Genomic DNA, 55,110 nt, shown 5'->3' on the forward strand with positions numbered 1-55,110 from the left:
GATGCTCGACCGCTATTTCGGCCTCACCTCGCAGCCGGGGTTGTCGGAGCTGCTGAGCGACCAGTCCTCGCTCGAGGACGCGATCCGCGAGACGCCGGTGCAGGGCCTGTCGTTCATCGCGGCCGGCACGCGCCCGCCGAACCCGTCGGAGCTGCTGATGTCGACGCGCCTGCCGCAATACCTCGAAGGCCTCGGCAAGCGCTACGACGTCGTGCTGATCGATTCGCCGCCGGTACTCGCGGTGACCGACGCGACCATCATCGGCCGCATGGCCGGCGCCACCTTCCTGGTGCTGCGCTCGGGCATGCATACGGAAGGCGAGATCGCCGACGCGATCAAGCGCTTGCGTACCGCGGGCGTCGATCTGGAAGGCGGGATCTTCAATGGCGTGCCGCCGAAGGCACGCGGCTACGGCCGCGGCTATGCGGCCGTGCACGAATACCTGAGCGCTTGATCGCATTGCACGACACCGGGCCGGCGCGCGCCGCAACGGCCTGGCCGAATGGAGAACCCTCGATGAAAATTTCCGTGCTCGTTCCGACCTACCGGCGTCCCGCCGACCTCGCGCGCTGCCTGCTGGCGCTGCAGCGGCAGCAGCGGCTGCCCGACGAGGTGATCGTCGTCGCGCGCCCGGAGGACGACGCCACGCACGAACGGCTCGCCGATCCGGCGGTCGGCGGCGCGCTGCCGCTGCGCATCGTGCCGGTCGACGTGGCGGGGCAGGTGGCCGCGCTGAACAAGGGGCTCGACGCGTCGACCGGCGACATCGTCGCGATCACCGACGACGATGCGGCGCCGCACCCCGACTGGCTCGCGCGCATCGAAGCCGCGTTCCTGTCCGACCCGCGCGTGGGCGCGGTCGGCGGCCGCGACTGGGTGCACGAGAAGGGCCGCCTGCTCGACGAATCGCGAGAGCAGGTCGGCCGGCTCACGCTGTCGGGCAAGATCATCGGCAATCATCACCTCGGCGTCGGCGGCGCGCGCACGGTCGACATGCTGAAAGGCGCGAACATGAGCTACCGCCGCGCGGCGATCGAACGGCTGCGCTTCGACACGCGGCTGCGCGGCGCCGGCGCGCAGGTGCACAACGACATGGCGTTCAGCATGGAAGTGCAGCGCGCGGGCTGGACGCTGCTGTACGACCCGGCGATCGCCGTCGATCATTTTCCGGCCGAGCGCTTCGACGACGACCGTCGCGATGCGGCCTCGCTGAACGCGATCAGCAACGGCGCGTACAACCTGCAGCTGACGCTGCGCGAGCATCTGCCGCCGGTACGGCGGGAGATCGCGTGGTGGTGGTGGACGCTGATCGGCACGCGCGTCTATCCGGGCTTCGCGCACGTGCTGTTGTCGCTGCCCACCGCGCGGCGTGCTCGCGTGCTCGCGCACTGGCGCGCGGTGCGCCGCGGCGCACGCGATGCGCGCCGCACGAATCTCGCCCCCCATCGTGCGGCGATGCCGCCGGTGACGTCTTGAACGGCCTGCGCACAATGCGCGCGGCCACGCCCGGAGGGCTCGCATGACCACGAAGGATGCAACGAAAGTTCACGTCCATTTGTTCTATGGCGCCGATCCGCGTACCTACCGGAAAGGCGACAACATCGGCTGCCTGTACGGCTATCACCACGCCGAATCCGACGAATTCCGGCTGACCTATTCGCAGGACGGCGGCGAGAACCGCGTCGTGAGCGTCGCGCGCCGTGCGCTGAAGGCGGCGCTCGGCTTCGACGTCGTGCATGCGTGGCGCAACCGCGCGGCGCTGCTCGATACCGACGTGATCTGGACCCACACCGAGCAGGAGCATCTGGCCGCCGCGCTGATCCTGAAGCTCGCCGGCGCGCAGGGCAAGCGCCCGCTGCTGCTCGCGCAGAGCGTGTGGCTGTTCGACAAATGGAACAGCTTCGGCGGCCCGCGCCGCTGGCTCTACCGCAAGCTGCTCGCGCGCGCCGACGTGCTGACCACGCTGGCTCGCGACAACGCCGACCTGTGCCGACGCTATCTCGGGCGCGAAGCCGAGTTCGTCTATTACGGGCTGAACACGCAGGATTTCCCGCCGGTCGAGCCGCAGCAATGGAAGCCGAACCGGCCGCTGCGGATCGCGGCGATCGGCAATGACCGCGACCGCGACTGGCGCACGTTCCTCGCCGCGTTCGGCGGCGACGAACGCTACGACGTGCGGCTCGCGACGCGCCGTCGCGTGCCGCGCGAGTGGCACGCGCCGAACGTGAAGATCGGCCCGGCGGCGGGGCTCGCGAAGCAGCACGAACTGTACGCGTGGGCCGACGTGATCGTCGTGCCGCTGCGGCCGAATTTCCACGCGTCGGGCATCACGGTGATGCTCGAGGCGGCGGCCGTCGGCAAGCCGATGATCGTGTCCGACGTGGGCGGCCTGAGCGACTACTTTCCGCACGATACGGCCGCCTATGTGCCGGCGTTCGACGCGCAGGCGATGCGCCAGGCCGCCGATCGCTTCGTCGCCGATCCGGTGGCGGCGCTCGACTGCGCGCGTGCGGCCGCCGCGTGCCTGCGCGAACGCGACCTGACCACGCAGGCGTTCGCCGAGCAGCACGTGCGGATCACGCGCGACATGCTGCGCCGGCGCCGCACACCCGCGGCGGCTGGCGTGGCGATGCCGCTCGCCGATTCGCGTCCTTCGTCGCAGTGAGCGCGCATCGATGAGTACGATTGCCGCCGAACGCGCGCCGTCGCGCACCCGCAGCCGGTTCGCCGAGCCGAAGCACTGGGCCGGGCAGGCCGGGCTGTGGACGTTCACCGCCGCGCTGATCGCCGTCCACCAGGGCAAGGTGCTGACGCTCGCGTTCCCGGTGCTGGCCATCGGAGTGGGCGTCTGGCTGTATTTCAAGAGCCCGGCGCGCTATGTCGGCTTCATGTGGTGGGTGTGGTTCCTGAGCCCCGAAGTGCGGCGCCTGGCCGACTGGTCGAAGGGCGCGTTCACGCCGACGAGCCTGATCCAGGTCGCGCCGCTCGCGGTGACGATGATCGCCGGCTTCGGGCTGCTCAGGCATTACCGCGTGCTCGCGCAGCGACGCGGGATTCCGGTGCTGCTGATCCTGTTCGGGCTCGTGTATGCGTATCTCGTCGGGATCGTGTCGAGCGGCGTGATGGCCGCGACCTACGACCTCGCGAACTGGCTGTACCCGATCCTGATCGGCTTTCACATCATGGTGAACGCGCGCAACTATCCGGAGTACCGCGACGTGCTGCTCTCCACCTTCATGTGGGGCATGCTCGTGATGGGCGTGTACGGCGTCGTGCAGTATTTCGTGATGCCGCAGTGGGACGTGCTGTGGATGGTCGGCTCGCAGATGGGTTCGCAGGGCGAGCCGGTGCCGTACGGCGTGCGCGTGTTCAGCACGATGAATTCGTCCGGGCCGTTCGCGTTCGCGATGATGGGCGCGCTGGTGTTCGTGCTGGTCGCGCCGCAGAAGATCCGCTGGTTCGCGGGCGCGGCGGGCTTCGTGTCGTTCGCGCTGTGTCTCGTGCGCTCGACCTGGGGCGGCTGGGTGATCGCCCTCGCGATCCAGCTCGTGCAATCGAGCAACCGCGTGCGGATGCGGATCCTGATCAGCGGCGTCGTGCTGGTCGGGCTGTGCGTGCCGCTCCTGACCGTCGGGCCGGTGGCCGACCGGCTCGGCCAGCGCCTGCAGTCGATCGCGAACCTGAAGGACGACCGCAGCTACGACGACCGCAACAAGTTCTACGCGACCTTCGCGCAGACGGCATTCACCGACGTCGCCGGCGAAGGGATGGGCGCGACCGGTGCGTCCACGAAGCTGTCGAGCGACAGCGGCGAGCTCGGCAAGTACGGCAGCTTCGACAGCGGCGTGATGAACGTGCCGTTCGTGCTCGGCTGGCCCGGCACGCTGCTGTATCTCGCGGGCGTCGTGATGCTGTTCGGCCGCACGCTGCGCGCGGCGTTCAAGCTGCGCAAGGACAAGTTCGTCGGCGCGTGCCTGAGCCTGTGCCTGTCGACCTTCGCGATGCTCGTGTTCACGAACTCGCTGATCGGCACCGGCGGCCTGCTGATGTTCACGGCCATTTTTTCGATACTTGCCGCGGCGCACTGGCAGAAGGCGCAACGCCTGCTGGCCGCCGCGCGTTCACGGGGAGGCGACCATTGAGAATCGCGATCGTCACGCACGTCGTGCGACATAACGACGGGCAGGGCCGCGTCAATTACGAAATCGCGCGCGCGGCGCTGGCCGAAAACTACGAGGTCACGCTGGTCGCGTCGCATGTCGCGCCCGAGCTGCTGGCCGACCCGCGCGTGCGCTGGGTGCCGGTGAAGGTCGGCGGCTTCTGGCCGTCGAATCTCGTCAAGCAGCAGGTGTTCGCGCTGAAAAGCGCGGCATGGCTGCGCGCGCACCGCGGCGAATACGACGTGCTGCACGTGAACGGCTTCATTTCATGGATCAAGGCCGACGTGAATACCGCGCACTTCGTGCACGGCGGCTGGTTCAAGAGTCCGTACTATCCGTTCGGGCTGACGAAGGGGATGTGGTCGGCCTACCAGTACGTCTATACGCGCGTGAACACCGCGCTCGAGCGCTGGGCCTACCGGCGCTCGAGCGCGATCACGGCCGTGTCGCAGAAGGTGGCCGACGAAATCGCCGGGCTCGGCATCGACAGCCGCAAGATCAGCGTGATCTACAACGGCGTCGACGGCAGCGCGTTCGCCGGCGCGCAGGCCGACCGTGCGTCGTTCAAGCTGCCGGACGACGCGTTCCTGCTGCTGTTCGTCGGCGACCTGCGCACGCCGCGCAAGAACCTCGGCACGGTGCTGAAGGCGCTGACGAAGCTGCCGCCCAACGTTCATCTCGCGGTGGCCGGCTACTTGCCCGGCAGCCCGTATCCCGACGAAGCGCGCGCGCTCGGCATCGATTCGCGCGTGCATTTCCTCGGTCTCGTGAAGAACATGCCGACGCTGATGCGCTCGGTCGACGCATATGTCTTTCCGTCGCGCTACGAAGCGATGAGCCTGTCGCTGCTGGAGGCGATGGCGGCCGGGCTGCCGGTCGTCACCGCGCGCACGGCGGGCGGCGCGGAAATCATCACGCGCGAATGCGGAATCGTGCTGGAGGATCCGGACGATCCGGCCGCGCTCGCGCAGGCGATCGGCTCGCTCGCGGCGTCGCGCGACACCTGTCGCGCGATGGGCGATGCGGCCCGCGAACTGATGACCCGTTTCGGCTGGGCGCACATGGGCGCCCAGTACGTCGCGCTTTACCGGCGCATCGGCCAACCCACGCAGCCGTCCGCCTTCGAGCGGGCCGAGCATGCGATCACGCAGGAGCAACCGTGATGTCCCAATCTTCCCGGCCGATCAAATCGTTGCAGATCGGCATGCACTGGTTCCCCGAACGCGCGGGCGGCCTCGACCGGATGTACTACTCGCTCGTCGGCGCGCTGCCCGGCGCGGGCGTCGAGGTGCGCGGGCTCGTCGCCGGCTCGCCGAAGGTCGCCGACGACACGGGCGGGGCGATCCAGGGCTTCGGGCCTGCGTCGCAGCCGCTCGCGCGCCGGATGCTCGCCGCGCGGCGCGCGCTGCGCGACGAGATCCGCAGCGAGCGGCCGGACGTGATTTCGTCGCACTTCGCGCTGTACACGTTTCCGGGCCTCGACGTGACGCGCGGGATTCCGCAGGTCTCGCACTTCCAGGGGCCGTGGGCCGACGAAAGCCAGGTCGAGGGCGCCGCGTCGCTCGGACAGCGTGCGAAGCGCTATCTCGAACAGGCCGTCTATACGCGCTCGTCGCGGCTGATCGTGCTGTCGCAGGCGTTCGGCCAGATCCTGACGAACCGCTACGGGATCGATCCGTCGCGCGTGCGCGTGATTCCCGGCTGCGTCGATACCGCGCAGTTCGACACGCCGCTCACGCCCGCCGAGGCGCGGCACAAGCTGCAACTGCCGCAGGACCGGCCGATCGTGCTGGCCGTGCGCCGGCTCGTGCGGCGCATGGGACTGGAGGACCTGATCGACGCGATCGGCCTCGTCAAGCGCCGTCACCCGGACATCCTGCTGCTGATCGCCGGCAAGGGCAAGATCGGCGAGGAACTGCAGCAGCGCATCGACGCAGCCGGGTTGCAGGACAACGTGAAGCTGCTCGGCTTCGTGCCCGACCACCATCTCGCGGCGCTGTACCGCGCGGCGACGGTCAGCGTCGTGCCGACGGTCGCGCTGGAGGGCTTCGGCTTGATCACCGTCGAATCGCTGGCATCCGGCACGCCGGTGCTGGTTACGCCGGTCGGCGGGCTGCCGGAGGCGGTCGCCGGGCTGTCGAACGATCTCGTGCTGCCGTCGACGGGCGCGGATGCGATCGCCGAAGGGCTCGGCGGTGCACTGTCGGGTGCGATCGCGCTGCCCGACGAGGCCGCGTGCAAGCGCTATGCGCGCGATCATTTCGACAACGCGGTGATCGCGCGGCGCGTGGCCGGCGTCTACGAAGAGGCGATCCGGGCGGCGGGCTGAACGTCTGCGGCGCGCCCCGCACGCGCCGAACCGCAAGCCCGACGGGCGTGCGTGCGCGGCCGGTTCGCGTGCCGGACGCCCGCCGAGGGCGCGCCGGCTTTTTCCGTTCGATCCGCATGACCCGCGCGCATCATGCGCGCCGCAGCGTCGCGGCCCATACGCCGAGCGCGGCCATGCTCACCGCCGCGCCGAGCCCGCAGACGCCCGTCCATCCGGCGCGCGCATACATCATCGTCGCCGCAATCGCACCGAGCCCGCTGCCGGCCGAATAGAACAGCATGTAGCAGCCGACGAGCCGCGCATGCGCGTCGGGCCGCGCACCGAGAATCATGCTCTGATTGACGACGTGCACGGCCTGTCCGCCGACGTCGAGCAGCACGATGCCGACGATCAGCAGCGCAATCGACGTATTGCCGAACGCGAGCGGCAGCCATGAGCAGGCGAGCAGCGCGAGTGCGGCGCCGGTCGTCGCTTCGCCGCGCCCGCGATCCGCGAGCCGGCCCGCGCGGGCGGCGGCCGCCGCACCCAGTGCGCCGACGAGGCCGAATGCGCCGATCTGCGTGTGCGACATCGCGTGCGGTGGCGCGCTCAGCGGCAGCACGAGCGCGCTCCAGAAGATGCTGAACGCGGCGAACATCAGCAGCGCGATCGCGCCGCGCACGCGCAGCACGCGTTCGTCGCGCAGCAGCGACACCATCGAGCGCAGCAGCGCCGCATAACCGATGCGTTCGCGCGGTTCGTGCCGGTCCGGCAGCAGCCGCGACAGCACGACCAGCATCGCGATCGCGAGCCCGCCCGACACGAGATAGACCGCCCGCCATCCCGCGATGTCGGTGACGACACCCGCCAGCGAGCGCGCGGCCAGCAGCCCGACCACGACGCCGCCCTGCGCGGCGCCCACCACGCGCCCGCGTTCGCCTGCGCCGGCGAGGGTGGCCGAGCAGGCGATCAGCCCTTGCGTCATCGCGGTGCCGAGCAACCCGACCGCGACCATCCCGGCCAGCAGCGCGACGCGTGTCGACGCCACGGCCACGCCGATGCAGGCGGCGCTCAGCAGCACAAGCTGCATGGCGATCAGACGCTTGCGGTTCAGCAGGTCGCCGAGCGGCACGACGAACAGCAGCGCGAGCGCGCAGCCGAGCTGCGTCGCGGTGATGACGCCGCCGACCGCGGCTTGCGACACGCCGAAATCCCACGCGATCGAATCGAGCAGCGGCTGCGCGTAGTAGACGTTCGCGACGCTCGCCGCGCAGCAGACGGCCAGGAGCGCGACGCGCGCCGACGACAGGCGGCCGCTCGCGGCCGGAGGGATCGCGCCGGTTGGCGCGTTCGATGCAACGGTGCCGGAATGGCAGGACGATTCCATGGGTTTCCTCATGCAATGTAGTTGCAATTTGAAACTGGTTTGGAGTGTAGGGAAAGTAGTTTTAAAATGCAACCTGTTTGACGGCGGGCGTGGGGCCCGTGCACGGATGGTCCGCCGGCCCGCGAAGGCGGCCCGGCGCGATTGCGGAGAGGAACATGGCCAGGCAGAAAAGTCTTGCGGATTCGCCGTGCCCGGTGGCGCGCGCGACCGATATCGTCGGCGATCGCTGGGCGTTGCTGATCGTGCGCGACGCGTTCGACGGCGTGCGCCGCTTCGGCGATTTCCGCGCGAGCCTCGGCGTCGCGAGCAACATCCTGTCCGACCGGCTGAAGATGCTGGTGGACGCGGGCGTATTCGACGTCGTGCCGGCCTCCGACGGCACCGCGTATCAGGAGTACGTGCTGACCAGGAAAGGCGAAGGGCTGTTTCCGGTCATCGTGATGCTGCGACAGTGGGGCGAGGCCAACCTGTTCGCGCGCGGCGAGCCGCATTCGATGCTGATCGACCGCGGCACCGGGCGCGCGATTCGCAAGCTCGCGCTGCGGCACGACGACGGCCGGCCTTTGAAGGCGGCCGAGACCGTCGTGAAGAAGATCGGTGACGAAGCGGGCACGGCGCGTCGGTGAGCGTCATGCGCGCCGGTTGCGCCGTCGGATGGCATTCGGCGTGGAAGCACGAGCGCGGTCCGGCCGGCTACGCGAGTCGATTCACGAAGATCTTCTTTCGTTGGCGTTACCCGATCCGACCTCGCCCCGGCGACGCATGACCGCACGCGCGCGATCGGCCGGCGGCGTCGCACGAGTTGCCGGGGACGCGCCGCGACGCGCAGCGGCCCGCACACGGGTCGCGAGCAGCGCGGCCGCGAGCAGCAGCATGACCGACTCGGCGGTTTCGATCCGCAACGATGTTGACGGCGGCGACGACGCGCGCCAGCGCGGGCGGGAAAGCGGGGGATGGTGCGGTCGTATCCATGCGCCCATCGTAGGCGGCGACGGACAGGCGATGTTTCAGCGGGACGCGAAGCGTCGATACGGATGCCGATCCGCGTGCCGCCGGCTACGTGCGTCGATGCGTATTCAGCGCGCGACTGCGCTCAATGCCGTTCGCCGCGCCAGCGTCCGGGCGCCACGCCGAAGCGCTTCGTGAACGCATGCGTGAACGTGCTTTGATCCGCGAAGCCCACGCTGCCCGCGATGTCGACGAGCGAATGCCGGCCGTCGGCGAGCAGCACGACCGCGGCGTCGAGCCGCAGCCGCTGCAGGTAGCGATGCGGCGTTTCGCCGAACGCGTCGACGAACAGTTGATGAAACCGGCGCATCCCGTAGCCGCAGTGCGCGGCGAGATCGGCGATGCGCAGCGGTTCGGCGAGCCGCGCGCGCAGCCAGCGGTCGATGCGCGCGAAATCGAGGCCCGACGCCGGCGCGGCGATGCCCGCATCGTCGAGCAGCGCGTCGCACAGGCGCGCGGCGGCCTGCCATTGAAAGCGGTGCGCGGCGGCCTGCCGTGCGTCGCCGGCCGGCGTATCGTGTTGTGCGGCGGCCGCCGCGATCTGCGCGACGAGCGACGTGAGCGCGGGGTCGATCGACACGGCGCGCGCATGGTCGAACAGCCGCTGCGGTACCGCGAGCGACGCGGCGGGCAGGTCGATCACGAGCTGGCGATTCTCGCCGAGGCCCGCGTAGTCGTGGCGCGCGCCGGCCGGAATCAGCCAGGCCGCGTGCCGGTCGATGCGCCGGCCGATGCCGTCCACCGCCATCACCATCGCGCCATCGACGCCGAGCACGACCTGGTGGAAGTCGTGCACGTCCGACGCTTCGCACGTGGCGTAGCGGCGCAGCGCGATGGCAGGCGAGGCGATGTGTTCCATCGGGAGGGAAACGGCCGGAGGCGGGGTCAGACGTCGAGCAGTTCGACTTCGAACACGAGCGTCGCATTCGGCGGAATCACGCCGCCTGCGCCGCGCGGGCCGTAGCCGAGTTGCGGCGGGATCGTCAGGCGACGCACGCCGCCGACCTTCATGCCCTGCACGCCTTCGTCCCAGCCCTTGATGACCATGCCGCCGCCGAGCACGAACGCGAACGGGTCGTTGCGATCCTTGCTCGAATCGAATTTCTGACCGTCGGTCAGCCAGCCGGTGTAATGGACGCTGACGGTCTTGCCGGCTTGCGCTTGCGCGCCGGTGCCTTCGGTCAGGTCTTCGTACTTGAGGCCCGATTCGGTCGTGATGACGGACATGATTTCTCCTGAAAGAGCGTTGCGTGAAACCGCTATTGTAGGCGAGCGCGCAGCGGCCCGGCGCGCGTGGATTTCGTGCCGTCGTACGCGTGTCGGCGAGCGCGGCGGGCGCCGCGCGCGCGATCAACCGATCCGCAATTGGAACGCGCGTTTGAATTTTCCGCGAGCCGCGGGGCCGAGGTTGCACCACGGCAGTGCGCCACGCGTATGAATCGACGCTCCCGGCATGTGTTGCCGCATGCCGGGCGACCGTTGCCGGACGCGGCGAGATGCCCGGCGCACGGGGCTGGCGGGCCGATGGTGGGGCGCTGCGCCGCACGCGCCACCTCGCCCGTTCGCGCGCCGGCGCGTTCGAATCGCCAGCCGGCCGAGCGTCGTTCGAGCGCCGTTTTTTCCGCCTTTCCGACCGTGCCCTGTTTGGAAGCGCGCATCTACCGCGCGGCTTGCGTGCACCGGCGCGCGCGGCCTATCGTTACATTTGTCGATGTCAGGATTTTGGCGGCGCGCGACGCGTCGCCCGGGCTTGCGCCGGCCGCGTCCGACGATGCGCCGGGCCGCTCGGCAACAGGAGAACGATACACATGAAGTCAGCCGCTTCCGTCACCGCAGCCGGGATCATGCCGGTGCGCCGCGACCTGCGCTTCGACCTGCCGGTCGAACGCGCGAAGGACTGGCATGGCCTGGGGGCGCACGTGACCCATTTCTTCAACGCGCTGTCGCTGCTGTTTCCGGCCGGCGAGCGCTTCTTCATGGATTCGGTGCGCAACTACCGCGACCGGATCGACGATCCCGTGCTGAAGCAGCAGGTGCTGGGCTTCATCGGCCAGGAGGCGATGCACACGCGCGAGCACGTCGAATACAACGAGCTGATGCAGGCGAACCGGCTGCCCGCGCGCAAGCTCGACCGACGCGTGTGGGCTGTGCTCGGCTACATGAAGCGCACGCTGCCGCATTCGGTGCAGCTCGCGCACACGGTGGCGGCCGAGCACTACACGGCGATGCTCGCCGACTGGCTGCTGCGCGACCCGACGCGCCTCGACGGCTCGGTCGAAGGCTACCGGCAGATGTGGATCTGGCACGCGCTGGAGGAAACCGAGCACAAGGCCGTGTCGTTCGACGTGTGGAACGCCGCGATGAAGCCGGGGCTGCGCCGCTACCTGATCCGCATCGGCGTGTATCTGCTGACGACGCTGACGTTCTGGCCGACCGTGTTCCTGATGCATGCGACGCTGCTGTGGCGCGATCGCGGCGCCGGCCATCACGTGCGCGGCCTGCTGCGGACGATCGCGTTCCTGTATGGGCCGCGCCGAGGGCTGTTCCCGCGCATCGCCGGCGAATGGCTGAGTTTTTTCCGGCCGGGCTTCCACCCGTGGGATCACGACAATCGCCACCATCTCGCGCGGGTCGACGCACTGGCCGCCACCTACGGCGAACACGGCGGCACGCCGGCCGGCCGCGGCCGTGCGAACGCGCCGGCGCCGCTCGTGTCGGGTCGCTGATCCGGGCCGTCCGTCGCCCGCCGGCCGCCCGCGCTCGTCGCTCGTCGCGCGGCGGGGCGCCGCGCATGTTGCGTTCGTGCATCGGCCGGCTTGTTCCGACGATTGACGAAAATCAACCGGAACCGGTTGCTTCGCGTTCGCATGCCCGGCACACCGGTTGCACGCGCATGCGCCAGTGCGCCGATCGGGCGTGCGCCCGTCCCACACCCATGCCTCGCGCCAGCACCGGCGCGGCTTTGCGCGCGCGGCGCCGGTCCTTTCCGGCCGCGTGCGGCGCCCGCCACAGGGATAACACCCATCTAGCCGGAGGCCGGCCGCATCGATATACCGTTCATGACGACGTCGACGCCGGCGCGATTCATGCGCAGGGGGATTTTATTCGGACGGAAATACGCCCAATATGTCGATTCGATCGTGTCCGTCGTACGCGGCCGTGAGCCGGCGCGCGATACCAACGCCAAGCGGGGAACAACGATGGTTGCAAGGTCACCCGACGCAAACGGGCACGCGGCGCCCGAGATGACGGACGTGTCCGTCACCGCTCCCGAGGCCGGCCGCAAGCTGTTCGTGATCATGCGCACGCCCGACGAGCCGTTGCTGGCGCAACTGCGCGGGCTCGGCTGGGAGATCGCGGTCGCGAAGACGGCTGGCGCCGCGCAGAACATGACCTCCGGCGTGAGCGTGGCCGCCGGGCTGGTCGATTTCACCGGATTCACGTCGCGCGACTATCCCGCGCTGAAGATGTGTCTGAGCCAGCCGGCGATCGGCTGGATTTCCATCGCGCAGGCCGGCATCATGATCGGCCCCGCCGTGCGCGAACTGATCCGCAGCTATTGTTTCGATTACGTGACGCTGCCGCTGCCGTCCGAATGGATTTCGCACGTATTGGGCCATGCGCGCGGGATGGCCGCGCTCGATCGCGTCGACGGCGCCGCCTATGCGGCGTCGATCGGCGAACACGGGATGATCGGCAACTGCGAGGCGATGCAGCAACTGTTCAGCACGATCCGCAAGGTCGCGAAGACCGACGCGAGCGTGTTCATCTCGGGCGAGTCGGGCACCGGCAAGGAGCTGACCGCGCTCGCGATTCACGAGCGCTCCAGCCGCGGCAAGGGGCCGTTCGTCGCGATCAATTGCGGAGCGATCCCGCATCACCTGCTGCAGTCCGAGCTGTTCGGCTATGAACGCGGCGCGTTCACCGGCGCGAACCAGCGGCGCGCGGGCCGGATCGAATCGGCGAACGGCGGCACGCTGTTTCTCGACGAGATCGGCGACATGCCGGTCGAAAGCCAGGCAAGCCTGCTGCGCTTCCTGCAGGAAGGCAAGATCGAGCGGCTCGGCGGGCACGAATCGATCGCGGTCGACGTGCGGATCATCTCGGCCACGCACGTCGATCTCGACGGCGCGGTCGAGGCCGGGCGCTTCCGCGCGGATCTCTATCACCGGCTGTGCGTGCTGCGCATCCACGAGCCGCCGCTGCGCGCACGCGGCAAGGACATCGAGATCCTCGCGCACTACGTGCTGCAGAAATTCAAGGCCGACAGCGGCCGCAAGATCAGCGGCTTCACGTCGGCCGCGCTCGACGCGATGCGGCGCTACGAGTGGCCCGGCAACGTGCGGGAGCTGATCAACCGCGTGCGGCGCGCGATCGTGATGGCCGAGAGCCGGTTGCTGACGCCGCACGATCTCGGGCTCGACACGCCCGGCGAAACCGAACCGGTGACGCTCGAACAGGCGCGGGCGCTGGCCGAGCGCACCGCAATCGAGAACGCGCTGCTGCGCAACGACCACCGGATCAACAAGGCAGCCGCCGAACTCGGCATTTCACGCGTGACGCTCTATCGGATGATGATCGAGCACGGGCTGAACGATCGCGACCACAACGGCGACAACGGCGGCAGCGACGGCGCGCCGTCGGACGACGCCGGGCATCAGCGGGTCGGCTGAGCGGCGTGCGAATCGGCTCGGCGAGCGGTTCACAGACGGTGCGGCCCGAACGTGACGGGCGGCACGCCCGGCACGACCGCGACGACGCTCCACGCGCTGGCGAGCCCTGGGCCGGCACGCCGAAGCGGATCGGCCCGGCGCGCTGGGCCGATCGTCGTGGGCGGGTCGCGCGGGCAGCGTGAGGGCGCGTGAAGCGGTGCCGCAGTATGGCCATGCGATCGGCCGCCGCGTCCGGCGTCCAGCCGCGACGTGCGGTGCGCCTCGCCGCCGGCGGCATGTAAAGCGCATGAAACGTTTCGCGTCGGCCGCCAGGCGGATTTCTGCGGCGAATCGGGCCGACCGGCCGGTCCGTCGCCGGTAAAAATTCCGTGCTCCATTGTTCAGCCTTATTCCGCAAGGCCCTGCCGTGACACGGCCGACGCGTGCCGCGACCCCGATGTTTCAGTTTCGTAACTTCCGGTACGTCACGCCCGCTGCGGCCGCGAGCCGACCTGGTCGCCCCCTTGTCCGGCCGGGCTCGCGCAGCGCTGGCCCGGTCCTTGCGAAGAAGGGCGTGCGAGAGTCGACGACGCGAGGTCCGTCCGGTCAGGCAACCAAAGCTTCCAGTACCGGCCAGGACGCAGTCCGCGGGGATGCGGCGGCCGCGCGCGGTGCAGCGGCCGCGTCGCGGCGAGCACGGCGCGTCGTCGTCTGATCGCCGGGGCATCGGCATCGTCCGGTTGCCGGAACAAACATCAGACAGCAAACGGGGTAGAAAAATGATCGATCGTCACACGCCGCGGCCCGCAGGCCGCGATCGCCGTGATTCGGGACATCGCCGCTCGAACGTCGCGCTTGCGGCCGACAGGCATGCCTCGACAGGCCATCTCTCCGCGCCCGGCGCGAGGCGGATCCGGCTGGTTGCCGGTCATCCGCGCCGGGTCGGTACTTTCCTGCACGCGAACCCGATCCGCATGGGCATGTGTACACGCGCGCCGGTACCGCGACGTCCGGTCTTCGCCTATTGATTCGAACGGTACGGCGTCCGCTCGCGTTGCCCGTTGTTGCCTCACGCGATTGTTCGGGAATTCGAACGATCGACGAAGCGTCGTGCCGCGGGCCGCGTAAGACGAACACGACAAACGACGCAACATGACGCGCATTCGATGCAACGGCGCACCGCTCGACGCCGTTGCCATCCGGTTGAAGGGGAGGGGCGGTCGGACGCGCGCGACGGAAGCGGTCATCCGTACGCGCGCGACGCCGTTTTTCAGCCGCCGTAGATGTCGAAGTCGAAGTACTTCGATGCGAGCCGTTTGTAGGTGCCGTCCTTGACCATGTCGACGATCGCGCGGTCGATCTTCGCCTTCAGGTCGGTGTCCTCCTGGCGCAAGCCGATGCCGGCGCCGATGCCGAGCACCTTTTCGTCGACGAGTTCGGGCCCGACGAACGTATAGTTCGCGCCGCGCGGCGATTTCAGGAATCCGATCGCGGCCTGCACTTCATCCTGGAGCGCCGCGTCGAGGCGACCGGCGATCAGGTCGGCGTACACGCCGTCCTGGTTCTGGTACGACACGACGTTCGCGCCTTGCTTGCCCCAGTAGGCCTTCGCATACGTCTCCTGCGTCGTGCCCTGTTCGACGCCGATCGATTTGCCCTTCAGCGATTCGGCGGTCGGCAGCAGCGACGAGCCTTTCTTCACGACGAGCCGCGTCGGCTGGTTGTAGATCTTCGTCGTGAAGCCGATCTGCTGCGCGCGCTGCGGGGTGATCGACATCGACGACAGCACCGCGTCGAACTTCTTCGCCTTCAGCGCCGGAATCATCCCGTCGAAGTCGTTCTCGAGCCACACGCATTTCGCCTTCAGGCGCGCGCAGATCTCGTTGCCGAGGTCGATGTCGAAGCCGACGAGCTTGCCGTCGGGCGCCTTCGACTCGAACGGCGCATAGCTGGCGTCGGTGCCGAAGCGGATCGTGGTCCAGTCCTTCGCGACGGCGGGGCCTGCGGATACCGCGAGCAGGGCGATCGAAACGGCGGCAATCAGTCTCTTCATGGTGCGTTCCTTGGCGTGGTGCATCCGGTTTCTGTGCGGCACGGTCTCCACGGACACGATCCGCGCCGTGACGCGGTGTCCGCACGGCCATTAACGCAGAAAATAAAATACGAGTCCAGAATGGACAAAAAATATCGATTTGCCGGATGCATGCACGCGATCGATGGGTGCGACCCTTGCAAAAATACGAGAATGGACTAATCTTGTTAGTGAATTCGTTTCGAGACTAACGATCATGTCACAGCCCGCGTACCATTCGCATTCCGCCGTGCCGCACGCTTCGGTCGCGCAGATGTCGGCGGCCGGCCTGCGCGCGTTTTTCAACATCGCGCGCGATTGGGAACTGACGATCGACGAGCAGATCGTGCTGCTCGGGTCGCCGGGCCGCTCGACGTTCTTCAAGTGGAAGGCCGCGCCCGAATCGGCGCGCCTGCCGCGCGATACGCTCGAGCGGCTGTCGCTGCTACTCGGCATCTACAAGGGGTTGCAGATCCTGCTGCCCCAACCCGCCGCGGCCGATGCGTGGGTCAAGCGGCCGAACGATGCGGCGCCGTTCGGCGGCAAGCGCGCACTCGACCGGATGCTGGCCGGCAACGTCGGCGATCTGGTGGCCGTCCGGCAATATCTCGACGCGATGCGGGGTGGCTGGGCGTGACGACACCGATCGAAGTCGGCCGGTGGCCCACGACCACCGTCGATTGGGCGCCCGCCTATCGCGTGATTCCCACCCGTTTTCCGGCCATCAACCTGTTCGACCGCGTCGCGTCGGCGGACGACTTCGACGCGCTCTACGCGCTCGAATCGCTGACCAACGACCGCATTCGCAACGAAGTCGGCACCCTCGATCTCGTGCCGCCCGCCGAGCGCCGCTACGGGCAGGGCTGGGGGCCGATCATGGCGGCGTTCACGCATCTGAATCCGCTGGGCAGCCGCTTTTCGGACGGCAGCTACGGCGTGTTCTACTGCACGCGCGCGCGCGACACGGCGATCGCCGAAACGCGCTATCACAGCGGGCTATTCCTCGCCGCGACGAAGGAGCCGCCGATGCGTCAGCAGATGCGGCTCTATACCGTGTTCGCGCACGGCGACGTCGCCGACGTGCGTACGTGGCCGCAGCGCGATCCCGCGTTGCTGGACCCGGTCGACTACAGCGCGGGACAGGCATTCGGCCGCGCGGTGCGCCGTGCAGGTGGCGCGGGGATCGTCTATCCGTCGGTGCGCGACCCGCGCGGCGAGTGTCTCGCTGCGTTCCGAACGACGCTGCTGCGCGACTGCCAGCATGCGGCCTATCTCGAGTACAACTGGAACGGTTCGGCCGTCGATGCGGTGTTCGAACTGAACCAGGTCGGCTAGCGTTCGCCTGGCCGGCGCGGCGGGCGGTTGCGTCGCGCGATGCGGCGCTGGCGGCCGGCGCGTCAGGGCAGCGGCCAGTCGCCCGCGTGGCGTTCGCGCGCTTCGGCCTGCGTCATCGACCACGTGCGGCCGGTGCGCGGCTCGGCGAGCGTGAGCCGGCCGGCGGGCGCGAACGCACCCGTATCGATGAACCATTGCGCGCCGATCCGTTGCGGCGCACGCACCGGCGTGTGTCCGGTACAGGTCAGCGACAATCCGGCCTGCCGCGCCGGATCCGCGAGCCCCTGGACGAGGTCGCGGCCCCACATCAGCCGCTCGCGTACGTCGTGCGAATAACTGCCCGTATCGAGATCCGCGTCCGAGCCGAAGAATTCCGCATGCAGCACGTTGAAGCGCGCCGCGCCGTCGCCGATCACGCGCACGAGCGGCAGTGCGTCGACGCGCGCCGCATACGCGCGCAGTCGTTCCGGCGGCAGGTCGGCGCCCCAGTCGCCGCCGATGCCGCGCCACGCGTCGGGCGGCAGCTTGCCGCGCGCGACGAGGCTCAGCACTTCCTCGTGATTGCCGCGCACGACGTGGCACCACGGCCGGTCGAGCAGGTCGAGCGCGGTGTCGGAGGCCGGGCCGCGATCGACGAGATCGCCGACCGAGAACAGCCGGTCGCGGGCCGGATCGAAGCGGACGTCGTGCAGCAGCGCGCGCAGGACGTCGACGCAGCCGTGCAGGTCGCCGACGACGAAGTCGCGGCCGGTCGTATTCGCGGGATGGCGGCAGAGCAGGGCGGTGGCGGTCATCCCCTTATCTTAGGCGCTCCCGCCCATCGCCACGCCGCGACGGAATGGCGATAATCGGGGCGCGTTGCCCGCCGATGCGGTGCACCGGCCGAACCCTTTCCATCTGCTTTCGGAATCACACGATGACGTTTTATCCGCAGGTATTACGCAACCGGCCGCGCATGGTCGCGGCGTTCGTCGCCGGCGTGCTGTGCGCGGTGCTGCTGCCGTTTCCGCTGCGCCCGACCGCGCGGGCGCTGATCGGCTGGGATTGCGCGGTCTGGCTGTATCTGGTGCTGATGTGGGTGCGCATGGTCACCGCGCATCATCACAAGGTGCGCGAAGTCGCGATCCGCGAGGATGAAAACGCGACGACCGTGCTGACCGTCGTGTGCCTCGCGACCGTCGCGAGCGTGGCCGCGATCGCGATCGAACTCGCGACCGCGAAGAGCGTCGGCTTCAGCGCGGGACTCAGCCACTACGCGATCACGGGCGCGACGCTGTTCGGCGCGTGGTTCCTGATTCCGACGATCTTCACGCTGCACTATGCGCGGCTCTACTACGGCTCGCCGAGCAGCGATCGCGCGCTCCGTTTCCCGGACCGGAACCCGGAGCCCGATTACTGGGATTTCCTGTATTTCGCGTTCACGCTCGCGGTCGCGTCGCAGACGGCCGACGTGTCGCTCGCAAACCGCTCCGCGCGGCGCTCGGTGCTCGCGCAGTCGGTCCTGTCGTTCTACTTCAACATGGCCGTGCTCGGCTTGTCGATCAACGTCGCGGCGGGGTTGCTGAACTGACGCCGGTTACTTGAGCAGGTCGTACCGGCCGCCGCGTTCCAGCGCCCGCCGGTAGGCCGGCCGGGCATGGATCGTGTCGAGAAAGCGCGCGATCGCGGGATACCGGCTGCCGCCGCCGCGCGCGGTCGCGGCTTCGAGCGGAAAGCTCATCTGGATGTCGGCTGCGCTGAAGCCGTCGCCGACGAACCAGCCGGTGCGTGCCAGCGCGCGGTCGACATGGCCGAGATGCAGCGCGATCTGCGGATCGACGAAGCCCGACTGCAGCGTCGCGGCGATCTTGCGTGCGATCGGCCGCGCGAAGAACGGCATCGGCGCTTGCGCGATCCGCTGCGCGACGAGCTTGAGCAGCAGCGGCGGCATCGCGGACCCTTCCGCATAGTGAAGCCAGTACGTGTAGTCGTGCCGCTCGGGCGAGCCGGGCGGCGGCGCGAGGCGCCCGTCGGCGTAGCGTTCGACCAGGTATTCGACGATCGCGCCCGATTCGGCGAACGTGCGGCCGTCGTCGGTCACGACGGGCGACTTGCCGAGCGGATGGATCGCGCGCAATTCGGCCGGCGCGAGCATCGTCTTCGGATCGCGTTCGTAGCGCACGATCTCGTACGGCACATCCAGTTCTTCGAGCAGCCAGAGCACGCGCTGCGAACGCGAGTTGTTCAGATGATGGACGGTGAGCATGTCGAGGCCGAGAAGGGAGCGGGAACGACATCATACCGAGCGCATGCGGCGCGTTCGCGAATCGCACGGCGCGTGCCGTTGCGCGCCGCATCGAACCGTCATGCGCGCCGCACCGCGATCCACGCCCCCCAGAACAGGCTCGCGAAAAAACGCAGCGGCGCATCGAAGCCCGCTTCGCGCAGCAGCGCGAACACGGCGTCCTCGGACGCGGGCGGATCGGCGCCCTGCAGGATCTTCGCGAGCTGCGCGCGCACGGCGTCGGGCGTGGCGCCTTTCATGCGCCAGCGCTGCTGCCAGGCGTCGAGCAGGCGCGGGTGGTCCGCGTAGCGTCGATGGTTGCCGGCGAGCACGAGCGGCGCGCCGGGCTTCAGGCGTCGTGCGATCGCGTGCAGCAGCGCGGCTTTCGCGTCGTCGCCCGGCACGTGATGCAGCACGCCGATCAGCGTCGCGCCGTCGAACGCGGGCGCGTCGGGCAACGCGTCGACGCCGGCCTCGACGAACGTCGTACGCGCGCCGAAACCCGCGGCTTCGACGTTAGAGCGCGCGAGCGCGAGCATCGGTGCGGACGGGTCGACGGCCGTGAACTGCCAGCCCGGTTCGAGCGCGGCCGCGACGCAGATTTCCTGTCCCGTGCCGCCCGCGCCTGCGACGAGCATCCGTGCATCGGGCACGCCGATCGCCGACGCGAGCATGCATGCGGCGAGTTCGTGGCAGGCATCGTAGCCGGCGAGCGCGATGCGCGATTGCTCGGCGTATTCGTGCGCGCGCGACGGATCGAATTTCGCGGCGCTGGCGGGAAGCGACATGGCGGAGTTCCTCGGTTCGGAAGCGGACGACGTGTCCGCGGGCATGACGCAGAGCGTAGGGGCGCGCGGCCGGCGCAACAAGGCGAGCGATCATTCCGGTATGCCGACTACCCGACTCGTCTGCCCGCGCCGGCCGGTTTCCCGGGGTCGATTCGCATTTAAAAATGTCTGATCACGATGCATCGCGATGGCGAATCCGGCGCATACTCGTTTCTCTCTCCCGCCTGGCCGTCGCATGCCGGGCCCGATGCGCTGCGCCATCGGCGCGGCCATGCCGCTCGGTACGCACGAGGAGCGCATGATGTCCGATTGTCCGCACGATCCGTACGCGCAGCACTACATCCATTGTTTGCCGTTTGGCGCGCAGCCTTGCGGCGCGCTCAGCACGACGCCGCGCACGCATTTCCGCGTATGGGCGCCCGGCAGCACCCACGTCCAGCTCGAACTCGATACCGGCTACGGCCCGACGCTCGTCCCGATGACGAGCGCCGGCCCGAACTGGTTCGAAGTCTTCGTCGACTGCGGCGCGGGTGCACGTTACCGCTATCGTCTCGACGATACGGTGTCGATTCCCGATCCCGCGTCACGCTCGCAACCCGAGGGGCTCAACGGCCCGAGCGAGGTTGTCGATCCGCGTGCGTTCAAATGGCGCAATACGTTCTGGCACGGGCGCGCGTGGGAAGACATCGCGTTGTATGCGATCCGCCCGCACGCGGTGGGCGGCTTCGACGGCGTGCGCCGCCGCCTGCCGCAGCTCGCGCGCCTCGGCGTGACCGCGCTGGAGTTGCTCGCGTCGCCGCACGACAGCCTGCCGTTCGCGCCGCTCGCGGCCGAAGGCGGCCCCGACGCGCTGAAGGCGCTGATCGACGACGCGCACGGCCACGGTCTCGCGGTGCTGCTGGAGCTCGACTACGCGCGCTTCGGCAGCGGCACCGATGCGCTGCGCCACTACGCGGGGCCGTTCTTCCACACGCGCGACGATCCGTTGCAGGCCGCGCCGCTCGCGCTCGACCATCCGGAAGTCTGCGATTTCTTCTGCGACAACGCGCTGTACTGGATCGACGAATACCGCTGCGACGGGCTGCGCCTGCGCGAAGCCGACCGGATCGGCGTGTCGTGGCTGCGCGAGATCGCGGATCGCGTGCGCGCCGCCGTGCCGGCCGACCGGCTGATCCACCTCGTGCTCGGCAGCGAGCGGCATCCGGCCCATCTCGCCGATACCCATTTCGACGCACAGTGGAACGGCTGCGGCGAACGCGCGCTGCACCGGCTCACGGGGCGCGACACGTTGGCGCATGAAGGCATTTCCATGCACCAGTCGATTCACACGCTCGCCCGCGCGCTGACCGCGGCCGGCGCGGCGTACCGGCCGGCCGCGCCGGCTGACGGGATGGCCGCCGACGGCGGCCTGTCGCTGACGTCGCTCGTCCTGTCCGATGGCGCATGGCGCGACGGCGCCCCGGGCGATCGCGGGCAGGCGGCCGGTCTGGCCGGGCTGGCGCTGTCGCTGCTCACGCCGCAGATCCCGCTGATCTTCGACGAAACCGCGCGCGACATCGACCGCGCGCATTTCGTGCAGTCGGCGCTCGCGGTGCGCGCGAAGCTGATCGCGCCAAGGCTGTCCGATTGCCGGCCGCAGGACGCACGTGCGCTGAAAGCGGACGGCGACGGCGATGCCGACGCGCTGTGCGCATCGTGGCGGCTTGCCGACGACGAAACGTTGACGATCGCGTTGAACCTGTCGCCCGAGGCGGTACCGTTCGACGCACCGCGAGGGCGGGTGGTGTTCGAGACGCCGGCGCGTGCACGCGACCGGGTCGATGAAGGGGAGTTGCCGCCGTATTCGCTCGTCGCGTGGCTGACGGGCGACGTCAATCGCTACGCGCTGACGCACGATGTGCGTCGCATCGACGACGGTTCGTGGCGCGGGATGCGTCCGAACCTGAACGCATGACGCGATGAACGCGTGACGCGCCGGAGCCGGGCGCGGTCCGGCCCGGCAGCGCTGCCGAAGGCGCAGAATTACCAGAACCCGCGGATGCCCGCGATGCCGTATGCGCCGTGACGGCGCGCCTCGTCGAGATGCGCGCGCGTCATGCCGCCGAGCGCGAACACGGGCATCGTGGCCTCGGCGGCCAGCGTGTCGAATTGCGCCCAGCCGAGCGTCGGCGCGCCGGGGTGGCTGAGCGTCGGCAGCACCGGCGACAGCGTGACGAAATCCGCGCCCGCGCGCGCGGCCAGCAGCAGATCGTCGCGCGAGTGGCACGCGGCGGACACGCGGCGGCCGGCCGGCAGCGGCCGTTGCGCGACGGCGCGCAAGGCGGCGCCGTCGAGATGCCAGCCGGCGCCGTCGAGCCGCATTACGCCGGCTGCATCGATCGGGCCGTTCAGCATCAGGGATGCGCCGGCTGCGTCGCAGCGCGCGAGCGCTGCGGCTGCCAATGAGGCGAACGCGGCCGCGTCGAGCGATTTCACGCGCAGTTGCACGAGCGTTTCGCCGCGCGCGAGCACGGCCGACAGCCGGTCGAGAAACGCGGCCCGATCGGCCGCCGACGCGGACGCCGGTTCCGGCGTGATCACGCAGCAGCGCGGCAGCGGCGCGTTCATCGCGCGACGACGCGACGCGCGGCCGTCATTCGTCGGCCTCTTTCGCGATCTTCGGATAGACGCGCACGAGCACGATGCGCGGCCCGTTCATCTTCTTCACGACGACGTCGAAGCGGTCGAACGACACGCGCTGCCCTTCGGTCGGCAGGTCGCTGAGCGCCTGGATCACGAGGCCGCCGACCGATTCCGCGCGGCCTTCGTCGATGTCGATGCCGAGTGCCTGTTCGAGCGACACGACGGGCAGGCTGCCCTTGCCCATCAACGTGCCGTCGTCGAGGCGGCTCCAGTCGGCATCGCCCTGGCGGAACTCGTCGTGGATCTGGCCGACCAGCGCGCCGAGCAGGTTGTCGAGCGTCAGGAAGCCGATCGGCTTCTCGCCCTTGTTGCCCACCAGCGCGAAGTGCGGGGCGCCCTTGCGGAAGCGGCGGAACAGCTCGAGCGCCGGCGTGTCGGGCTTCACGTACTGGACCGGGCGCACGTAATCGGACAGGTCCTCGAGCGCGGCGCCCGCGTGACGTGCGAGCAACAGGTCCTTCAGGTGGATCAGCCCGCTCACCTGTTCGCGCGACGCATCCTCGAATAGCGGATAGCGGCTGAAGCGGTGCCGCGCGACGATCTCCATGTTGTCGGGCAGCGGCAGGTCGCGCCGCAGGCCGATCATTTCATGGGCCGGCCGCATCAGGTCCGACACCGTCATCGACGAAAAATCGAGCGAGTGCGCGAGCGTGTTCCACTCGTCGTTGCTGTACGTGCCGCGCGCCGGCTGGGCCGCATTGCCGGCCGCGCTGCGGCGGCTGCGCAGGATCAGCTTCAGCTCGTCGGTCGAATAGTGCGCATCGCCGCCGTGGTCGGCCGACAGCCCCGCAAGCCGCAGTACCGCGTTGGCGCTGGTATTGAGCACCCAGATCGCCGGGTACATCGCCCAGTAGAACGCGTAGAGCGGCAGCGCGACCCACAGGCCGACCTTCTCCGACTGGCGGATCGCCATCGATTTCGGCGCCAGTTCGCCGACGACGATGTGCAGGAACGAGATCAGCGAGAACGCGAACACGAGCGAGATCAGGTGCACGACGCGTTCCGAGTGGACGCCGATCAGGTCGAGCAGCGGGCCGATCAGTTGCGCGAACGCCGGTTCGCCGACCCAGCCGAGGCCGAGCGACGCGAGCGTGATGCCGAGCTGGCACGCGGAAAGATACGCATCGAGCCGGCCATGCACGATGCCGAGGATGCGCCCGCGCAGGCCGCGCTTGCGGGCGAGGGTCTTGACGCGCGTCGCGCGGAGTTTGACGAGGCCGAATTCGGCCGCAACGAAGAACCCGTTCAGGGCCACCAGGAACAACGCGCCGATGAGCGCGAAGATCTGTAACAAAGAATCGCTCCGGTTATGACAGGCCCATCAGTATAGAGCCGGAAAGGAATTTGTAATGTGTCGGCTGGCCGCTGGCTTACACCGGCGCCTCGCAGGGAATCGAGAACGTGAGGGTGGCGGCGGCGCCATCGGCGAACACGTCGTGAGCGAACGTGCCGCCATGCGCGAGTGCGACGCGCTGGCACAGCGCGAGCGTCCACGCGCTGCGTTTTGTATCGCGCTCGCGCAGCATCTCGCGCCGGGCGAACGATTCGAACGCGTGCGGCTGCGCGGGATCGACGAGCACGCCGGCGTCCACGGTGCAGGTGGCGCGCGCGGTGAATTGCGCGCCGTCGCGCGTGCAGGCGAACGCGACGCGGCTGCCCGCGGCACTGGCCTCGACGGCCGTCGTCAGCATGGTCCAGAGCGCCTGCGCGACGCGTTCGCGATCAACGGCGAGCGACGGTTCGCCGTCCGGCAGCGTCGTGTCGAGCGCGACCTGCCGTGCGTCGGCGAGCGCGAACCGCACGAGCGCGATCGTCTCGTCGAGCAGCGCGCGCAGCGCGAACGGCCGCGGCGCGAGCGTGAGCATGCGCGTTTCCGCGCGCGGCGCGTCGAGCACGCCGTCGATCAGCGCGACCTGCTGGTCGATGCCCGTGCGGATGCCCGCGAGCGCGCGCTGCAGGTTCGGATCGGCATTGGCGAGCTGGCGCTCGAGCACGTAGGCCCAGCTGTGCATCGCATTCAGCGGGCTGCGCAGGTCGTGCGACGCGATGGAGAGCGCCTGGTCGCGCAGGAACAGCGCCGCCTGGGCGGCGTAGTGCGCTGCGCGTTCGCGCAGCAGGTCGGCGGCGGGATCGGCGGAAGTGGACGTCACGGAGCAGGCCTGTCGGAAGCGGTTGGCGTGGAAGTCACGCGAATCGCCATTATAGGGACGGTGGGTGTCACGCCGGCAGCGCGTCCTCGTCCTTTTTCCGTGCGTCGCCGTTCGGCAGCAACTGGCACGCGAGCAGGCCGGCCAGCATCAGCGCGCAGCCGACGAGCGCGCGCAGCGTCAGCGTTTCGCCGAGCGCGGCCCAGCCGGCGATCGCCGCGAACACGCCTTCCATGCTGAAGATCACGGCCGCGTGTGCGGGCGCCGCGTCGCGTTGCGCGACGACCTGCAGCGTATAGCCGACCCCGACCGACAGCAGCCCGCCGTACAGCAGTGTCGGCAGCGCGCCGCGCAGCATCGCGACGCTGACCGGTTCGACCGCCAGGCCGACCGCGAGACACGCGATGCCGCACACGGCGAATTGCAGGAACGCGAGCACGAGCGGATCGTGGCGTTTCGCGAGATGGCCGACCGCCATCACGTGCGCGGCGATGATGACGGCGCCCGCGAGCTGGAACCAGTCGCCGTCGAGCACCGCGAAGTGTTCGTCGATGCTGAGGAAATACAGGCCGATCGCGGCCAGCAACGCGCCGAACCACGTGCCTGCGCCGATCCGGTGGCGCGCGAACACGCCCATCAGCGGCACGATCACGACGTACAGCGAGCTGATGAAGCCGGCGTTGGCGATCCGCGTGTATTGCAGGCCGAACTGCTGCAGCGAGATCGACACGGCGAGCAGACCGCCGAGCGCGAGGCCCGGCAGCAGCAGGGCCGGTTCGCGCCGGATGGCCGCGAGCTGCGCGCGCGACGCCGCATTCACCGTCAGCAGCGGCACCAGCACAAGCGCGCCGAGCAGGAAGCGCAGCCCGGTGAACAGGAACGGCCCGATCACGTCGAGGCTCAGGCGTTGCGCGACGAAAGCGGAACCCCAGATCGCGGCGGCGGCGAGCATCAGCAGATTGGCGCGGAGGTGCTTGCGGGCGTCGGGCTTCATCGGCATTCGTCTGGAGATTGCGGGGCGGCGAAGCCCGCTAGTTTACGCCGAGATTGCAAGGCTGTCGGCAAACCTGCGCAGCGCGGCGGCGGCCCGGGCGTCGCGTACGCGCGAATACAGCACGACCTGCGATTGCGGCAGCGACGGCAGCCCGAATTTCGTGCCGACGTCGACCAGCGTGCGCGGGGCGACGCGGCGCGCGAGCGGGCAGACGGCAAGCCCCGCCGCGGCCGCCGCCGTGACCGCCGCGACCCCGCCGCCCGTGAAGCGCTCGCGCCATGGCAGCCCCGCGCGGTCGAGCGCGCGCAGCGCGGCGGCCCGCACGCCGCAGGGGCCGGCCAGCACCGCGAGCGGCAGCGGCTCGCCGGCGCGCGGCGTCCAGTCGGGCGCGGCGAGCCAGGCCAGCGGCTCGGTGAACAGCGGGGTGCCGTCGTCGCGCGGCGGATCCTCGCCCGGCTCGTGACGGACGATCACCGCGTCGAACCGCCGTTCGTCGTATTGCGGGAGCAGGCTCGTCGACGCGCCGAGATGCATTTCCAGCGACAGCCCCGGATCCTGCCGGTGCAGGCTCGTGAGCACGGCCGGCAGGTCGGGCACCGCGACGTGCTCGCTGACGCCGAGCGACAGGCGGACCGTGCCGGTCGAGATCGCGCCGAGCGCATGCTCGTGCGCGTCGAGCAGCGCGCGGGCGGCCGGCAGGAAATTTTCGCCGTCGGCGGCCAGCTTGACGACGCGCGGCGTGCGCGCCAGCAGCGGCTTGCCGAGATGGGCTTCCAGCCGCTTCAGCTTCAGGCTGACGGCCGATTGCGTGGTGCCGAGCGCATCGGCGGCGCGCGTGAAGCTGGCGAGGTCGGCGACCAGCACGAATGCGCGGACGGCATCGAGATCGAGTACTTTCATTTCAAATGAAAATGAATGAAATATTCATCAATGACTGTTCATTATAGATTGGCGCGCCTAACCTGACGCCGTGTTTCGTTCTTCAACGTCACTTACCGACAGGAGCAAGACCATGCCATTCACCCGTATCGCCGTACGCGAAGGCAAACCGGCCGCCTACCGCAGGGCCCTCGTCGACGGCGTGCACCGCGCGCTGATGCAGACGTTCAACGTACCCGAGGACGACATCTTCATGGTCGTGACCGAGCATGCGGCCGAGAATTTCGTGTTCGGCCGTCATTACTACGATATCGAGCGCAGCGACGATCTCGTGATGATCCAGATCACCGCGAACAACACACGCACGCTCGAGCAGAAGCGGGCGCTGTACCGGACGATCGTCGAGAACCTCGCGCAGCAGCCCGGCGTGCGGCGGGAAGACGTATTCATCAGTCTCGTCGAGGTGCTGAAGGAAAACTGGTCGTTCGGCAACGGCATCGCGCAATACGCCGTCTGACGTGCCGGCTTGACCGGCCGCAGGGAGACAGGGCCGGATCGTCGCCTGCGCCGTTTTGGGCCGTGTACTATGGAAGCTGCTTCACGAGCGACGCCGGCGCGGTCGATGCGCCGGCGATCCTTCATGTGCAGGAGCCTCCATGTCGCGTGTGCTGGAAATCGTGTTGTCGTTGTCGCTGGAAGGCTGGCCGGTCAAGGGCGCAAGCCGCGCCCGGGGCGCGCAGCGCGACTTCGGCGCCGAACTCGTGCGTGCGTGGCGGATCTGCCCGCAGGTCCGGATGCGGCGCGGCCACGAGCGCGTGACGATCGCACCGTGCCAGATCGAGGAGGCCGAGCGGAGTCCCGGCGCGAACTGGTGGACGTGGGTCGAATCGAACGCGCATGGCACGCGGGTCGTCGCCTCGCGCACCGCGACGTTCGCCCCCGGCGTCACGCAGCGCGAACTGTTCGACGCGGAGCACGCGGGGATCGCGGTCGCGACGCCGTTGCCGATACCCACGCCGAGTGCCGCAGCCGGTGCCGACGCATCGGCCGCCGTCGGCGGCGTTGCACCGGACACCGACGAAGCGCGGTCCCAGGCGTCGGCGCTGCGCCTCGTCAGCGAACGGCGGCGCGGGCGCTGGGCCGACGACAGCGGCGTCGTGGTCGAAATGACGCTCGACGACATCACGCTGCACGGCGGCGGCGAGCCGCCGCGGCGCCACGTCGAGCTGCGCCTGGCCGCGCCCGACTGGGAAACCGTGGCCGCGCGCACGGCCGCGCTGCGCGCGTTGTTTGCCGCGGCGCGCGAACTGAGCGGCGCGTGGCCCGCCTTCGTGCAACTGACGAGCGTGATCGACCGCGCCTGTGCGGGCGGCCCGCTGGCTCCCGCGCTGGTCAAGGCGCAATCCGTCGACCTGACCGGCATCCGCACCCAGCGCGCCGCGCTGTTCGCGCTGTCCGGCGACATCACCGCGCAGTGGCTCGGCAACGAATGCGGCGTGCTCGATCGCGACGATCCCGAATTCGTGCACCAGATGCGCGTCGCGCTGCGCCGCCTGCGCACGCTGATGCGCTTCTTCCCGCGCTTCACCGGCCGTCAATGGAAGGACACGCTCGGCGTCGACCTGCGCTGGCTCGCCGCGCTGCTCGGCACGGTGCGCGACTGGGACGTGTTCGCGACCGAGAGCCTGCCCGCGCTGATCGCGGCCGACGGCGGCGGCAGCGACTGGGACGGCACGCTCGACGCCGCCCGCGCGCAGTCGATGGCCGCGCGCGTCGAGCTGCGGCAGGCGCTGCATTCGGCCCGCTATGCGCGGCTGACGCTCGGCTGGCTCGAATGGCTGAGCGCGCTCGCGCTGCCGGCGGCCGATGGCGACGACGCGCCGTCGCTGCGGCGTCACGCGACCAAGCGTGTGCGGCGGCTGTTCGGTCATCTCTACGCATCGCCGTCGCTCACGTCGCTCGACACCGCGGCACGCCATCGGGTGCGGATCGATGCGAAGCGGCTGCGCTATGCCCTCGAATTCTTCGCGTCGCTCGCGTCGCGCCGCACGCGCAACGAGACGGTCAAGACGCTGGCGCGCGTACAGAGCGTGCTCGGCGAGGCGAACGACGCGATGGTCGCGCTGCATCATCTCGAGCAACTCGCGGCGCCGCCGTACCAGCTCGGTTTCGTGCGCGGCTACGGCGCCGCGCTCGAACAGCGGGCGGCACGCGACGCCGAGGCGCTACTGGCCAGCCTGCGGGCGCCGAAGCTCGGCGGCAAGCCGGGCTGAGCGCCGCGCGTCGCCCCTATAATGGCCGCCCGTTTCCCGCACGCATGCCGATGATGACCGACGCACCGCATTCTTCCTCGTCCGCCGGGCCGCTCGAACTGGGCGGCGAGCTGTGGCTGCGCGCCGGCGAACAGACGCTCGGCGGCGCGACGCGCATCGCGCTGCTCGCGGCGATCGGCGACACCGGTTCGATCACGCGCGCGGCGAAGGCCGTCGGCCTCAGCTACAAGGCCGCGTGGGACGCGGTCGACACGATGAACAATCTTGCCGGCGAGCCGCTGGTCGCGCGTTCGACGGGCGGCAAGGGCGGCGGCGGCACGACGCTGACGCCGCGCGCGACGTCGCTGATCGCCGCATTTCGCACGATCGAGCGCGAGCATCGCCGCTTCATCGAGGCCGCGAGCGCGGCCGTGGCCGGCTTCGACGTCGACTGGGCGCTGATCGGCCGGATCGGGATGAAGACGAGCGCGCGCAACCAGTGGTTCGGCAAGGTCGCGTCGATCGTGCGCGGCACCGTCAACGACGAGGTGACGCTTGCGCTGCCGGGCGGGCAATCCGTCGTCGCCGTGCTGACGCACGAAAGCGCCGAGGCGCTCGGGCTGCGGGAAGGCGCGAGCGCGTGCGCGCTGGTGAAGGCGTCGTGGGTCGTGCTCGCGGTCGACGATGACGGGGCCGAGCTGAAGGTGTCCGCGCGCAACCGGCTGCGCGGCAGCGTCGAAGCGGTCGCGGCGGGCGCGGTGAACAGCGAGGTGACGCTGGCGCTCGACGGCGGCGGGACGCTGACGGCCGTCGTGACCAACGACAGCGTCGACACGTTGCAGCTCGAAGCCGGCCGGCGCGCGATCGCGCTGTTCAAGGCGTCGAGCGTGATTCTGGCGGTGACGGGCTGACCGGGCGGGCAGCGCGGCTCGCCGCAGGGGCGGGGCGAAGCCGGTGCCGCATTCGTCTGCATCGCACCGGCTTCGTTTCCGCTTTCAGCATGTGCCGCGGGCGCGGCGTCTCTCAGGCTTCAACGTGGCGGCCAGCGCCACGGTCACGACCACGGCGTCGCGCGTTCAGGTGACGCGCGTCGGCCACTCGGCGTGCGGCGCACTCGCCTGCACGCGTCCTTCGCTCAACTGCACGACCTGGTCGCCGAAGGCGGCGACGTCGTCGGGGTCGTGCGAGATCAGCACCATCGGGATGTCGAGCCGCGCCTGCAGTTCGGCGAGCTCATGACGCATGCGCTGGCGCATCGCGCCGTCGAGCGCCGCGAACGGTTCGTCGAGCAGCAGGATGCGCGGCTGCGCGACCAGCGCGCGCGCGAGCGCCACGCGCTGCTTCTGCCCGCCCGACAACTGCGACGGGTACTGCCCCGCGAGCGATTCGAGGTCGAACGCGCGCAGCCAGTACGCGACCTCCGGCGGCGCCGTTTTCGCACGCGGGTTGCGCAGCCCGGACGTGAGCCCGAACGCGATGTTCTGTCGCACGTTCAGATGCGGAAACAGCGCGTAGTCCTGGAACAGGTACGCGACACGGCGTTCGCGGGTCGGCACGTCGATGCGGCGCGCGGCGTCGAACAGCGGTTCGCCGTTCAGCACGATCGCGCCTTCGTCGGGCGTCAGCAGTCCGGCGATCGCTTGCAGCGTCATGCTCTTGCCCGCGCCCGACGGTCCGAACAGCACGACGCGCTGCGTCGCCGCCGTGAACGACATGTCGAGCGTGAAGCGCCGCTCGGCGTTCGCATAGGTCTTGCGGATATCGACGACGAGGCTCATTCGACCCTCCGCCGAGGCAGGCACGCTGCCGGGCGGCGCCGGCGATACGGACGGGACGGGTGCTTCATGTCAGTTGGCTCCGCCGGGCGCGCGACGGCACGAGCCAGCCGGTCGCGAGCAGCACGAGCACACAGGTGATCGACGTCACCAGCACGAGGAAGTTGGCCGTGGCGTCGTCGCCGGCCTGCACGGCTGCGTAGATTGCGACCGACAGCGTCTGCGTGCGGCCAGGCAGGTTGCCGGCGATCATCAGCGTCGCGCCGAATTCGCCGAGCGCACGCGCGAACGCGAGCAGCGCCCCCGCGAGGATCCCGCGCGCGGCGAGCGGCAGCGTCACACGGAAGAACACCGCCCCTTCGCCGAGCCCGAGCGTGCGCGCGGCGCGCTCCAGATGCGGATCGACGCCCTCGAACGCCGCGCGCGCCGATTTCAGGATCAGCGGAAACGCGACGACCATCGACGCGATCACCGCACCCTGCCACGTGAACACCAGCGCGATGCCGAGCGTGTCGAGCCACGCGCCGAACACGCCGTGCCGGCCGAGCAGCACGAGCAGGTAATAGCCGAGCACCGTCGGCGGCAGCACGAGCGGCAGCGTCAGCACGGAATCGACGACGTCGCGCAGCGGCGAGCGCCAGCGCGCAAGCACGAACGCGGCCGCGACGCCGAGCACGATGTCGAGCGCGGTCGCCCAGCCGGCCACCTTCAGCGACAGCAGCAGCGGGACCCAGGCGTCTTGCATCGCGATACGCTCACTTGGCGGGCTTGAAGCCGAACGTCGACAGCACGGCCTGGCCCTGCGGCGACGCGACGAAATCGATGAACGACTGCGCTTGCGTGGCGTGGCGACTGTCCTTGACCACGGCGATCGGATAGGTGATGGCCGTCTGGGTTGGCACCGTCAGCGCGACCTTCACGCGGCCCGGCATGATCGCGGCATCGGTGCCGAACACGAAGCCCGCGTCGACCTCGCCGCGCGCGACGTAGTCGAGGCTCTGGCGCACGTTGGCGGCGAGCACGCCCTTCGCGCTGACGGCGTCCCACACACCGGCCGCGCGCAGTGCGCCCTCGGTGTAGCGGCCGACCGGCACCGAGGCCGGGTCGCCGTACGCGATGCGCTTCACGCCGGGCGCGGTCAGGTCGTTCAGCGACGTCGGCGCGGCCGCGCGGCTATCCGCCGGCACGATCAGCACGAGCGAGTTCGCGGCGAAATCGCGGCGCGTGCCGGGCACGATCACCTTCTCGTTTACCGCGCGATCCATCGCCTTCTGGTCGGCCGACGCGAACACGTCGGCCGGCGCGCCCTTGGCGATCTGCTGCATCAGCACGTCCGATGCACCGAAATTGAACAGCACCTTGGTGTCGGGATGCTGCTTCTCGTACGCGTCGCCGACGGCCTTGAATGCATTCGTCAGGCTGGCGGCCGCCGACACGACCAGTTCGTCGGCGGCGGAAGCGGGCGCGCTGAACGCGACCCCGGCGGCAAGCGTGGCGATCGGCAGCAGGCGAAGCAGGGCGCGGCGAAGCGGACGGACGGTTGAGCGCATGGGATTCGTTTCGAATGGGTGGAAACCGTAATCGTAATATAGGGCGGGTTATAACGCTCGGCATACTGCTCATGCGAAGGTGCGCATGAAACGGTCAGACGTGGAAAGCGGCGCCCGTCACGCGTGAAGCGTATGCGGCGCCGATTGGGTGCGCTGCAGCGACGACGGCTGCGACGCAGGATGGTAGTTCGGATTGGCCTTCCAGCGCGCGCGGACGAACGGGCGCTCGTGGCCCGACAGTTGCAGCGCGACCTTGGTGACCCAGCGGTGCGACGGCACCGTGAGGCCGTGCAGCGCCACGGTGACGAGCGCGAGGCTCGCGACGACCGCCGGCACCGACCAGCGGTGCGGCGCCGCGCGCCACGAGCTGGCGATGAACGCGAGCGCGGCGATCGCGCCGACGATGCAGCCGGTGATCGATTCGGACGGTGAATGCGCGGCGAGTGCGACCCGCGACACGCCGACCGCGACACCGGCCGCGAGCCCGAGCGCGATGCCGGCGATCCGCACCGGCGTGCGCGTGCGGATCAGCGCGAGGAAAATCGCCACCGGATACACCGACGTCGACAGCATCGCATGCCCGCTGAACCCGGTGAAATCCCACGCGCGGATGCCGATGCCCCAGCCGAGGAACGCGATCTTCGTGAGCGCCACCACGCCGATCGCGGCCGCGAGCACGCCGAGCCATGCGGCCGCGCGCTGCCACGAGTAGCCGAGCGCGAGCCAGACGGCGATCGTGATCGCGAGCGGCAAGGTCAGGCCGGCGCCGCCGAACGCGGTGATCATGATCCACAGGTGAGCGGGCAGGTCGAACATCGGGAAGGGGGCGGACGAAGGCGGGGACAATGCTTAAATCAACGCGCGAGCCGGGAAGAACGACTACAACGGATACAAGCGACGAAGCCCCAGTATAGCGCCGCGTCCGCATGGGGCCCGTTTTTTGCACCATCGGGAACGATCGGCGCGCAGGAAAAATCCTGGAAACAATGCTATGGTGCATTGCACAAAGTCGAACGATGCATCCGTTGCGGTGCTCTGATGGCGCCCCTATTTTTCCTGACTGCGAGCCCGATCGATGACCAAAAGTCTGACCAAGGTGTGGCTGGGCGGCATGAAACGCATGCTGTCTCCGGTCGCCAAGCGAGCGGCGCGCGATGCGCAGCGCATCACCCGCGATGCACTCGAGGCCGTGGCCTCTTCTGCCGTGCCCGATCCGTCCCAGCCGCGCGAATCGCGCGTGCGGCCGCGCGCGGCCGCCTGGGCGGCGGGGGAATGGACGCGCGGCGAACATCCGATGGCGCCGGCGCTCGGCCGCCTCGTCCAGAACCTCGCGTACGGGCTCTATGTGCCGCCCGGCCGCCGGCGTGACGCGATGCCGCTCGTCGTGATGCTGCACGGCTGCAAGCAGTCCGTCGACGAATTCGCGCAGGGCACGCGGATGAACCTGTTGGCCGACAAGCACGGTTTCGCGGTGCTGTATCCGGAGCAGTCGCTGCGTGCGCACGCGCATGGTTGCTGGCACTGGTATGAGGACACCGACCGCGCGGGGCGGGGCGAGGCGGACGCGGTGGCGTCGCTGGTCGACGCGCTGGTCGACGAGCACGGCTTCGACGCGTCGCGCGTCTATGTCGCGGGGCTGTCGGCTGGCGCGGGCCTCGCGTCGCTTCTTGCGCTGCACCATCCGGACCGCTTCGCGGCGGTCGCGTTGCACTCCGGCCCCGCGCTGGGCGAGGCGAATTCCGGCATCACGGCGATGGACGTGATGCGGCGCGGCCTGCGGCAGAACCCGGCGGCGGCGGTCGATACGCTGGTCGACACCGGCGCGTATCCGGGCATGCCGGCCTTGATCGTCCAGGGCGACGGCGATCGGGTCGTCGCGCCGAAGAATGCCGACCAACTGGCCGTGCAGTTCATGCGCCTGAACGGGCTCGCCGACAGCCGGGGTGCGTTGCGCGGCGGCGAGCGGGTCGAGACGCGCGAAACGGGCGCCCGGATTACCGACGTATGCCGCGACGGCGAGCCGGTCGTGCGGCTTTGCCACGTGAAAGGGCTCGATCACGCATGGGCCGGCGGTGACGAAGCCGTGCCGTTTCACGCGGCAGTCGGCCCCGACGCAAGCGCTATGATCTGGGCCTTTTTCGAAACCAATCGTCGCACTGTGGCGACCGAACGACGCACCGTTTGATCGATGCTGGCCAAAGACTAGGGTTTTCCCTATAATTCGGGAAAACCCTAGTCAAGACCTTTGCGAGATCGAACATGTACCTGCTGAGCCACCTCTTCCTGATGCTGACCAAGAATGCTGAAAAGGCCGCGAAAGAGCGCGCCGACGCGTACCTGGCCGAAGCCACCGACATCTACGATCTCGAATTCCGCATGCGCAAGATCGATCGCGACGCGGCACTGAACCGCCCGTATTCGTTCGGCGCGCGCTAAGCGGCGCACGCGGGCCTGCCGGCCCGCCATTTCGACGATTCGCGCAAAAGGGCGCGTGCGGCATGGTGCCGCACGCGCCCTTTTTGCATTCCGCTGAACCTGCGTCGCGTCAGACGACCGTCAGGCGCACCGGTACGTTGTTGCGCGTGGCGTTCGAATACGGGCACACGTGGTGCGCCTTGTCGACCAGCGCCTGCGCGTCGGCCTTGTCGAGCCCCGGCAGCGATACGCGCAGTTCGATGTCGAGCCCGAAGCCGCCGGCATCGTTCGGGCCGATGCCCACTTCCGCCGTGACTTGCGTATCGGCCGGCAGCGTCTGCTTGTTCTGGCCCGCGACGAATTTCATCGCGCTCAGGAAACAGGCCGAGTAACCTGCGGCAAACAGTTGCTCCGGATTCGTGCCTTCCGCACCCGTGCCGCCGAGTTCGCGCGGCGCGGCGAGCTTCACTTCCAGCTTGTGGTCGGCGGATACCGCGCGGCCGTCGCGGCCGCCCGTGCTCGTGGCGCTGGTCTTGTACAGAATGTTCATCGTGCAGCTCCTGTCGGAAAAGGGGGGAAAAGCGGTCCGGCAAGACGGGGCGTCGCCGGCCACGAGCAAAATATAGAATACAAATCATTAGTGTGCAAATGAAATTTGAAAGAAAAACCCGATGGCGCCGCTCAGATCGCTCGGCGCTCGAACGTCAGCGTTCGTTGGCTGCCGACAACGCGTCGCGCAATTGCTGGAGATCAGCGCGCAGCCTGATCAGGAACTCGGGGGTTTGCTGCATCGCGCAAAAGAGATCGGCGGGCACCGAGCGCGCGCGATCCTTCAGCGTACGGCCTTCCGGCGTCACGCGCACGTTGACGACGCGCTCGTCGGCCGCGCTACGCACGCGTTCCACGTAGCCGAGCGCTTCCAGCCGCTTGAGCAGCGGCGTGACCGTGGCCGGATCGAGATCGAGCCGCGCGGCGATGTCCTTCACGGCCATGTCGTCGCGTTCCCATAGCACGAGCATCGCGAGATATTGGGGATAGGTCAGCGACAGCTTGTCGAGTAGCGGCTTGTACGCCTTCGTCATCGCGTGCGAAGTCGAGTAAAGCGCGAAGCACAGTTGCTCGTCGAGCGTCTGGGGCAGCGGAGGCAGGCGATCCATGATTCGGGGAAACGCGGCGGATGCGCGAACGATTTGTACGCAAATTATTTTGCGCCCAAAAGACCGGATTGAACAGGGGCGACCGGATGCGGGTCGATAGCGGAAAAAGGGGAGAGGTCAAGGCGCGCCGGGCGACGAGCCGGCGCGAGAAACGGCGAGATGGCCGGCGACATGCGCCGGCCGGGAGAAGGGTCAGCGGCCCGACATCGTCGTGGTCGCGCCCGGTTCCTGCACGCCGAAGCAGCCGCGATAGGTCGCGTAGAACGAGCAGTACAGCATCGTGACGATGATGATCGTCACCGGCATCATGATCGTCAGCGCATACGCGCCGGCGCCGAGCGCCTGCAGCAGCAGCGACAGCGCGAGCGACGTGCCGAGCGCGACGCCGAACCACAGCGCGCCGTACACGACGAACGCGCCGCGATTGCGCCAGCAACTGACGACGCTGAAAAACAGCGCCTTCGCGGGCGGGACGTCATGCCACGCGACCAGCACCGGCGCGAACCAGAACAGCATCGAGACCGGCAGATAGAGCAGCGTCGCGAAGAACAGCGCGCCGAGCGTGCCTTGCGCGGCCAGCGTCTCGGGCGTCGTGTTCGCTTCGTCGGCCGCGCCCATCATCACATGGAACAGCGCGCCGCCGTCCACGAACGACGAAGCGGCGAACACCAGCACCATCGACGCGACGTAGATCGCGCCGAGCGCGAGCAGCCGCTGGGTCGCGACGGTGCCGTACGAGCGAAAGCCGTCGACGAGAATCGTCGGCATCACCGTCTTGCCGGCCACCGTGTCGCGGCACGCGGCCATGAAACCGACCGCGATGCCGGGAATGAACACCAGCGGCAGCGCCGAGCCGATCACGGGCACCTTCGACACCAGCGTAATGGCGAGCAGGTACGTGAAGAACAGCGTGATGAACGCGAGCGGATTCCGGCGGAACAGCCAGATGCCTTGACGGAACCAGACATAGCCCGTTTTCGCGGGCACTTCGATCAGTTGCATGCGGTTTGGATCTCGGGAAGCGCGGGCGTATGCGCGATACGCTCCCGCAGGATGCGTTCGAAATGGCCGGGGTCGTGCGGCTTGAGCATCTCGGCCGCGCGCGGCAGGTAGAAGTCGTACAGGCGCGACACCCAGAAGCGGTACGCGCCGGCGCGCAGCATGTCGCTCCAGTGGCGCCGTTCCTCGGCCGTGAACGGCCGGACCGTCTGGTATGCGCGCAGCAGCGCATCGGCGCGCGCGACGTCGAGCACGCCGCTCGCGAGGTCGACGCACCAGTCGTTGACGGTCACCGCGACGTCGAACAGCCACTTGTCGCAGCCCGCGAAGTAGAAGTCGAAGAAGCCGCCGAGGCGCACCTCGTGGCCCGTGCCGGGCGCCGCATGGGCGAACAGCACGTTGTCGCGGAACAGGTCGCAATGGCACGGCCCGCCGGGCAGCGCCGCATAGTCGTCCGACGCGAAGAAGCCGGCCTGGTGCGCGAGCTCGCCTTCGAGCAGCGTGCGTTGCGCGTCCGTGATGAACGGCACGATGGCCGGCACGTTCTCCTGCCACCACGGCAGGCTGCGCAGGTTCGGCTGGCTGCGCGGGTAGTCGCGCCCGGCCAGATGCAGACGCGCGAGCATCTGCCCGACCTCGATGCAGTGTTCGACCCCCGGCGCGAGTTCGGCCGCGCCGTCGAGCTTCGTGACGATCGCGGCCGGCTTGCCGTGCAGTTCGCCGAACAACGCGCCGTCGTCACGCGGGACCGGGTCCGGCACCGGCACGCCGTGGGCGGCCAGATGGCGCATCAGGTCGAGATAGAACGGCAGTTGCTGCGCCGTGAGCTTTTCGAAGATCGTGAGGACGTATTCGCCGCGCGTCGTCGTCAGGAAGAAATTGCTGTTTTCGATACCGGACGGAATACCGCGGAACGCAAGCACGTCGCCCAGTTCGTAGTGGCGCATCCATTGCGCGAGATCGGAGTCGGAAACAGCGGTGAAAACGGCCATGCGGGATGCGTCAGTCAGGGTGTCGGCACGCGGGCGGCGTGCATCGCGACAGCAGGTGAAGGGGCGGCGCGGCGCGATCGGTGCGCGACGCCACGGAATCAGTAGCGCAGGTTCAGCGACGGCAGGCGCGTGATCGGGATGCCCGCGTCGTGCGGCTTCGGCGACGTGTCGGGCGTCGAGCTCATCTGGTAGCGCGTGCCGAAGTTCGACTTCACGTCGATCTCGACCGGCTTGCCGCGGTCGCGGTACTCGGTGACTTCGGTGCCGTTCTTGCTCTTTTCGTGGAAGCTCGGCGTGCGGCGGATGTCGGCGAAGTCGACTTTCGACGTGACTTCGGCGCCCGGCCGGTTGATCTTGCGGAGATCGGGCAGGCCGGCGGCTTCGTTGGCCTCGGCCCGGGCCTGCGCGTCGGCGTCAGGCGTGCCGCCGGCGGCGTGAGCGACGCTGGCGGCGGCAAACGCGACGGCAGCGGCGACGAAAATGAGCGGCTTCATGATGAGTCTCCAGTGAACCCACCGATTTTAGCAAATACTGCGCGCCATCCGGCCCTGGCGCGCGCAGGGGCAGCCATAAAGGCGACGGGGTTCCGTGGTAATGTCGTCGGATCAGACGAGGTGATGAAAATGAAGAACGATTTGAGCCGCCGGCACCGTGTGCTGTCGCCCGAAAGCCCGTCGGTCGAGGCTTTCGACGATCCGATCGCCGCCGTTGCGCGGCTGTCCGCCATTTACGACACGAATACGGGCTTCCTGCGCGATGCGTTTGCGCGCTATCGCCGCCACGAACCGATCACCGAGCACGTGCGCGCGTGCTACCCGTTCGTGCGGATCCGCACCGACGTCAACACGCACGTCGATTCGCGCCGCTCGTACGGCTTCGTCGCGGGCCCCGGCGTATTCGAGACGACGGTCACGCGCCCCGATCTCTTCGCGAACTACTACCGCGAGCAACTGCGCCTGCTGTCGAAGAACCACCACGTGAAGATCGAGATCGGCGTGTCGTCGCAGCCGATTCCGATCCATTTCGCCTTTCCGGAAGGCATTCATCTCGAGGGCGAACTCGATCGCGACCGCCTGCTCGCGATGCGCGACATCTTCGACACGCCCGATCTGTCGTATCTCGACGATCGTATCGTCAACGGCACGTTCGAACCGGCCCCGGGCGAGCCGCATCCGCTCGCGCTGTTCACGGCCGCACGCGTCGACTTCTCGCTGCACCGGCTGCGCCACTACACGGCGACGTCGCCCACGCACTTCCAGAACTACGTGCTGTACACGAACTACCAGTTCTACATCGACGAGTTCGTGAAGCTCGGCCGTACGCTGATGACGGAAAGCGACGACCCCGAGGTGCGCGCGTACCGCAGCGAGTACAGCGCGTTCGTCGAGCCGGGCGACGTCGTCACGTACAACGCGAACCTCGGCGGCGAACCGGCCGAGGGCACCGCGCCGCCGCGCCTGCCGCAGATGCCCGCGTATCACCTGAAGCGCGCGGACGGCAGCGGGATCACGATGGTCAACATCGGCGTCGGCCCGTCGAACGCGAAGACGATCACCGATCACATCGCGGTGCTGCGTCCGCACGCGTGGGTGATGCTCGGTCACTGCGCGGGGCTGCGCAACACGCAGCGTCTCGGCGACTACGTGCTCGCGCACGGTTACGTGCGGGAGGATCACGTGCTCGACGCCGACCTGCCGCTGTGGGTGCCGATTCCGGCGCTGGCCGAAGTGCAGCTCGCGCTCGAGCGCGGCGTGGCCGAGGTCACGCGGCTCGAAGGCGCGGAACTGAAGCGCGTGATGCGCACCGGCACGGTCGCGAGCGTCGACAACCGCAACTGGGAGCTGCGCGACCATCGCGAGCCCGTGCAGCGGCTGTCGCAGAGCCGCGCGATCGCGCTCGACATGGAAAGCGCGACGATCGCCGCGAACGGCTTCCGCTTCCGGGTGCCGTACGGCACGCTGCTGTGCGTGTCGGACAAGCCGCTACACGGCGAACTGAAGCTGCCGGGCATGGCCGACACGTTCTATCGCGGGCAGGTCGACCAGCATCTGCAGATCGGCGTGAAGGCGATGGAGATCCTGCGCACGAACGGGCTCGACAAGCTGCATAGCCGCAAGCTGAGAAGCTTCGCGGAAGTGGCGTTTCAGTAACGACACCGCGCAACGGCGTCCGTCACGACAAAGGCCGCACGCGAACCCGGGTTCGCGTGCGGCCTCGTTCTTTTCGTTTCGATACGAAGGCCGGATGGCCCCGTACTTGGGCGCTCAGCACTCGCCCTTTTTCGCGTGCCCCGGCGGGCAGTGATAGCCGCCATGACCGCGATGACGCTCGTGATCTTCCCACTCGCGGCGTTCCCAGTAGCGGCGGCCATCCCAGTAGCGGTCGCCGTGCCAGCCGACGATGACCGCCGGCGCCGGTGCGACCACGACGGGTGCGGGCGCGACGACGACCGGCGGGGGCGTGCCGATGTTGACGTCGACGTTGACGGCGTGAGCGAGGCCGGACAGCGAAAGGCCGAGGCCGGCGAAGGCGAGGGCGATCAGCGAGCGTTGCATGTTCTTTTCCGTGGTGGGGTGATGAATGGGCCGGCGCGACGCGATGGAAGCGAGGGGGACCGTTCCACCGGGGGATCGCCGCGCCGACACGATGAAGTGTGCTGGCGCGCGATGGAAAAGGCGAGTCGTGATTATTACGGAGGATTGGCGGTGCGCAGGCGCGCGACCGGTCATCCATTTGACAGTGACGGGCCGCCGGTATGGGCGATCCCGCGACATGGCGCAGCGCCGACTGCGGGGATTTGACATTCGACCGCGCGCGGCGGCGAACGGGCATTAACCTCGCGTTACAAAATCACGCCCGGCGGGCCGCCGGATCGCGAGGTCCATAGTTGAAAAGCACGACACCGGCCGTCGGGCCGGCTGTCGTCATTGACCGGTTACAAATAGAACATCCGGTCTTCTTCCGGGCGCGGCGGATGATCTTCGTCATCCGAGCCTTCTTCCTCGCCGCTGTCCTCGTAGAACGCGAGCACGGCATCCAGCACCTGGTCGGGATCGTCGATCACCTGCATCAGATCCATGTCTTCCGGATTGATCAGGCCCATCGGAATCAGTTGATCGCGGAACCATTGCAGCAGCCCCTGCCAGAACTCGCTGCCGACGAGGATGATCGGCACGAGGCGCGACTTCTTCGTCTGGATCAGCGTGAGCACTTCGGACAGCTCGTCGAGCGTGCCGAAGCCGCCCGGCATCACGATCACCGCATCCGAATTCTTCACGAACGTGACCTTGCGCGTGAAGAAGTGGCGGAAGCGCAGCGAGATGTCCTGATAGTGATTGCCCGCCTGCTCGTGCGGCAGCTCGATGTTCAGGCCGACCGACGGCGCCTTGCCGGCGTGCGCACCCTTGTTCGCGGCTTCCATGATGCCGGGGCCGCCGCCGGAGATCACGGCGAAGCCGGCGTCCGACAGCTTGCGCGCGATTTGCGCGGCGAGCTTGTAGTGCGGCGTGTCGGGTTTGAGGCGGGCAGAACCGTAGATGCTGACGGCCGGGCGGATCTCCGACAGGTACTCGGTCGCCTCGATAAACTCTGCCATAATCGTGAACATCTGCCACGATGCGCGCGCCTTCTTGGCCGTCGCGCGTTCTTGATCTGCGAGCGAACGCAGACTCGGAATCACTTTTCTCTTGTTCATAATGCCTGAAGAACGAAATCTGGAAGGTAAGACCCTGCTATTGGTTGACGGTTCGAGCTATCTGTATCGGGCTTACCATGCGATGCCTGATTTGCGTGGCCCTGGCGGGGAGCCGACCGGAGCGCTCTACGGAATCATCAACATGCTGCGCCGTATGCGCAAGGAAGTCAGTGCAGAGTATAGCGCTTGCGTGTTCGATGCAAAGGGCAAGACGTTCCGCGACGACCTTTATGCCGACTATAAGGCAAACCGTCCGTCGATGCCGCCCGACCTCGCATTGCAGGTCGAGCCGATCCACGGCGCCGTGCGCGCGCTCGGCTGGCCGCTGCTGATGGTCGAAGGCGTCGAGGCCGACGACGTGATCGGCACGCTCGCGCGCGAAGCGGAGCAGCACGGGATGAACGTGATCGTGTCGACCGGCGACAAGGATCTCGCGCAGCTCGTGACCGAGCGCGTCACGCTCGTCAACACGATGACCAACGAGACGCTCGACCGCGACGGCGTGATCGCGAAGTTCGGCGTGCCGCCCGAGCGGATCATCGACTACCTCGCGCTGATCGGCGACACCGTCGACAACGTGCCGGGCGTCGAGAAATGCGGGCCGAAGACGGCCGTGAAATGGCTGTCGCAATACGACAGCCTCGACGGCGTGATCGAACACGCGGCCGAGATCAAGGGCGTGGTCGGCGACAACCTGCGCCGCGCACTCGATTTCCTGCCGCTCGGTCGCAAGCTCGTGACGGTCGAGACGGCCTGCGATCTCGCGCCGCATCTCGAATCGATCGAAGCATCGCTGAAGAGCGACGGCGAGGCGCGCGAGCTGCTGCGCGACATCTTCGCGCGCTACGGCTTCAAGACCTGGCTGCGCGAAGTCGACAGCGCACCCGCGGAAGGCGGCGGCGCCGATGCGCCGGAAGGCGAGCCGGCACCGGTGATCGCGACCGACGTCGTGCGCGAATACGACACGATCCAGACGTGGGAGCAGTTCGACGCGTGGTACGCGAAGATCGATGCGGCCGCGCTGACCGCGTTCGACACCGAGACCACCGCGCTCGACCCGATGCTCGCGCGGCTCGTCGGCCTGTCGTTCTCGGTCGAGCCGGGCAAGGCGGCCTACCTGCCGGTCGCGCACCGCGGCCCCGACATGCCCGAGCAGCTTCCGCTCGACGAAGTGCTCGCGCGCCTGAAGCCGTGGCTCGAATCGGCCGATCGCAAGAAGGTCGGCCAGCACCTGAAGTACGACGCACAGGTGCTCGCGAACTACGACATCGAACTGAACGGCATCGAACACGACACGCTGCTCGAATCGTACGTGGTCGAATCGCATCGCACGCACGACATGGATAGCCTCGCGCTGCGTCATCTGGGCGTCAAGACGATCAAGTACGAGGACGTGGCCGGCAAGGGCGCGAAGCAGATCGGCTTCGACGAAGTGGCGCTCGCGCAGGCCGCCGAATACGCGGCCGAAGACGCCGACATCACGCTGCAGCTTCATCACGCGCTGTATCCGCAGGTCGCGCGCGAGCCGGGCCTCGAGCGTGTGTATCGCGAGATCGAGATGCCGGTGTCGCTCGTGCTGCGCAAGATGGAGCGTACGGGCGTGCTGATCGACGATGCGCGCCTGCAGGCGCAGAGCACCGAAATTGCGACGCGTCTGATCGAGCTCGAAGGGCAGGCGTACGAACTGGCGGGCGGCGAATTCAATCTCGGCTCGCCGAAGCAGATCGGGCAGATTTTCTTCGAGAAGCTGCAGTTGCCGGTCGTGAAGAAAACGCCGAGCGGCGCGCCGTCGACCGACGAGGAAGTGCTGCAGAAGCTGGCCGAGGACTACCCGCTGCCGAAGCTGCTGCTCGAGCATCGCGGGCTGTCGAAGCTGAAGTCGACCTATACCGACAAGCTGCCGCGCATGGTGAACCCCGCCACCGGCCGCGTGCACACGAATTATGCGCAAGCGGTCGCGGTGACGGGCCGCCTTGCGTCGAACGACCCCAATCTTCAGAACATTCCGGTGCGCACGGCCGAAGGCCGGCGCATCCGCGAGGCGTTCATCGCCGCGCCGGGCCACCGGATCGTGTCGGCCGACTATTCGCAGATCGAATTGCGGATCATGGCCCATATCTCGGGCGACGCGTCGCTGCTGCGCGCGTTCTCGCAGGGCGAGGACATCCACCGCGCGACGGCCGCCGAAGTGTTCGGCGTGACGCCGCTGGAGGTCAATTCCGACCAGCGCCGGATCGCGAAGGTGATCAACTTCGGGCTCATCTACGGGATGAGCGCGTTCGGGCTCGCGTCGAACCTCGGCATCACGCGCGACGCGGCGAAGCTCTATATCGACCGCTATTTCACCCGCTATCCGGGCGTCGCGCAGTACATGGAAGACACGCGCGCGACCGCGAAGGAGAAGGGCTACGTCGAAACCGTTTTCGGTCGCCGCCTGTGGCTGCCAGAGATCAACGGCGGCAACGGGCCGCGCCGCCAGGCGGCCGAGCGCGCGGCCATCAATGCACCGATGCAGGGCACGGCGGCCGACCTGATCAAGCTGTCGATGATCGCGGTGGACGACTGGCTCACGCGTGACCGGCTTGCGTCGCGGATGATCATGCAGGTGCACGATGAACTGGTGCTCGAGGTGCCCGAAAGCGAGCTGTCGCTGGTGCGCGAGAAATTGCCGGAAATGATGTGCGGCGTCGCGAAGCTGAAGGTGCCGCTGGTCGCCGAAGTGGGCGCCGGCGCGAACTGGGAAGAGGCACACTGACGCACCCCCGAGCGCGCCCCGTTTCCTGCGGCATATTGTTGCAGGGATGCCAAATATCGAGATGGTTTGCTTGTGGTCAACGCGCAAGCTCCCGGACAATGCATGTCAGTCATGTCATTGACGCGGGGCGGCGCGCCCGCGTTCCGGATCGGCCGCATCGAGGTGTTTCGAACTGCACATCGATGATGTCCGAACCGGTTAATCCACCGGACGGCGCGAATGCATCGCGTTTGCTTCATCCGGCGGCAGCAGTTTCGAATCGCAAAGGGGGAATCGGATGCATCGGATCATCATCGTAGGCGGAGGCGCGGGCGGCCTGGAACTGGCGACGCGGCTCGGCGATCGTTACGGCGCGCGCGGCAATCGTCCCGCGCGTGCGCTTGTCACGCTCGTCGACCGCAATCCGACACACATCTGGAAACCGCTGCTGCACGAGGTCGCGGCCGGCAGCATGGACCCGTTCACGCAGGAGCTCGAATATGCGGCGCAGGCGCGCTGGCACGGCTTCGAGTTCCAGCAGGGCGAGCTGTCCGGGCTCGACCGCGCGGCGAAGCGTCTCATGCTGTCGCCCCTCAACGACAGCGACGGCGCGGAACTGTTGCCGGCGCGCGAGCTGGAATACGACACGCTCGTGATCGCGATCGGCAGCACGACCCACTTCTTCGGCGTGCAGGGCGCACCGGAAAACGCGATCGCACTCGATACGGTCGGGGAGGCCGAACGCTTCCGCAAGCGGCTGATCGCGGCATGCATGCGTGCCGAGCACCAGGCGCCGGTGCCGACCGCGCCCGGCGGGGCGGCCGAGCCGCGCATCCAGGTCGTGATCGTCGGCGGCGGCGCGACGGGCGTCGAGCTGTCGGCGGAACTGCGCAATACCGCGCAGGTGCTGTCCGCGTACGGGCTGCACAAGCTCGATCCGCGCAACGACGTCGGCATTGTGCTGATCGAATCGGGGCCGCGGATTCTGCCGGCACTGCAGGAGCGCGTGTCGGCGGCGACGGCCGAGCTGCTCGAGAAGCTCGGCGTGCGGCTGATGCTCGGCGAGCGCGTGACCGAGGTGGCGCCCGGGTTCGTGCATACCGCGAGCGGCAAGGTCGTGCGCGCGGACCTGACGGTCTGGGCGGCCGGCATCAAGGCGCCGTCCGTGCTGTCGCACCTCGACGGCCTCCAGGTCAACAAGCTCGGGCAGCTCGACGTGCGCCGCACGTTGCAGACCTTCACCGACGACAACGTGTTCGCACTCGGCGATTGCGCGGCCTGCGCATGGCCCGGCAACGAGCGCAACGTGCCGCCGCGCGCGCAGGCGGCGCACCAGCAGGCGAGCTTCCTGCTGAAGGCGATCGGCTGCCGGCTCGAGGGGCGCCCGCTGCCCGAATTCACGTATCGCGATTTCGGTTCGCTCGTGTCGCTCGGTCACTTCAGCGCGGTCGGCAATCTGATGGGCGGGCTGATCGGCGGCAACATGCTGATCGAAGGGCTGTTCGCGCGCTTCATGTACATGTCGCTGTACCGGCTGCACGTCGCGGCGCTGCACGGTTATCCGCGGATGATGCTCGACACGGTTGCGCACTGGCTGCGGCGCACGACGCTGCCGCGCGTGAAGCTGCACTGAGCGCGTACTCGTGTACTCGCATGCGGAGCGGGTGGAGAATGCGCACGTCGCGCGCGTTCGCCGCCCGTTTTTCTTTTCGATTCGCAAGGATTCGGTCGCGCGATGCACGTCGATAGGCGCAACCGCGCGGTGATTCGGCAGGCCGTTGGAAGGCTGCCACGCGGTGTCGATTCGATCGTCGCCACGCGTCGTAATCGAGTCTTACACATCCGACAGTTGACGCGACAACGGATTATTGGGCATCTTGTCCGGGTTTTCGTTTGCGGCGGAGTGCCAACCGCCGCGACATCCGCGCCGCGCGCCGGTGCGATGCCCCGTCATGGCGTATCCGCGATCGTGACGGCGGCGCCCAATCGAGGAGTGCATTCATGTTGAAACCCGAAGTCGACAGCCTGGTCCCCCATGTCCCGTTCTCGCGCCGCAAGTTCATGCAGGCCGCGCTGGGCGGCACCTTCGCGGCGGCCGTGCTGCCCGTGTCGGCGCAGACGGTCACGACCGACAGCGCAGGGCTGGACGTCGACACCATCGAGATCCGCTCGGGCGATGCGAGCGTGCCGGCTTATCGCGCCCAGCCGGTCGACAAGACGAACCTGCCGGTCGTCATCGTGATTCACGAGATTTTCGGCGTGCACGCGCATATCGCCGACGTGTGCCGGCGCTTCGCGAAGCTCGGCTATCTCGCGATCGCGCCCGACCTGTTCGCCCGGCAGGGCAACGCGGCGAAGTATCCGACGATGAAGGAGCTTTACGACCACATCATCAGCAAGGTGCCGGACCGGCAGGTCACCGAGGATCTCGATGCGACCGTCGCGTGGGCCGGCAAGAACGGCGGCGATCTGACGCGTCTCGGCGTGACCGGGTTCTGCTGGGGCGGCCGCCAGGCGTGGCTGTACGCGGAACACAATCCGCACGTGCGGGCGGCCGTGGCGTGGTACGGATTCGTCGAAGGCAAGACCGACGAGATGACGCCGTTCAACCCGGTCGACCACGCGTCGTTGCTGAAGGTGCCCGTGCTCGGGCTGTACGGCGAGAAGGATCAGAACATCACGCAGGCGTCGCTCGCGGACATGCGCAAAGCGATCCAGGCGAGCGATTCGAAGCTCGCGCGCGAATCGGAGATCGTCGTGTATCCGGATGCCGGTCACGCGTTCTTCGCCGACTACCGGCCGAGTTACGTGAAAAGTGATGCCGAGGACGGCTGGAAGCGCGCGATCGAGTGGTTCCACAAGTACGGCGTGATGTAAGCGGCGAGCGGCGGCAACTGCCGCCGCGGCATCGGCCGCCGCTTCATCCTCGTCGCGCAGCGCGGGGGCTCAAGGATTCGGGCCGGTCGCGATCGGTCGCGACGGATCGGCGCTCCACTCGCTCCACGAGCCGGGGTACAGCGACGCGCCGTGCAGGCCCGCCACTTCCAGCGCCAGCGCGTTGTGGCATGCGGTGACGCCGGAGCCGCATTGCAGGATCGCGCGGTTCGGCTCGGTGCCGGCCAGCACGGTCGTGAATGCCTCGCGCAATTCATGACCGGTCTTGAAGCGGCCGTCGGCGGTCAGGTTGTCCTTGAAGAAGCGGTTGCGCGCCCCCGGAATGTGGCCACCCACCCGATCGATCGTTTCATTTTCACCGCGATACCGATCCGGTGCGCGGGCATCGATCACGACGCGCGAGGGCGACGACACGTTCGCGAGCACGGCCGCTGCATCGACCGTCGATTCGAGCGGCGTGGCTGAGCGGAAGTCGCCGGCGGCCGGTTGCGGCACGTCGGTCGTCAGCGGCTGGCCGGCCGCTTCCCAGGCCTGCAGGCCGCCGTCGAGCACGGCAACCGAATCATGGCCGAGCCAGCGCAGCAGCCACCACAGGCGCGCCGCGTACGCGCCGCCTTGCGCGTCGTACGCGACGACCTGCTGACCCTGCTTGAGGCCGCGGCTGGCGAGCGGCGTCGCGAGCGCGTCGCGGGTCGGCAGCGGATGGCGGCCATTGGTGCCCGTCTTGCGGCCCGACAGGTCGCGGTCCAGATGAAGATAGTGCGCGCCGGGGAGGTGGCCGGCCGCGTAGGCGGCTTCGCCGGCGCCGGGATCGGCGAGATCGAAACGGCAGTCGAACAGCGCGACGCTGCCGGGCGCCGCGGCCAGGCGCTCGGCGAGATTGGCGGCGGAAATGAGCGTGGTGTAGTGAGTGTGTGGCATGACGGCTCCCTGGAGTGCAAATGGCCTGACACTCCAAGTCTAAACAAAAAAAGACGGGCCGAAGCCCGTCTTTTCGTTTGCCGGCGGCCGTGCGGCGCCAACGCGCCGCACCTGCGTCAGAGCTCGCCGAGGTGGCGCCGCAGGAACTCGTGGAAGTGCTGCATGCCGTCTTCCATCGGGCTCTGGTACGGGCCCACCTGCGACTCGCCGCGGGCCATCAGCGCGCGGCGGCCTGCATCCATCCGCATCGCGATCTCGTCGTCCTCGACGGCCGTTTCCATATACGCGGCACGCTCGGCCTCGACGAATTCGCGTTCGAACAGCGCGATTTCCTCGGGGTAATAGAACTCGACGATGTTGGTCGTCTTCTGCGGCCCGCGCGGAATCAGCCACGACACGACCAGCACGTGCGGATACCACTCGATCATCAGGCCCGGGTAGTAGACCATCCAGATCGCGCCGAACTCCGGCGGCACGCCGTTGCGGAACTTCAGCACCTGCTCGTGCCATTTCCGGTAAGTCGCGCTGCCCGGTTTCGCGAGGGCGTTGTGCACGCCGACCGTCTGCACGCTGTACCAGTCGCCGAACTCCCATTTGAGATCGTCGCACGACACGAAGCTGCCGAGGCCCGGATGGAACGGGACGACGTGATAATCCTCGAGGTAGACCTCGATGAACGTCTTCCAGTTGTAATCGCACTCGTGCACTTCGACGTGATCGAACTGGTATTCGGAGAAGTCGAAGTGATGCTTCGTGCCGAGATGGGCGAGGTCGCGCGCGACGTTGCGCCCCTCGGCCTCGAACAGCAGCCCCTGCCAGTTCTGCAGCGGGCTCTTGCCGAGGTTCAGGCACGGCTTGTCGGGGAAGTGCGGCGCGCCGAGCAACTGGCCTTCCAGATCGTACGTCCAGCGGTGCAGCGGGCACACGATGTTCTGCGCATGGCCGCGCCCGTTGAGCATGATCGCCTGCCGGTGGCGGCACACGTTCGACAGCAGTTCGATCTGGTTCGTCTGGTTACGGACCAGCACGCGGCCTTCCTTCTCGGACGGCAGCGCAAAATAGTCTCCCGCCTCGGGCACCATCAACTCGTGCCCGACGTAACGAGGTCCTTTCTTGAAGAGGGTTTCGATCTCGCGCTCGAGTAGCGCCTCATCGAAATATGCAGTGACTGGAAGCTGGCTGTGAGCCGACTTCAACTGAAGCGCATCGCTCAGATTGGACATTCCCACTCCCGGTGTTAGCGTGAAAGCAGTGAACAACCCAACCATCGAAAAATCGATTTAGGGAAACGGAGAATTATACCCGGTTCGCCCCGCAAGGCTAGGATTAAGTGCCTGATTTGTGTCAATTTTTTGTCGGACGACCGTCGAAAGGCGCACACTGTGCGTCGGAGATGGGGCCGGAATTGTGCGCGGGCGCCCACGACGGCAGGTCGGAAAATTCTCTTTTGCCGTAGAATGTCCGACTTGTTTTGAAATTTGACACCCTCGTCCATGGCGAAAACCGCATCCCCAGGCGCCACGCCGCCCGGCAATGGCACCGAACCGTTGCCGGACAATTACGAGATGGCGCTCGCGGAGCTCGAGACGCTGGTTGCCCGGATGGAAGGCGGCGCGTTGAGCCTAGAGGATTCGCTGGCGGCGTATCGTCGCGGTGCGACCCTCGTTGCGTTTTGCCAACAGCAGCTCGAGAAAGTGGAGCAGCAGGTTCGCGTGCTCGACGGCGCGACGCTGAAGCCGCTTTCGTCCGGAACGGCCGCCACGGACGGCGAAGACGACGATCTATGACATTCGAACAATGGATGCGGTCCGTGCTTGACCGTGTCGAGGACGCACTCGGCCACTATCTGCCGGCTGAAACCGCGACGCCCGCGAAACTTCACGAGGCGATGCGCTACGCGGTCCTCGGTGGCGGCAAACGCGTTCGCCCGCTGCTGTGCCATGCAGCAGGCGAGCTGACCGGTGCGACGGAGGCGGCGCGCAACGCCGCGGCGGCGGCGCTGGAGATGATCCACGTCTACTCGCTCGTGCACGACGACATGCCGTGCATGGACGACGACGCGCTGCGTCGCGGCAAGCCGACCGTGCACGTGCAGTACGACGAGCCGACGGCGCTGCTGGTCGGCGACGCGCTGCAGTCGCAGGCGTTCGTGGCGCTGACCGACGCCGCTGCGCTGTCGCCGGTGCAGCAGGCGGCGCTCGTGCGCGAGCTGGCGCTCGCGAGCGGCTCGATCGGCATGGCCGGCGGGCAGGCGATCGATCTGGCGAGCGTCGGCCTGAAGCTGACGCGCGAGCAGCTCGAGACGATGCACCGGATGAAGACGGGCGCATTGCTGCGCGCGGCCGTGCGGATGGGCGCGCTGGCCGGCGAGGCGCCGTCGGCGGAAACGATGGCCGCGCTGGATGTGTACGCGGGGGCCGTGGGTCTGGCCTTCCAGGTCGTCGACGACATTCTCGACGTCACGACCGATTCGGCGACGCTCGGCAAGACGGCCGGCAAGGATGCGGCGAACGACAAGCCGACCTATGTATCGATCCTCGGTCTCGAGGCGTCGCGCGAGCTGGCAGCGCAGCTGCGCGCCGAAGCGCATGACGCGCTGAAACCGTTCGGCGCACGCGCACAGCGTCTCGCCGAACTTGCCGACCTGGTAGTGAACCGGGTCAGCTGACGCGAAAGCCCGCCGCCGCGCACATGCCACGGTGCGCGCAAAAGAATGCGGGCGCGTTTGATTTCCTACAATGGAACGACGATGTACGACTTGCTGAAAACCATCGACGACCCGGCGGATTTGCGCCGCCTCGATCGTCGCCAACTGCAACCGCTCGCGGATGAACTGCGCGCGTTCGTGCTCGACAGCGTGTCGAAGACGGGCGGCCACTTGTCGTCCAACCTCGGGACGGTCGAGCTGACGATCGCGTTGCACTACGTGTTCAACACGCCGAACGATCGCATCGTCTGGGACGTGGGTCACCAGACCTACCCGCACAAGATCCTGACGGGCCGCCGCGATCAGATGCATTCGCTGCGTCAGTACGACGGCATCTCGGGCTTCCCGCGCCGCAGCGAATCCGAATACGACACGTTCGGCACCGCGCACTCGAGCACGTCGATCTCGGCCGCGCTCGGCATGGCGATCGGCAGCCAGCTGAACGGCGACGACCGCTTCTCGATCGCGGTGATCGGCGACGGCGCGATGACGGCCGGCATGGCGTTCGAGGCGATGAACAACGCGGGCGTGTCGGAAGATGCGAAGCTGCTCGTGATCCTGAACGACAACGACATGTCGATCTCGCCGCCGGTCGGCGCGCTGAATCGCCATCTCGCCCGCCTGATGTCGGGCCGCTTCTATGCGGCTGCGCGCGCAGGCGTCGAGCGCGTGCTGAGCGTCGCGCCCCCGGTGCTCGAACTCGCGCGCAAGCTCGAGGAGCATGCGAAGGGCATGGTCGTGCCGGCCACGCTGTTCGAGGAATTCGGCTTCAACTACATCGGCCCGATCGACGGTCACGATCTCGATTCGCTGATCCCGACGCTGCAGAACATCCGCGAACTGCGCGGCCCGCAATTCCTGCACGTGGTGACGAAGAAAGGCCAGGGCTACAAGCTCGCCGAAGCCGATCCGGTGCTCTATCACGGCCCCGGCAAGTTCAATCCGGCCGAAGGCATCAAGCCGTCGGCCACGCCCGCGAAGAAGACCTACACGCAGGTGTTCGGCGAGTGGTTGTGCGACGAAGCCGAGCGCGATACGCGCGTGGTCGGCATCACGCCCGCGATGCGCGAAGGCTCGGGCATGGTCGAATTCGAGAAGCGTTTCAAGGATCGCTACTACGACGTCGGCATCGCCGAGCAGCACGCGGTGACGTTCGCGGGCGGTCTCGCGACCGAGGGGCTGAAGCCCGTCGTCGCGATCTACTCGACGTTCCTTCAGCGTGCTTACGATCAGTTGATCCACGACGTCGCGCTGCAGAATCTGCCGGTCGTGTTCGCGATCGACCGCGCGGGCCTCGTCGGCGCGGACGGCGCGACGCACGCCGGCGCGTACGATCTCGCGTTCATGCGCTGCATCCCGAACATGACGATCATGGCCGCATCCGACGAAAACGAATGCCGCCAGATGCTGCACACGGCGCTGCAGCAACCGAACCCGACCGCGGTGCGCTATCCGCGCGGCGCGGGCACGGGCGTGGCGACGGTGAAGGAATTCACCGAGATCCCGCTCGGCAAGGGTGAAGTGCGTCGCCGGACGTCGCAGCCGGAAGGCAAGCGCGTCGCGATCCTCGCGTTCGGCACGATGGTCGCACCGTCGCTCGCCGCCGCCGAGGAGCTCGATGCAACGGTCGCGAACATGCGCTTCGTGAAGCCGGTCGATGCGGCGCTCGTGCGCGAGCTGGCCGAGACGCACGATTATCTCGTCACGGTCGAGGAAGGCTGCGTGATGGGCGGCGCGGGCTCGGCCTGCGTCGAAGCCCTGATGGAGAGTGGGGTTATCCGACCCGTAATACAATTGGGCCTCCCTGACCAGTTCATCGATCACGGCGACCCCGCGAAGCTGCTGTCGCAATGCGGCCTCGACGGCGCGGGCATCGCGAAATCGATTCGCGAACGCTTTCTGAGCCCGGCGGCCGATGTCGCCGATCAGGCAAAGCGCGTCGCATGAGCAGGCACCGCCCGCGGGCGGTGCCGATGCGACTGGCGTAACCGGTCTTCATTGATGCGGAAAACATGGGCCTGCGGGCCCATGTTGCTTTTCCGGCTGCCGCGTGACGCGGCGTGCGCGTCGTCGGACGCGCGGCTTACAAGGATTGAACCAAGATGAACCAGATGAACCCCGCCTTCGTGATGCCCGACGTGCAGAGCACGGTGGATACCCGTCAGATCCCGATTCAGCGCGTGGGCGTGAAGGCGGTCCGGCATCCGTTGACGGTGTGCACCGAAAGCGGCGACGTGCAACCGACCGTCGGCGTCTGGAACCTCGACGTCCGTCTGCCGGCCGATCAGAAGGGCACGCACATGTCGCGCTTCGTCGCGCTGCTCGAAGAGAATCGTGCGCCGCTGACGGTCGAGCGCTTCCGCGCGATGCTCGCGTCGATGCTCGTGAAGCTCGAGGCCGAGGCCGGCCGCATCGAAGTCACGTTCCCGTATTTCGTGAACAAGACGGCGCCGGTGTCGGGCGTGCAGAGCCTGCTCGACTATGAAGTGACGCTCGCGGGCGAAAGCCGCAACGGCGACACGCGCCTGTTCCTGAAGGTGCTCGTGCCGGTGACGAGCCTGTGCCCGTGCTCGAAGAAGATTTCGCAATACGGCGCGCACAACCAGCGCTCGCATGTGACGATCGATGCGGAGCTGGCCGCCGATCTGCCGGTCGAGGCGCTGATCCGCATCGCCGAGGAAGAGGCGTCGTGCGAACTGTGGGGGCTGCTGAAGCGTCCGGACGAGAAGTTCGTCACCGAGCGTGCGTACGAGAACCCGAAGTTCGTCGAGGATCTCGTGCGCGACGTCGCGCAGCGCCTCGATGCGGACGAGCGGGTGGTCGCCTACGTGCTCGAAGCCGAGAACTTCGAGTCGATCCACAATCACAGCGCGTATGCGCTGATCGAACGCGACAAGCGGCACGCTGCATAAACGCCGCGGCGTTTCGTCGCGCCAATGAGAAAGGCAGCTCGGAATCGAGCTGCCTTTCTGTTTTCCGGCTTGCGGCGTTGTGTTGCGCGATTCAGCGTGCGAGCGACGCGAGATCCCAGCGCGGCTTCACCGTGAACGCGTAGTCGGCATTCGCCTGCTCGGGCCAGCGGCCGAGCCGCAGCGCGCCCGCGAGCGCGATCATCGCGCCGTTGTCGGTGCAGAGCGCGAGATCGGGATAGTGTACGTCGAAGCCGCGCTTGGCCGCGGCCGCCGACAGGGCCGCGCGCAACTGGCGGTTCGCGCCGACGCCGCCCGCGACCACGAGGCGCTTGAGCTTCGTCTTCTTCAGTGCGGCGAGCGATTTCGCGACGAGCACGTCGACGGCCGCATCGACGAAGCCGCGAGCGAGGTCGGCCTTTGCCCGTTCGAGTGCTTCGCCCTCGAGCTGTGCCGCTTCGAATTTCTTCATCTGCGTGAGCACGGCGGTCTTCAAGCCGCTGAAGCTGAAGTCGAGATCGCCCGAATGCAGCATCGGGCGCGGCAGCACGACCGCGCCCGGCGTGCCCGTTTCAGCGAGTTTCGATACTTCGGGGCCGCCCGGATAGCCGAGGCCGATCAGTTTCGCCGTCTTGTCGAATGCTTCGCCGGCCGCGTCGTCGAGCGTTTCGCCGAGCGTCTCGTAGACGCCGACGTCGGTCACGCGCATCAGTTGCGTGTGGCCGCCGGAAACCAGCAGCGCGACGAACGGGAACGGCGGCGGCTCGTCGACCAGCAACGGCGACAGCAGATGGCCTTCGAGATGGTGGATGCCGACGGTCGGCTTGTTCCAGGCGAGCGCGAGCGCATTCGCGATGCTCGCGCCGACCAGCAGCGCGCCGGCGAGGCCGGGGCCCTGCGTGAATGCGATCGCGTCGATGTCCTCGCGGCGCGTGCCGCTTTGCGCCATCACGTCCTCGAGCAGCGGCAGCGCGCGGCGGATGTGATCGCGCGACGCGAGCTCGGGCACGACGCCGCCGTAGTCGCGGTGCATCGCGATCTGCGAATGGAGCGCGTGCGCGAGCAGGCCGCGCTGCGTGTCGTAGAGCGCGAGGCCGGTTTCGTCGCAGGAGCTTTCGATGCCGAGAACGAGCATGGGTACGGGCAGGGCGCGCCGTTTCGGACGCGCCGCAGATAGGTCGACGTAACCGGAAAGTATAGCAGGCGAGGGCAGGCCGGCGCTGGCAGCGGCCCGGCCACGATGCCGGGCAGGTACAATCCGCGCCATGGAAACCTATGACATCGCCGTGATCGGCGCGGGCGCTGCCGGCATGATGAGCGCCGCGGTCGCCGGGCAGCTCGGCCGCCGCGTCGTGCTGATCGATCACGCGCCGCGGCTCGCCGAGAAAATCCGCATCTCGGGCGGCGGCCGCTGCAACTTCACGAACCTGTATGCC

At 68.2% G+C, this 55,110-nt stretch carries 55 protein-coding genes (2 of these 55 cut by a window edge); 28 read left to right on the forward strand and 27 right to left on the reverse strand.

Annotation, left to right across the window (positions count from 1 at the left end):
• From WT97_RS17480 to WT97_RS17505, 6 genes are all read left to right on the forward strand, one after another.
• Positions 1-454, forward strand: the final stretch of a protein-coding gene (locus WT97_RS17480; protein WP_059501242.1) for a polysaccharide biosynthesis tyrosine autokinase. It extends 1,772 nt beyond the left edge of the window; only the last 454 of its 2,226 coding nucleotides appear in the window; its start codon lies off the left edge, out of view; it ends in the stop codon at positions 452-454.
• Positions 455-516: 62 nt separating this feature from the next.
• Positions 517-1,476, forward strand: a complete 960-nt coding sequence (locus tag WT97_RS17485; RefSeq protein ID WP_059793847.1) for a glycosyltransferase family 2 protein — start codon at positions 517-519, stop codon at positions 1,474-1,476.
• A gap of 43 nt (positions 1,477-1,519) precedes the next feature.
• Positions 1,520-2,665: a glycosyltransferase family 4 protein gene (locus WT97_RS17490; protein WP_059501240.1), complete on the forward strand. Its 1,146-nt coding sequence runs from the start codon at positions 1,520-1,522 to the stop codon at positions 2,663-2,665.
• A gap of 10 nt (positions 2,666-2,675) precedes the next feature.
• A complete protein-coding gene (locus WT97_RS17495; RefSeq protein ID WP_059501239.1) occupies positions 2,676-4,142 on the forward strand; it encodes an O-antigen ligase in 1,467 nt (488 codons plus the stop codon).
• Positions 4,139-5,323 (forward strand): glycosyltransferase family 4 protein, encoded by a 1,185-nt coding sequence (locus WT97_RS17500; protein WP_059501238.1) that lies wholly within the window; start codon positions 4,139-4,141, stop codon positions 5,321-5,323. The genes WT97_RS17495 and WT97_RS17500 overlap by 4 nt, the downstream gene beginning before the upstream one ends.
• Positions 5,323-6,489: a glycosyltransferase family 4 protein gene (locus tag WT97_RS17505; protein ID WP_059501391.1), complete on the forward strand. Its 1,167-nt coding sequence runs from the start codon at positions 5,323-5,325 to the stop codon at positions 6,487-6,489. Before WT97_RS17500 ends, WT97_RS17505 begins: the two co-directional genes overlap by 1 nt.
• Before the next feature lie 130 nt (positions 6,490-6,619).
• On the opposite strand, the gene WT97_RS17510 is transcribed toward WT97_RS17505, so the two are convergent.
• Positions 6,620-7,855: an MFS transporter gene (locus WT97_RS17510; protein ID WP_060353926.1), complete on the reverse strand. Its 1,236-nt coding sequence runs from the start codon at positions 7,853-7,855 to the stop codon at positions 6,620-6,622.
• 155 nt (positions 7,856-8,010) lie between these two features.
• On the opposite strand from WT97_RS17510, the gene WT97_RS17515 reads away from it, so the two are divergent.
• Entirely contained in the window at positions 8,011-8,481 is a 471-nt protein-coding gene (locus WT97_RS17515; protein WP_060353927.1) for a helix-turn-helix domain-containing protein, read from the forward strand.
• An 81-nt stretch (positions 8,482-8,562) separates the two neighbouring features.
• Here the strand turns inward: WT97_RS17515 and WT97_RS32965 are convergent, their stop codons facing one another.
• The 3 genes from WT97_RS32965 to WT97_RS17525 all read right to left on the reverse strand — a co-directional run bounded on the left by WT97_RS32965 (position 8,563) and on the right by WT97_RS17525 (position 10,090).
• Complete coding sequence (locus WT97_RS32965) at positions 8,563-8,730, reverse strand: hypothetical protein (RefSeq protein ID WP_257128508.1); 168 nt, start codon at positions 8,728-8,730, stop codon at positions 8,563-8,565.
• Positions 8,731-8,948: 218 nt separating this feature from the next.
• Positions 8,949-9,722: an AraC family transcriptional regulator gene (locus WT97_RS17520; protein WP_060353928.1), complete on the reverse strand. Its 774-nt coding sequence runs from the start codon at positions 9,720-9,722 to the stop codon at positions 8,949-8,951.
• A gap of 26 nt (positions 9,723-9,748) precedes the next feature.
• Entirely contained in the window at positions 9,749-10,090 is a 342-nt protein-coding gene (locus WT97_RS17525) for an FKBP-type peptidyl-prolyl cis-trans isomerase (protein ID WP_059501234.1), read from the reverse strand.
• A 581-nt stretch (positions 10,091-10,671) separates the two neighbouring features.
• Between WT97_RS17525 and WT97_RS17530 the strand changes: the two genes are divergently transcribed.
• The 3 genes from WT97_RS17530 (at position 10,672) to WT97_RS32975 (ending at position 14,543) form a co-directional block, all read left to right on the forward strand.
• A complete protein-coding gene (locus WT97_RS17530) occupies positions 10,672-11,589 on the forward strand; it encodes a metal-dependent hydrolase (protein WP_059793857.1) in 918 nt (305 codons plus the stop codon).
• A gap of 474 nt (positions 11,590-12,063) precedes the next feature.
• Positions 12,064-13,536: a sigma-54 dependent transcriptional regulator gene (locus tag WT97_RS17535; RefSeq protein WP_059501233.1), complete on the forward strand. Its 1,473-nt coding sequence runs from the start codon at positions 12,064-12,066 to the stop codon at positions 13,534-13,536.
• 758 nt (positions 13,537-14,294) lie between these two features.
• A complete protein-coding gene (locus WT97_RS32975) occupies positions 14,295-14,543 on the forward strand; it encodes a hypothetical protein (RefSeq protein ID WP_080747670.1) in 249 nt (82 codons plus the stop codon).
• Positions 14,544-14,785: 242 nt separating this feature from the next.
• Here WT97_RS32975 and WT97_RS17540 read toward each other — a convergent pair whose 3' ends face one another.
• A complete protein-coding gene (locus WT97_RS17540; protein ID WP_059501389.1) occupies positions 14,786-15,568 on the reverse strand; it encodes an ABC transporter substrate-binding protein in 783 nt (260 codons plus the stop codon).
• 235 nt (positions 15,569-15,803) lie between these two features.
• Here WT97_RS17540 and WT97_RS17545 point away from each other — a divergent pair, with 235 nt between their 5' ends.
• Together WT97_RS17545 and WT97_RS17550 are read left to right on the forward strand one after the other, a co-directional pair.
• A complete protein-coding gene (locus WT97_RS17545) occupies positions 15,804-16,223 on the forward strand; it encodes an MbcA/ParS/Xre antitoxin family protein (RefSeq protein ID WP_059793861.1) in 420 nt (139 codons plus the stop codon).
• The gene (locus tag WT97_RS17550) at positions 16,220-16,921 is read left to right on the forward strand and encodes an RES family NAD+ phosphorylase (protein ID WP_059501231.1); all 702 of its coding nucleotides are present in this window, start codon (positions 16,220-16,222) and stop codon (positions 16,919-16,921) included. The genes WT97_RS17545 and WT97_RS17550 overlap by 4 nt, the downstream gene beginning before the upstream one ends.
• Positions 16,922-16,983: 62 nt before the next feature.
• Here WT97_RS17550 and WT97_RS17555 read toward each other — a convergent pair whose 3' ends face one another.
• Positions 16,984-17,715 carry a metallophosphoesterase gene (locus WT97_RS17555; protein WP_060353929.1) on the reverse strand — a complete coding sequence of 244 codons (732 nt, stop codon included), beginning with the start codon at positions 17,713-17,715 and terminating at the stop codon, positions 16,984-16,986.
• A 122-nt stretch (positions 17,716-17,837) separates the two neighbouring features.
• Here WT97_RS17555 and WT97_RS17560 point away from each other — a divergent pair, with 122 nt between their 5' ends.
• Positions 17,838-18,491, forward strand: coding sequence for a DUF1345 domain-containing protein (locus WT97_RS17560; protein ID WP_059501229.1), 654 nt, complete (start codon positions 17,838-17,840; stop codon positions 18,489-18,491).
• A gap of 6 nt (positions 18,492-18,497) precedes the next feature.
• Here WT97_RS17560 and WT97_RS17565 read toward each other — a convergent pair whose 3' ends face one another.
• Together WT97_RS17565 and WT97_RS17570 are read right to left on the reverse strand one after the other, a co-directional pair.
• Positions 18,498-19,166 carry a glutathione S-transferase gene (locus WT97_RS17565; protein ID WP_060353930.1) on the reverse strand — a complete coding sequence of 223 codons (669 nt, stop codon included), beginning with the start codon at positions 19,164-19,166 and terminating at the stop codon, positions 18,498-18,500.
• 98 nt (positions 19,167-19,264) lie between these two features.
• Complete coding sequence (locus WT97_RS17570) at positions 19,265-19,972, reverse strand: class I SAM-dependent methyltransferase (RefSeq protein WP_059501227.1); 708 nt, start codon at positions 19,970-19,972, stop codon at positions 19,265-19,267.
• A 301-nt stretch (positions 19,973-20,273) separates the two neighbouring features.
• On the opposite strand from WT97_RS17570, the gene WT97_RS17575 reads away from it, so the two are divergent.
• The gene (locus tag WT97_RS17575) at positions 20,274-21,926 is read left to right on the forward strand and encodes a DUF3459 domain-containing protein (RefSeq protein ID WP_060354071.1); all 1,653 of its coding nucleotides are present in this window, start codon (positions 20,274-20,276) and stop codon (positions 21,924-21,926) included.
• A gap of 68 nt (positions 21,927-21,994) precedes the next feature.
• On the opposite strand, the gene WT97_RS17580 is transcribed toward WT97_RS17575, so the two are convergent.
• The 5 genes from WT97_RS17580 to WT97_RS17600 form a co-directional block, all read right to left on the reverse strand.
• Positions 21,995-22,579 carry a thiamine phosphate synthase gene (locus WT97_RS17580; RefSeq protein WP_059501226.1) on the reverse strand — a complete coding sequence of 195 codons (585 nt, stop codon included), beginning with the start codon at positions 22,577-22,579 and terminating at the stop codon, positions 21,995-21,997.
• A gap of 25 nt (positions 22,580-22,604) precedes the next feature.
• A complete protein-coding gene (locus WT97_RS17585; protein WP_059501225.1) occupies positions 22,605-23,948 on the reverse strand; it encodes a hemolysin family protein in 1,344 nt (447 codons plus the stop codon).
• A 76-nt stretch (positions 23,949-24,024) separates the two neighbouring features.
• The gene (locus WT97_RS17590; protein WP_060035771.1) at positions 24,025-24,804 is read right to left on the reverse strand and encodes a sensor histidine kinase KdpD; all 780 of its coding nucleotides are present in this window, start codon (positions 24,802-24,804) and stop codon (positions 24,025-24,027) included.
• Between the two features lie 67 nt (positions 24,805-24,871).
• Positions 24,872-25,795: a DMT family transporter gene (locus WT97_RS17595; RefSeq protein WP_059501385.1), complete on the reverse strand. Its 924-nt coding sequence runs from the start codon at positions 25,793-25,795 to the stop codon at positions 24,872-24,874.
• A 42-nt stretch (positions 25,796-25,837) separates the two neighbouring features.
• Positions 25,838-26,695: a LysR family transcriptional regulator gene (locus tag WT97_RS17600; RefSeq protein WP_060353931.1), complete on the reverse strand. Its 858-nt coding sequence runs from the start codon at positions 26,693-26,695 to the stop codon at positions 25,838-25,840.
• Between the two features lie 112 nt (positions 26,696-26,807).
• Between WT97_RS17600 and WT97_RS17605 the strand changes: the two genes are divergently transcribed.
• The 3 genes from WT97_RS17605 (at position 26,808) to WT97_RS17615 (ending at position 29,837) form a co-directional block, all read left to right on the forward strand.
• Positions 26,808-27,191 (forward strand): tautomerase family protein, encoded by a 384-nt coding sequence (locus WT97_RS17605; RefSeq protein ID WP_034205254.1) that lies wholly within the window; start codon positions 26,808-26,810, stop codon positions 27,189-27,191.
• Between the two features lie 139 nt (positions 27,192-27,330).
• Positions 27,331-28,947, forward strand: coding sequence for a CHAD domain-containing protein (locus WT97_RS17610; RefSeq protein WP_060353932.1), 1,617 nt, complete (start codon positions 27,331-27,333; stop codon positions 28,945-28,947).
• A 53-nt stretch (positions 28,948-29,000) separates the two neighbouring features.
• On the forward strand, positions 29,001-29,837 hold the full coding sequence (locus WT97_RS17615; protein ID WP_060354072.1) for a TOBE domain-containing protein: 837 nt from the start codon (positions 29,001-29,003) through the stop codon (positions 29,835-29,837).
• Positions 29,838-30,002: 165 nt separating this feature from the next.
• On the opposite strand, the gene WT97_RS17620 is transcribed toward WT97_RS17615, so the two are convergent.
• The 4 genes from WT97_RS17620 to WT97_RS17635 all read right to left on the reverse strand — a co-directional run bounded on the left by WT97_RS17620 (position 30,003) and on the right by WT97_RS17635 (position 33,067).
• Positions 30,003-30,704 carry a sulfate/molybdate ABC transporter ATP-binding protein gene (locus WT97_RS17620; protein WP_060353933.1) on the reverse strand — a complete coding sequence of 234 codons (702 nt, stop codon included), beginning with the start codon at positions 30,702-30,704 and terminating at the stop codon, positions 30,003-30,005.
• Positions 30,705-30,768: 64 nt separating this feature from the next.
• Positions 30,769-31,446 carry a molybdate ABC transporter permease subunit gene (modB, locus tag WT97_RS17625; RefSeq protein WP_060353934.1) on the reverse strand — a complete coding sequence of 226 codons (678 nt, stop codon included), beginning with the start codon at positions 31,444-31,446 and terminating at the stop codon, positions 30,769-30,771.
• A gap of 10 nt (positions 31,447-31,456) precedes the next feature.
• Positions 31,457-32,251, reverse strand: coding sequence for a molybdate ABC transporter substrate-binding protein (gene modA, locus WT97_RS17630; RefSeq protein WP_060353935.1), 795 nt, complete (start codon positions 32,249-32,251; stop codon positions 31,457-31,459).
• Between the two features lie 117 nt (positions 32,252-32,368).
• Entirely contained in the window at positions 32,369-33,067 is a 699-nt protein-coding gene (locus tag WT97_RS17635; RefSeq protein ID WP_060353936.1) for a phosphatase PAP2 family protein, read from the reverse strand.
• Between the two features lie 259 nt (positions 33,068-33,326).
• Between WT97_RS17635 and WT97_RS17640 the strand changes: the two genes are divergently transcribed.
• Both WT97_RS17640 and WT97_RS32980 read left to right on the forward strand, forming a co-directional pair.
• Positions 33,327-34,436, forward strand: a complete 1,110-nt coding sequence (locus tag WT97_RS17640; protein WP_060353937.1) for a PHB depolymerase family esterase — start codon at positions 33,327-33,329, stop codon at positions 34,434-34,436.
• Between the two features lie 74 nt (positions 34,437-34,510).
• A complete protein-coding gene (locus WT97_RS32980; protein ID WP_080747669.1) occupies positions 34,511-34,687 on the forward strand; it encodes a DUF3563 family protein in 177 nt (58 codons plus the stop codon).
• A 109-nt stretch (positions 34,688-34,796) separates the two neighbouring features.
• Here the strand turns inward: WT97_RS32980 and WT97_RS17645 are convergent, their stop codons facing one another.
• The 5 genes from WT97_RS17645 to WT97_RS17665 all read right to left on the reverse strand — a co-directional run bounded on the left by WT97_RS17645 (position 34,797) and on the right by WT97_RS17665 (position 38,308).
• Complete coding sequence (locus WT97_RS17645; RefSeq protein ID WP_048988685.1) at positions 34,797-35,216, reverse strand: organic hydroperoxide resistance protein; 420 nt, start codon at positions 35,214-35,216, stop codon at positions 34,797-34,799.
• 154 nt (positions 35,217-35,370) lie between these two features.
• Positions 35,371-35,823 (reverse strand): MarR family winged helix-turn-helix transcriptional regulator, encoded by a 453-nt coding sequence (locus WT97_RS17650; protein ID WP_060353938.1) that lies wholly within the window; start codon positions 35,821-35,823, stop codon positions 35,371-35,373.
• Positions 35,824-36,015: 192 nt separating this feature from the next.
• Complete coding sequence (locus WT97_RS17655) at positions 36,016-36,825, reverse strand: BPSS1780 family membrane protein (RefSeq protein ID WP_059501215.1); 810 nt, start codon at positions 36,823-36,825, stop codon at positions 36,016-36,018.
• Positions 36,816-37,814: a homoserine kinase gene (locus WT97_RS17660; protein ID WP_059501214.1), complete on the reverse strand. Its 999-nt coding sequence runs from the start codon at positions 37,812-37,814 to the stop codon at positions 36,816-36,818. Before WT97_RS17660 ends, WT97_RS17655 begins: the two co-directional genes overlap by 10 nt.
• A gap of 98 nt (positions 37,815-37,912) precedes the next feature.
• On the reverse strand, positions 37,913-38,308 hold the full coding sequence (locus WT97_RS17665; RefSeq protein ID WP_006479446.1) for a hypothetical protein: 396 nt from the start codon (positions 38,306-38,308) through the stop codon (positions 37,913-37,915).
• Positions 38,309-38,437: 129 nt separating this feature from the next.
• On the opposite strand from WT97_RS17665, the gene WT97_RS17670 reads away from it, so the two are divergent.
• Complete coding sequence (locus WT97_RS17670; protein ID WP_034205241.1) at positions 38,438-39,964, forward strand: AMP nucleosidase; 1,527 nt, start codon at positions 38,438-38,440, stop codon at positions 39,962-39,964.
• Positions 39,965-40,078: 114 nt separating this feature from the next.
• On the opposite strand, the gene WT97_RS17675 is transcribed toward WT97_RS17670, so the two are convergent.
• Together WT97_RS17675 and WT97_RS17680 are read right to left on the reverse strand one after the other, a co-directional pair.
• Positions 40,079-40,369 carry a hypothetical protein gene (locus WT97_RS17675; RefSeq protein WP_059501212.1) on the reverse strand — a complete coding sequence of 97 codons (291 nt, stop codon included), beginning with the start codon at positions 40,367-40,369 and terminating at the stop codon, positions 40,079-40,081.
• A 380-nt stretch (positions 40,370-40,749) separates the two neighbouring features.
• Positions 40,750-41,508 carry a TIGR00730 family Rossman fold protein gene (locus tag WT97_RS17680; protein ID WP_059501211.1) on the reverse strand — a complete coding sequence of 253 codons (759 nt, stop codon included), beginning with the start codon at positions 41,506-41,508 and terminating at the stop codon, positions 40,750-40,752.
• Position 41,509: 1 nt separating this feature from the next.
• Between WT97_RS17680 and polA the strand changes: the two genes are divergently transcribed.
• From polA to WT97_RS17695, 3 genes are all read left to right on the forward strand, one after another.
• Positions 41,510-44,263, forward strand: coding sequence for a DNA polymerase I (polA, locus tag WT97_RS17685; protein ID WP_060035767.1), 2,754 nt, complete (start codon positions 41,510-41,512; stop codon positions 44,261-44,263).
• Positions 44,264-44,540: 277 nt separating this feature from the next.
• Complete coding sequence (locus tag WT97_RS17690) at positions 44,541-45,875, forward strand: NAD(P)/FAD-dependent oxidoreductase (RefSeq protein WP_059501209.1); 1,335 nt, start codon at positions 44,541-44,543, stop codon at positions 45,873-45,875.
• A gap of 368 nt (positions 45,876-46,243) precedes the next feature.
• Positions 46,244-47,119 carry a dienelactone hydrolase family protein gene (locus tag WT97_RS17695; RefSeq protein ID WP_059501208.1) on the forward strand — a complete coding sequence of 292 codons (876 nt, stop codon included), beginning with the start codon at positions 46,244-46,246 and terminating at the stop codon, positions 47,117-47,119.
• A gap of 69 nt (positions 47,120-47,188) precedes the next feature.
• Here WT97_RS17695 and WT97_RS17700 read toward each other — a convergent pair whose 3' ends face one another.
• Positions 47,189-48,058: a sulfurtransferase gene (locus tag WT97_RS17700; protein ID WP_060353939.1), complete on the reverse strand. Its 870-nt coding sequence runs from the start codon at positions 48,056-48,058 to the stop codon at positions 47,189-47,191.
• A gap of 116 nt (positions 48,059-48,174) precedes the next feature.
• A complete protein-coding gene (locus WT97_RS17705) occupies positions 48,175-49,281 on the reverse strand; it encodes an aromatic ring-hydroxylating dioxygenase subunit alpha (protein WP_059501206.1) in 1,107 nt (368 codons plus the stop codon).
• Positions 49,282-49,551: 270 nt separating this feature from the next.
• On the opposite strand from WT97_RS17705, the gene WT97_RS17710 reads away from it, so the two are divergent.
• The 4 genes from WT97_RS17710 to folE2 all read left to right on the forward strand — a co-directional run bounded on the left by WT97_RS17710 (position 49,552) and on the right by folE2 (position 53,677).
• Positions 49,552-49,845, forward strand: coding sequence for an exodeoxyribonuclease VII small subunit (locus WT97_RS17710; RefSeq protein WP_006479428.1), 294 nt, complete (start codon positions 49,552-49,554; stop codon positions 49,843-49,845).
• The gene (locus tag WT97_RS17715; protein ID WP_060353940.1) at positions 49,842-50,726 is read left to right on the forward strand and encodes a polyprenyl synthetase family protein; all 885 of its coding nucleotides are present in this window, start codon (positions 49,842-49,844) and stop codon (positions 50,724-50,726) included. The genes WT97_RS17710 and WT97_RS17715 overlap by 4 nt, the downstream gene beginning before the upstream one ends.
• Before the next feature lie 81 nt (positions 50,727-50,807).
• Positions 50,808-52,712 carry a 1-deoxy-D-xylulose-5-phosphate synthase gene (gene dxs, locus WT97_RS17720; protein ID WP_059501204.1) on the forward strand — a complete coding sequence of 635 codons (1,905 nt, stop codon included), beginning with the start codon at positions 50,808-50,810 and terminating at the stop codon, positions 52,710-52,712.
• A gap of 155 nt (positions 52,713-52,867) precedes the next feature.
• Positions 52,868-53,677 (forward strand): GTP cyclohydrolase FolE2, encoded by an 810-nt coding sequence (gene folE2 / locus WT97_RS17725; protein ID WP_006479422.1) that lies wholly within the window; start codon positions 52,868-52,870, stop codon positions 53,675-53,677.
• A 91-nt stretch (positions 53,678-53,768) separates the two neighbouring features.
• On the opposite strand, the gene tsaD is transcribed toward folE2, so the two are convergent.
• Positions 53,769-54,809: a tRNA (adenosine(37)-N6)-threonylcarbamoyltransferase complex transferase subunit TsaD gene (tsaD, locus tag WT97_RS17730; RefSeq protein WP_059501203.1), complete on the reverse strand. Its 1,041-nt coding sequence runs from the start codon at positions 54,807-54,809 to the stop codon at positions 53,769-53,771.
• 121 nt (positions 54,810-54,930) lie between these two features.
• Between tsaD and WT97_RS17735 the strand changes: the two genes are divergently transcribed.
• On the forward strand, positions 54,931-55,110 hold the beginning of the coding sequence (locus WT97_RS17735) for an NAD(P)/FAD-dependent oxidoreductase (protein ID WP_257127272.1). 1,050 nt of this gene lie beyond the right edge of the window; the window shows 180 of its 1,230 coding nt (coding positions 1-180); it begins with the start codon at positions 54,931-54,933; the stop codon falls past the right edge of the window.

The organism is Burkholderia sp. MSMB1459WGS (genome assembly GCF_001534535.1).
In the GTDB taxonomy this organism is placed as follows: Bacteria; Pseudomonadota; Gammaproteobacteria; order Burkholderiales; family Burkholderiaceae; genus Burkholderia.

What these genes read in the sequence shown, in the direction of transcription:
- WT97_RS17485 (WP_059793847.1), top strand. Translation starts at nt 517, where the DNA reads ATGAAAATTTCCGTGCTCGTTCCGACCTACCGGCGTCCCGCCGACCTC.
- WT97_RS17490 (WP_059501240.1), top strand. Translation starts at nt 1,520, where the DNA reads ATGACCACGAAGGATGCAACGAAAGTTCACGTCCATTTGTTCTATGGC.
- WT97_RS17495 (WP_059501239.1), top strand. Translation starts at nt 2,676, where the DNA reads ATGAGTACGATTGCCGCCGAACGCGCGCCGTCGCGCACCCGCAGCCGG.
- WT97_RS17505 (WP_059501391.1), top strand. Translation starts at nt 5,323, where the DNA reads ATGTCCCAATCTTCCCGGCCGATCAAATCGTTGCAGATCGGCATGCAC.
- WT97_RS17510 (WP_060353926.1), bottom strand. Translation starts at nt 7,855, where the DNA reads ATGGAATCGTCCTGCCATTCCGGCACCGTTGCATCGAACGCGCCAACC.
- WT97_RS17515 (WP_060353927.1), top strand. Translation starts at nt 8,011, where the DNA reads ATGGCCAGGCAGAAAAGTCTTGCGGATTCGCCGTGCCCGGTGGCGCGC.
- WT97_RS32965 (WP_257128508.1), bottom strand. Translation starts at nt 8,730, where the DNA reads ATGCTGCTGCTCGCGGCCGCGCTGCTCGCGACCCGTGTGCGGGCCGCT.
- WT97_RS17520 (WP_060353928.1), bottom strand. Translation starts at nt 9,722, where the DNA reads ATGGAACACATCGCCTCGCCTGCCATCGCGCTGCGCCGCTACGCCACG.
- WT97_RS17525 (WP_059501234.1), bottom strand. Translation starts at nt 10,090, where the DNA reads ATGTCCGTCATCACGACCGAATCGGGCCTCAAGTACGAAGACCTGACC.
- WT97_RS17530 (WP_059793857.1), top strand. Translation starts at nt 10,672, where the DNA reads ATGAAGTCAGCCGCTTCCGTCACCGCAGCCGGGATCATGCCGGTGCGC.
- WT97_RS17535 (WP_059501233.1), top strand. Translation starts at nt 12,064, where the DNA reads ATGGTTGCAAGGTCACCCGACGCAAACGGGCACGCGGCGCCCGAGATG.
- WT97_RS32975 (WP_080747670.1), top strand. Translation starts at nt 14,295, where the DNA reads ATGATCGATCGTCACACGCCGCGGCCCGCAGGCCGCGATCGCCGTGAT.
- WT97_RS17540 (WP_059501389.1), bottom strand. Translation starts at nt 15,568, where the DNA reads ATGAAGAGACTGATTGCCGCCGTTTCGATCGCCCTGCTCGCGGTATCC.
- WT97_RS17545 (WP_059793861.1), top strand. Translation starts at nt 15,804, where the DNA reads ATGTCACAGCCCGCGTACCATTCGCATTCCGCCGTGCCGCACGCTTCG.
- WT97_RS17555 (WP_060353929.1), bottom strand. Translation starts at nt 17,715, where the DNA reads ATGACCGCCACCGCCCTGCTCTGCCGCCATCCCGCGAATACGACCGGC.
- WT97_RS17560 (WP_059501229.1), top strand. Translation starts at nt 17,838, where the DNA reads ATGACGTTTTATCCGCAGGTATTACGCAACCGGCCGCGCATGGTCGCG.
- WT97_RS17565 (WP_060353930.1), bottom strand. Translation starts at nt 19,166, where the DNA reads ATGCTCACCGTCCATCATCTGAACAACTCGCGTTCGCAGCGCGTGCTC.
- WT97_RS17570 (WP_059501227.1), bottom strand. Translation starts at nt 19,972, where the DNA reads ATGTCGCTTCCCGCCAGCGCCGCGAAATTCGATCCGTCGCGCGCGCAC.
- WT97_RS17575 (WP_060354071.1), top strand. Translation starts at nt 20,274, where the DNA reads ATGTCCGATTGTCCGCACGATCCGTACGCGCAGCACTACATCCATTGT.
- WT97_RS17580 (WP_059501226.1), bottom strand. Translation starts at nt 22,579, where the DNA reads ATGAACGCGCCGCTGCCGCGCTGCTGCGTGATCACGCCGGAACCGGCG.
- WT97_RS17595 (WP_059501385.1), bottom strand. Translation starts at nt 25,795, where the DNA reads ATGAAGCCCGACGCCCGCAAGCACCTCCGCGCCAATCTGCTGATGCTC.
- WT97_RS17600 (WP_060353931.1), bottom strand. Translation starts at nt 26,695, where the DNA reads ATGAAAGTACTCGATCTCGATGCCGTCCGCGCATTCGTGCTGGTCGCC.
- WT97_RS17605 (WP_034205254.1), top strand. Translation starts at nt 26,808, where the DNA reads ATGCCATTCACCCGTATCGCCGTACGCGAAGGCAAACCGGCCGCCTAC.
- WT97_RS17610 (WP_060353932.1), top strand. Translation starts at nt 27,331, where the DNA reads ATGTCGCGTGTGCTGGAAATCGTGTTGTCGTTGTCGCTGGAAGGCTGG.
- WT97_RS17615 (WP_060354072.1), top strand. Translation starts at nt 29,001, where the DNA reads ATGACCGACGCACCGCATTCTTCCTCGTCCGCCGGGCCGCTCGAACTG.
- WT97_RS17620 (WP_060353933.1), bottom strand. Translation starts at nt 30,704, where the DNA reads ATGAGCCTCGTCGTCGATATCCGCAAGACCTATGCGAACGCCGAGCGG.
- modB (WP_060353934.1), bottom strand. Translation starts at nt 31,446, where the DNA reads ATGCAAGACGCCTGGGTCCCGCTGCTGCTGTCGCTGAAGGTGGCCGGC.
- modA (WP_060353935.1), bottom strand. Translation starts at nt 32,251, where the DNA reads ATGCGCTCAACCGTCCGTCCGCTTCGCCGCGCCCTGCTTCGCCTGCTG.
- WT97_RS17635 (WP_060353936.1), bottom strand. Translation starts at nt 33,067, where the DNA reads ATGTTCGACCTGCCCGCTCACCTGTGGATCATGATCACCGCGTTCGGC.
- WT97_RS17640 (WP_060353937.1), top strand. Translation starts at nt 33,327, where the DNA reads ATGACCAAAAGTCTGACCAAGGTGTGGCTGGGCGGCATGAAACGCATG.
- WT97_RS32980 (WP_080747669.1), top strand. Translation starts at nt 34,511, where the DNA reads ATGTACCTGCTGAGCCACCTCTTCCTGATGCTGACCAAGAATGCTGAA.
- WT97_RS17645 (WP_048988685.1), bottom strand. Translation starts at nt 35,216, where the DNA reads ATGAACATTCTGTACAAGACCAGCGCCACGAGCACGGGCGGCCGCGAC.
- WT97_RS17650 (WP_060353938.1), bottom strand. Translation starts at nt 35,823, where the DNA reads ATGGATCGCCTGCCTCCGCTGCCCCAGACGCTCGACGAGCAACTGTGC.
- WT97_RS17655 (WP_059501215.1), bottom strand. Translation starts at nt 36,825, where the DNA reads ATGCAACTGATCGAAGTGCCCGCGAAAACGGGCTATGTCTGGTTCCGT.
- WT97_RS17660 (WP_059501214.1), bottom strand. Translation starts at nt 37,814, where the DNA reads ATGGCCGTTTTCACCGCTGTTTCCGACTCCGATCTCGCGCAATGGATG.
- WT97_RS17665 (WP_006479446.1), bottom strand. Translation starts at nt 38,308, where the DNA reads ATGAAGCCGCTCATTTTCGTCGCCGCTGCCGTCGCGTTTGCCGCCGCC.
- WT97_RS17670 (WP_034205241.1), top strand. Translation starts at nt 38,438, where the DNA reads ATGAAGAACGATTTGAGCCGCCGGCACCGTGTGCTGTCGCCCGAAAGC.
- WT97_RS17675 (WP_059501212.1), bottom strand. Translation starts at nt 40,369, where the DNA reads ATGCAACGCTCGCTGATCGCCCTCGCCTTCGCCGGCCTCGGCCTTTCG.
- WT97_RS17680 (WP_059501211.1), bottom strand. Translation starts at nt 41,508, where the DNA reads ATGAACAAGAGAAAAGTGATTCCGAGTCTGCGTTCGCTCGCAGATCAA.
- polA (WP_060035767.1), top strand. Translation starts at nt 41,510, where the DNA reads ATGCCTGAAGAACGAAATCTGGAAGGTAAGACCCTGCTATTGGTTGAC.
- WT97_RS17690 (WP_059501209.1), top strand. Translation starts at nt 44,541, where the DNA reads ATGCATCGGATCATCATCGTAGGCGGAGGCGCGGGCGGCCTGGAACTG.
- WT97_RS17695 (WP_059501208.1), top strand. Translation starts at nt 46,244, where the DNA reads ATGTTGAAACCCGAAGTCGACAGCCTGGTCCCCCATGTCCCGTTCTCG.
- WT97_RS17700 (WP_060353939.1), bottom strand. Translation starts at nt 48,058, where the DNA reads ATGCCACACACTCACTACACCACGCTCATTTCCGCCGCCAATCTCGCC.
- WT97_RS17705 (WP_059501206.1), bottom strand. Translation starts at nt 49,281, where the DNA reads ATGTCCAATCTGAGCGATGCGCTTCAGTTGAAGTCGGCTCACAGCCAG.
- WT97_RS17710 (WP_006479428.1), top strand. Translation starts at nt 49,552, where the DNA reads ATGGCGAAAACCGCATCCCCAGGCGCCACGCCGCCCGGCAATGGCACC.
- WT97_RS17715 (WP_060353940.1), top strand. Translation starts at nt 49,842, where the DNA reads ATGACATTCGAACAATGGATGCGGTCCGTGCTTGACCGTGTCGAGGAC.
- dxs (WP_059501204.1), top strand. Translation starts at nt 50,808, where the DNA reads ATGTACGACTTGCTGAAAACCATCGACGACCCGGCGGATTTGCGCCGC.
- folE2 (WP_006479422.1), top strand. Translation starts at nt 52,868, where the DNA reads ATGAACCAGATGAACCCCGCCTTCGTGATGCCCGACGTGCAGAGCACG.
- tsaD (WP_059501203.1), bottom strand. Translation starts at nt 54,809, where the DNA reads ATGCTCGTTCTCGGCATCGAAAGCTCCTGCGACGAAACCGGCCTCGCG.